Origin of the sequence: Brevundimonas sp. MYb52 (assembly GCF_002979535.1) — a bacterium.
In the GTDB taxonomy this organism is placed as follows: Bacteria; Pseudomonadota; Alphaproteobacteria; order Caulobacterales; family Caulobacteraceae; genus Brevundimonas.
Window position 1 is genome coordinate 502,245 of sequence record NZ_PCPB01000001.1, and the last position, 54,176, is coordinate 556,420.

At 65.8% G+C, this 54,176-nt stretch carries 57 protein-coding genes and 2 tRNA genes (2 of these 59 cut by a window edge); 38 read left to right on the forward strand and 21 right to left on the reverse strand.

Annotation, left to right across the window (positions count from 1 at the left end; genetic code table 11):
• A protein-coding gene (locus tag CQ039_RS02410; protein WP_233190123.1) for an exopolysaccharide biosynthesis polyprenyl glycosylphosphotransferase crosses the window boundary here: on the reverse strand, positions 1-553 show its 5' end (the start). Its footprint begins 926 nt before the window's first position; only the first 553 of its 1,479 coding nucleotides appear in the window; it begins with the start codon at positions 551-553; its stop codon lies off the left edge, out of view.
• Positions 554-767: 214 nt separating this feature from the next.
• On the opposite strand from CQ039_RS02410, the gene CQ039_RS02415 reads away from it, so the two are divergent.
• A tRNA-Ser gene (locus tag CQ039_RS02415) sits at positions 768-859 on the forward strand.
• Positions 860-1,230: 371 nt separating this feature from the next.
• Here the strand turns inward: CQ039_RS02415 and CQ039_RS02420 are convergent.
• Entirely contained in the window at positions 1,231-1,443 is a 213-nt protein-coding gene (locus CQ039_RS02420; protein ID WP_105562284.1) for a hypothetical protein, read from the reverse strand.
• A gap of 286 nt (positions 1,444-1,729) precedes the next feature.
• Here CQ039_RS02420 and CQ039_RS02425 point away from each other — a divergent pair, with 286 nt between their 5' ends.
• From CQ039_RS02425 to CQ039_RS02440, 4 genes are all read left to right on the forward strand, one after another.
• A complete protein-coding gene (locus tag CQ039_RS02425; protein ID WP_105562283.1) occupies positions 1,730-3,127 on the forward strand; it encodes an ammonium transporter in 1,398 nt (465 codons plus the stop codon).
• Positions 3,128-3,267: 140 nt separating this feature from the next.
• The gene (locus CQ039_RS02430) at positions 3,268-3,945 is read left to right on the forward strand and encodes a TorF family putative porin (RefSeq protein WP_105562282.1); all 678 of its coding nucleotides are present in this window, start codon (positions 3,268-3,270) and stop codon (positions 3,943-3,945) included.
• 118 nt (positions 3,946-4,063) lie between these two features.
• Positions 4,064-4,366 carry an SCP2 sterol-binding domain-containing protein gene (locus CQ039_RS02435; protein ID WP_105562281.1) on the forward strand — a complete coding sequence of 101 codons (303 nt, stop codon included), beginning with the start codon at positions 4,064-4,066 and terminating at the stop codon, positions 4,364-4,366.
• A 105-nt stretch (positions 4,367-4,471) separates the two neighbouring features.
• A complete protein-coding gene (locus CQ039_RS02440; RefSeq protein WP_105562280.1) occupies positions 4,472-5,680 on the forward strand; it encodes an acyl-CoA dehydrogenase family protein in 1,209 nt (402 codons plus the stop codon).
• Between the two features lie 67 nt (positions 5,681-5,747).
• Here the strand turns inward: CQ039_RS02440 and CQ039_RS02445 are convergent, their stop codons facing one another.
• Together CQ039_RS02445 and CQ039_RS02450 are read right to left on the reverse strand one after the other, a co-directional pair.
• Positions 5,748-5,984: a hypothetical protein gene (locus tag CQ039_RS02445; RefSeq protein ID WP_105562279.1), complete on the reverse strand. Its 237-nt coding sequence runs from the start codon at positions 5,982-5,984 to the stop codon at positions 5,748-5,750.
• A gap of 84 nt (positions 5,985-6,068) precedes the next feature.
• Positions 6,069-6,650, reverse strand: a complete 582-nt coding sequence (locus CQ039_RS02450) for a sigma-70 family RNA polymerase sigma factor (RefSeq protein ID WP_105562278.1) — start codon at positions 6,648-6,650, stop codon at positions 6,069-6,071.
• A gap of 173 nt (positions 6,651-6,823) precedes the next feature.
• On the opposite strand from CQ039_RS02450, the gene egtB reads away from it, so the two are divergent.
• Entirely contained in the window at positions 6,824-8,968 is a 2,145-nt protein-coding gene (gene egtB, locus CQ039_RS02455) for an ergothioneine biosynthesis protein EgtB (RefSeq protein WP_199183542.1), read from the forward strand.
• A gap of 68 nt (positions 8,969-9,036) precedes the next feature.
• On the opposite strand, the gene CQ039_RS02460 is transcribed toward egtB, so the two are convergent.
• Entirely contained in the window at positions 9,037-9,267 is a 231-nt protein-coding gene (locus tag CQ039_RS02460; protein ID WP_105562276.1) for a general stress protein, read from the reverse strand.
• 220 nt (positions 9,268-9,487) lie between these two features.
• Here CQ039_RS02460 and CQ039_RS02465 point away from each other — a divergent pair, with 220 nt between their 5' ends.
• Positions 9,488-9,763 carry a hypothetical protein gene (locus CQ039_RS02465; RefSeq protein WP_105562275.1) on the forward strand — a complete coding sequence of 92 codons (276 nt, stop codon included), beginning with the start codon at positions 9,488-9,490 and terminating at the stop codon, positions 9,761-9,763.
• A 1-nt stretch (position 9,764) separates the two neighbouring features.
• On the opposite strand, the gene CQ039_RS02470 is transcribed toward CQ039_RS02465, so the two are convergent.
• Positions 9,765-10,466, reverse strand: a complete 702-nt coding sequence (locus CQ039_RS02470) for an MBL fold metallo-hydrolase (protein ID WP_105562274.1) — start codon at positions 10,464-10,466, stop codon at positions 9,765-9,767.
• Between the two features lie 171 nt (positions 10,467-10,637).
• On the opposite strand from CQ039_RS02470, the gene tig reads away from it, so the two are divergent.
• The 4 genes from tig to CQ039_RS02490 all read left to right on the forward strand — a co-directional run bounded on the left by tig (position 10,638) and on the right by CQ039_RS02490 (position 14,186).
• Positions 10,638-11,981, forward strand: a complete 1,344-nt coding sequence (gene tig, locus CQ039_RS02475) for a trigger factor (protein WP_105562273.1) — start codon at positions 10,638-10,640, stop codon at positions 11,979-11,981.
• 121 nt (positions 11,982-12,102) lie between these two features.
• Positions 12,103-13,020 (forward strand): hypothetical protein, encoded by a 918-nt coding sequence (locus CQ039_RS16505; protein ID WP_146112084.1) that lies wholly within the window; start codon positions 12,103-12,105, stop codon positions 13,018-13,020.
• Between the two features lie 113 nt (positions 13,021-13,133).
• Positions 13,134-13,775: an ATP-dependent Clp protease proteolytic subunit gene (locus CQ039_RS02485; RefSeq protein WP_003165321.1), complete on the forward strand. Its 642-nt coding sequence runs from the start codon at positions 13,134-13,136 to the stop codon at positions 13,773-13,775.
• Positions 13,776-13,865: 90 nt separating this feature from the next.
• A complete protein-coding gene (locus CQ039_RS02490) occupies positions 13,866-14,186 on the forward strand; it encodes a hypothetical protein (RefSeq protein ID WP_105562271.1) in 321 nt (106 codons plus the stop codon).
• 26 nt (positions 14,187-14,212) lie between these two features.
• On the opposite strand, the gene CQ039_RS02495 is transcribed toward CQ039_RS02490, so the two are convergent.
• Positions 14,213-14,860 (reverse strand): HAD-IB family hydrolase, encoded by a 648-nt coding sequence (locus CQ039_RS02495; RefSeq protein ID WP_105562270.1) that lies wholly within the window; start codon positions 14,858-14,860, stop codon positions 14,213-14,215.
• Between the two features lie 193 nt (positions 14,861-15,053).
• Here CQ039_RS02495 and clpX point away from each other — a divergent pair, with 193 nt between their 5' ends.
• The 4 genes from clpX to CQ039_RS02515 all read left to right on the forward strand — a co-directional run bounded on the left by clpX (position 15,054) and on the right by CQ039_RS02515 (position 19,593).
• The gene (clpX, locus tag CQ039_RS02500) at positions 15,054-16,322 is read left to right on the forward strand and encodes an ATP-dependent Clp protease ATP-binding subunit ClpX (RefSeq protein WP_105562269.1); all 1,269 of its coding nucleotides are present in this window, start codon (positions 15,054-15,056) and stop codon (positions 16,320-16,322) included.
• Positions 16,323-16,678: 356 nt separating this feature from the next.
• Positions 16,679-19,078: an endopeptidase La gene (lon, locus tag CQ039_RS02505; RefSeq protein ID WP_105562268.1), complete on the forward strand. Its 2,400-nt coding sequence runs from the start codon at positions 16,679-16,681 to the stop codon at positions 19,076-19,078.
• A gap of 121 nt (positions 19,079-19,199) precedes the next feature.
• Entirely contained in the window at positions 19,200-19,475 is a 276-nt protein-coding gene (locus tag CQ039_RS02510; protein WP_105562267.1) for an HU family DNA-binding protein, read from the forward strand.
• A gap of 41 nt (positions 19,476-19,516) precedes the next feature.
• Positions 19,517-19,593 (forward strand) — tRNA-Val (locus tag CQ039_RS02515).
• Between the two features lie 233 nt (positions 19,594-19,826).
• On the opposite strand, the gene CQ039_RS02520 is transcribed toward CQ039_RS02515, so the two are convergent.
• Positions 19,827-20,039 (reverse strand): hypothetical protein, encoded by a 213-nt coding sequence (locus tag CQ039_RS02520; protein WP_105562266.1) that lies wholly within the window; start codon positions 20,037-20,039, stop codon positions 19,827-19,829.
• A gap of 874 nt (positions 20,040-20,913) precedes the next feature.
• Between CQ039_RS02520 and CQ039_RS02525 the strand changes: the two genes are divergently transcribed.
• The gene (locus tag CQ039_RS02525) at positions 20,914-21,414 is read left to right on the forward strand and encodes a pyridoxamine 5'-phosphate oxidase family protein (RefSeq protein WP_105562265.1); all 501 of its coding nucleotides are present in this window, start codon (positions 20,914-20,916) and stop codon (positions 21,412-21,414) included.
• A gap of 149 nt (positions 21,415-21,563) precedes the next feature.
• On the opposite strand, the gene CQ039_RS02530 is transcribed toward CQ039_RS02525, so the two are convergent.
• Positions 21,564-22,409 carry a helix-turn-helix domain-containing protein gene (locus tag CQ039_RS02530; RefSeq protein WP_199183543.1) on the reverse strand — a complete coding sequence of 282 codons (846 nt, stop codon included), beginning with the start codon at positions 22,407-22,409 and terminating at the stop codon, positions 21,564-21,566.
• Positions 22,410-22,534: 125 nt separating this feature from the next.
• On the opposite strand from CQ039_RS02530, the gene CQ039_RS02535 reads away from it, so the two are divergent.
• A complete protein-coding gene (locus CQ039_RS02535) occupies positions 22,535-23,770 on the forward strand; it encodes an MFS transporter (protein WP_105562264.1) in 1,236 nt (411 codons plus the stop codon).
• A 201-nt stretch (positions 23,771-23,971) separates the two neighbouring features.
• On the opposite strand, the gene CQ039_RS02540 is transcribed toward CQ039_RS02535, so the two are convergent.
• Positions 23,972-24,187, reverse strand: a complete 216-nt coding sequence (locus tag CQ039_RS02540) for a hypothetical protein (RefSeq protein WP_105562263.1) — start codon at positions 24,185-24,187, stop codon at positions 23,972-23,974.
• Between the two features lie 236 nt (positions 24,188-24,423).
• On the opposite strand from CQ039_RS02540, the gene CQ039_RS02545 reads away from it, so the two are divergent.
• The 4 genes from CQ039_RS02545 (at position 24,424) to CQ039_RS02565 (ending at position 28,301) form a co-directional block, all read left to right on the forward strand.
• Positions 24,424-25,002 (forward strand): DUF4142 domain-containing protein, encoded by a 579-nt coding sequence (locus tag CQ039_RS02545; RefSeq protein WP_105562262.1) that lies wholly within the window; start codon positions 24,424-24,426, stop codon positions 25,000-25,002.
• A gap of 4 nt (positions 25,003-25,006) precedes the next feature.
• Positions 25,007-25,462: a hypothetical protein gene (locus tag CQ039_RS02550; RefSeq protein ID WP_105562261.1), complete on the forward strand. Its 456-nt coding sequence runs from the start codon at positions 25,007-25,009 to the stop codon at positions 25,460-25,462.
• 433 nt (positions 25,463-25,895) lie between these two features.
• The gene (locus tag CQ039_RS02560) at positions 25,896-26,135 is read left to right on the forward strand and encodes a hypothetical protein (protein ID WP_105562259.1); all 240 of its coding nucleotides are present in this window, start codon (positions 25,896-25,898) and stop codon (positions 26,133-26,135) included.
• Between the two features lie 81 nt (positions 26,136-26,216).
• Positions 26,217-28,301, forward strand: a complete 2,085-nt coding sequence (locus CQ039_RS02565) for a catalase (protein WP_105562258.1) — start codon at positions 26,217-26,219, stop codon at positions 28,299-28,301.
• 12 nt (positions 28,302-28,313) lie between these two features.
• On the opposite strand, the gene CQ039_RS02570 is transcribed toward CQ039_RS02565, so the two are convergent.
• Complete coding sequence (locus CQ039_RS02570; protein ID WP_233190121.1) at positions 28,314-28,817, reverse strand: DUF4126 domain-containing protein; 504 nt, start codon at positions 28,815-28,817, stop codon at positions 28,314-28,316.
• Between the two features lie 143 nt (positions 28,818-28,960).
• On the opposite strand from CQ039_RS02570, the gene CQ039_RS02575 reads away from it, so the two are divergent.
• Complete coding sequence (locus CQ039_RS02575; protein WP_105562257.1) at positions 28,961-29,176, forward strand: hypothetical protein; 216 nt, start codon at positions 28,961-28,963, stop codon at positions 29,174-29,176.
• Positions 29,177-29,300: 124 nt separating this feature from the next.
• Here CQ039_RS02575 and CQ039_RS02580 read toward each other — a convergent pair whose 3' ends face one another.
• Entirely contained in the window at positions 29,301-30,146 is an 846-nt protein-coding gene (locus tag CQ039_RS02580) for a Crp/Fnr family transcriptional regulator (protein WP_105562256.1), read from the reverse strand.
• A gap of 140 nt (positions 30,147-30,286) precedes the next feature.
• On the opposite strand from CQ039_RS02580, the gene CQ039_RS02585 reads away from it, so the two are divergent.
• Positions 30,287-31,057, forward strand: a complete 771-nt coding sequence (locus CQ039_RS02585) for a Crp/Fnr family transcriptional regulator (protein WP_105562255.1) — start codon at positions 30,287-30,289, stop codon at positions 31,055-31,057.
• Positions 31,058-31,318: 261 nt separating this feature from the next.
• Here the strand turns inward: CQ039_RS02585 and CQ039_RS02590 are convergent, their stop codons facing one another.
• Both CQ039_RS02590 and CQ039_RS02595 read right to left on the reverse strand, forming a co-directional pair.
• Positions 31,319-32,062, reverse strand: a complete 744-nt coding sequence (locus tag CQ039_RS02590; RefSeq protein ID WP_105562254.1) for a Crp/Fnr family transcriptional regulator — start codon at positions 32,060-32,062, stop codon at positions 31,319-31,321.
• Positions 32,063-32,324: 262 nt separating this feature from the next.
• The gene (locus CQ039_RS02595) at positions 32,325-32,498 is read right to left on the reverse strand and encodes a DUF1328 domain-containing protein (protein ID WP_105562253.1); all 174 of its coding nucleotides are present in this window, start codon (positions 32,496-32,498) and stop codon (positions 32,325-32,327) included.
• A 383-nt stretch (positions 32,499-32,881) separates the two neighbouring features.
• On the opposite strand from CQ039_RS02595, the gene CQ039_RS16510 reads away from it, so the two are divergent.
• From CQ039_RS16510 to CQ039_RS02650, 11 genes are all read left to right on the forward strand, one after another.
• Entirely contained in the window at positions 32,882-33,178 is a 297-nt protein-coding gene (locus CQ039_RS16510) for a hypothetical protein (RefSeq protein WP_146112113.1), read from the forward strand.
• A gap of 3 nt (positions 33,179-33,181) precedes the next feature.
• Entirely contained in the window at positions 33,182-34,000 is an 819-nt protein-coding gene (locus tag CQ039_RS02605; protein WP_105562251.1) for a TIGR02587 family membrane protein, read from the forward strand.
• Positions 34,001-34,002: 2 nt separating this feature from the next.
• Complete coding sequence (locus CQ039_RS02610) at positions 34,003-34,386, forward strand: hypothetical protein (RefSeq protein WP_105562250.1); 384 nt, start codon at positions 34,003-34,005, stop codon at positions 34,384-34,386.
• A gap of 199 nt (positions 34,387-34,585) precedes the next feature.
• Positions 34,586-34,933: a hypothetical protein gene (locus CQ039_RS02615; RefSeq protein ID WP_105562249.1), complete on the forward strand. Its 348-nt coding sequence runs from the start codon at positions 34,586-34,588 to the stop codon at positions 34,931-34,933.
• Between the two features lie 26 nt (positions 34,934-34,959).
• On the forward strand, positions 34,960-35,604 hold the full coding sequence (locus CQ039_RS02620; RefSeq protein WP_105562248.1) for a hypothetical protein: 645 nt from the start codon (positions 34,960-34,962) through the stop codon (positions 35,602-35,604).
• A gap of 208 nt (positions 35,605-35,812) precedes the next feature.
• Positions 35,813-36,118: an energy transducer TonB gene (locus CQ039_RS02625; RefSeq protein ID WP_105562247.1), complete on the forward strand. Its 306-nt coding sequence runs from the start codon at positions 35,813-35,815 to the stop codon at positions 36,116-36,118.
• Between the two features lie 150 nt (positions 36,119-36,268).
• Positions 36,269-39,688 carry a response regulator gene (locus tag CQ039_RS02630; protein ID WP_105562388.1) on the forward strand — a complete coding sequence of 1,140 codons (3,420 nt, stop codon included), beginning with the start codon at positions 36,269-36,271 and terminating at the stop codon, positions 39,686-39,688.
• A complete protein-coding gene (locus tag CQ039_RS02635; RefSeq protein WP_233190119.1) occupies positions 39,685-40,521 on the forward strand; it encodes a protein-glutamate O-methyltransferase CheR in 837 nt (278 codons plus the stop codon). The genes CQ039_RS02630 and CQ039_RS02635 overlap by 4 nt, the downstream gene beginning before the upstream one ends.
• Complete coding sequence (locus tag CQ039_RS02640; protein ID WP_105562245.1) at positions 40,518-41,093, forward strand: chemotaxis protein CheB; 576 nt, start codon at positions 40,518-40,520, stop codon at positions 41,091-41,093. The genes CQ039_RS02635 and CQ039_RS02640 overlap by 4 nt, the downstream gene beginning before the upstream one ends.
• On the forward strand, positions 41,090-42,229 hold the full coding sequence (locus CQ039_RS02645; RefSeq protein ID WP_105562244.1) for a hybrid sensor histidine kinase/response regulator: 1,140 nt from the start codon (positions 41,090-41,092) through the stop codon (positions 42,227-42,229). The genes CQ039_RS02640 and CQ039_RS02645 overlap by 4 nt, the downstream gene beginning before the upstream one ends.
• Positions 42,230-42,343: 114 nt before the next feature.
• On the forward strand, positions 42,344-43,006 hold the full coding sequence (locus tag CQ039_RS02650) for a hemerythrin domain-containing protein (RefSeq protein WP_233190118.1): 663 nt from the start codon (positions 42,344-42,346) through the stop codon (positions 43,004-43,006).
• A gap of 123 nt (positions 43,007-43,129) precedes the next feature.
• Here the strand turns inward: CQ039_RS02650 and pdeM are convergent, their stop codons facing one another.
• Together pdeM and CQ039_RS02660 are read right to left on the reverse strand one after the other, a co-directional pair.
• On the reverse strand, positions 43,130-43,849 hold the full coding sequence (pdeM, locus tag CQ039_RS02655; RefSeq protein WP_105562243.1) for a ligase-associated DNA damage response endonuclease PdeM: 720 nt from the start codon (positions 43,847-43,849) through the stop codon (positions 43,130-43,132).
• Complete coding sequence (locus CQ039_RS02660) at positions 43,846-46,308, reverse strand: ligase-associated DNA damage response DEXH box helicase (protein WP_105562242.1); 2,463 nt, start codon at positions 46,306-46,308, stop codon at positions 43,846-43,848. The genes pdeM and CQ039_RS02660 overlap by 4 nt, the downstream gene beginning before the upstream one ends.
• 72 nt (positions 46,309-46,380) lie before the next feature.
• On the opposite strand from CQ039_RS02660, the gene CQ039_RS02665 reads away from it, so the two are divergent.
• From CQ039_RS02665 to CQ039_RS02675, 3 genes are all read left to right on the forward strand, one after another.
• A complete protein-coding gene (locus CQ039_RS02665; protein WP_105562241.1) occupies positions 46,381-47,595 on the forward strand; it encodes an FAD-binding oxidoreductase in 1,215 nt (404 codons plus the stop codon).
• Positions 47,596-47,668: 73 nt separating this feature from the next.
• Positions 47,669-47,935: a SemiSWEET family sugar transporter gene (locus tag CQ039_RS02670; protein WP_105562240.1), complete on the forward strand. Its 267-nt coding sequence runs from the start codon at positions 47,669-47,671 to the stop codon at positions 47,933-47,935.
• A gap of 217 nt (positions 47,936-48,152) precedes the next feature.
• The gene (locus CQ039_RS02675; RefSeq protein ID WP_105562386.1) at positions 48,153-48,344 is read left to right on the forward strand and encodes a DUF3008 family protein; all 192 of its coding nucleotides are present in this window, start codon (positions 48,153-48,155) and stop codon (positions 48,342-48,344) included.
• 247 nt (positions 48,345-48,591) lie between these two features.
• Here the strand turns inward: CQ039_RS02675 and CQ039_RS02685 are convergent, their stop codons facing one another.
• Positions 48,592-50,214: a cisplatin damage response ATP-dependent DNA ligase gene (locus CQ039_RS02685; protein ID WP_105562238.1), complete on the reverse strand. Its 1,623-nt coding sequence runs from the start codon at positions 50,212-50,214 to the stop codon at positions 48,592-48,594.
• On the reverse strand, positions 50,214-51,233 hold the full coding sequence (locus tag CQ039_RS02690) for a ligase-associated DNA damage response exonuclease (protein ID WP_105562237.1): 1,020 nt from the start codon (positions 51,231-51,233) through the stop codon (positions 50,214-50,216). Before CQ039_RS02690 ends, CQ039_RS02685 begins: the two co-directional genes overlap by 1 nt.
• Before the next feature lie 196 nt (positions 51,234-51,429).
• On the opposite strand from CQ039_RS02690, the gene CQ039_RS02695 reads away from it, so the two are divergent.
• The gene (locus CQ039_RS02695) at positions 51,430-52,323 is read left to right on the forward strand and encodes an SDR family oxidoreductase (RefSeq protein ID WP_105562236.1); all 894 of its coding nucleotides are present in this window, start codon (positions 51,430-51,432) and stop codon (positions 52,321-52,323) included.
• Between the two features lie 18 nt (positions 52,324-52,341).
• On the opposite strand, the gene map is transcribed toward CQ039_RS02695, so the two are convergent.
• The 3 genes from map to CQ039_RS02710 form a co-directional block, all read right to left on the reverse strand.
• Positions 52,342-53,112 carry a type I methionyl aminopeptidase gene (map, locus tag CQ039_RS02700; protein WP_105562235.1) on the reverse strand — a complete coding sequence of 257 codons (771 nt, stop codon included), beginning with the start codon at positions 53,110-53,112 and terminating at the stop codon, positions 52,342-52,344.
• A complete protein-coding gene (locus tag CQ039_RS02705) occupies positions 53,109-53,345 on the reverse strand; it encodes a ParD-like family protein (RefSeq protein WP_105562234.1) in 237 nt (78 codons plus the stop codon). Before CQ039_RS02705 ends, map begins: the two co-directional genes overlap by 4 nt.
• A 98-nt stretch (positions 53,346-53,443) precedes the next feature.
• On the reverse strand, positions 53,444-54,176 hold the 3' portion of the coding sequence (locus CQ039_RS02710; RefSeq protein ID WP_199183592.1) for a metallophosphoesterase. 83 nt of this gene lie beyond the right edge of the window; 733 of the gene's 816 nt are visible here — the last part of the coding sequence; the start codon falls outside the window, past its right edge; it ends in the stop codon at positions 53,444-53,446.

Sequence of the window (54,176 nt, forward strand, 5' to 3'; positions counted from 1 at the left end):
GCGCCTCCCGGATCAGGCGCTCGGCATGACGGGTGGCGCCGACGACGGCGATGTTGGGAGTCAGCGCGCCTTTGCGCCGCCAATCGGCGACCAGCAGGCTCCATACGGCGTGCAGGGCCAGCATCAGGCTCAGCAGGCCCAGGCTCCAGCGGCCATACTCGGCCCAGGGAGCCAGTTCGCCATGCAGGACCAAGCCTGTCGCGAAGGTCGCGGCGACCCCGCAAGCGACAACAGCGGCGACCGACGCCAGATGCGACAAGATGCCGTGGCTCTTGTCGAACCGGTATAGGCCCAGGGATCGGAGCAGGCCAAGCACAGCTACGGCGCCGAGCACCAACGGCGCAGCGTCCGCCAGTCGGGCCGACAGGAGCGCACCACCGGACACATGGGCGACGCCGACAGCTGTGGCGGCGAACAGGCCAACGATGTCCAGCCCACGGAAATAGAAGACGCGCAGGCGGGTCGCGTTGCGCTGACGGGTGTTCAGCCAGACGTCCGGCCGGAACGGACCGCGCCGCGCCCGGCCGGGCGCGGCGTGCGAATCACGCGCCACAGCGGCCGAATCGCGCGTCTGGCGCGTTCTGGCGCTGGGCGCGTCCGCTGCGGGAAGGAGGGTGTCGGCCGGCGGCATGAGACGAACGTTGTGATCCTACACGAAGATTAGGGGCTATTTCCTTGCACGGCGGGTGTCTATCCCCCGTTAACGTGATTGATTGCGCTTAGCTTGTTGCGCGCCATCAAATGACGGGCTATCCACGCCGCCTGCCGGAGACGTGGCCGAGTGGCTGAAGGCAACGGTTTGCTAAATCGTCGTACCCTGTAAGGGGTACCGAGGGTTCGAATCCCTCCGTCTCCGCCAGAAACCCCGCCTCGGGGTTTCAGCAACCCCTTCAAGCAAACTCGGAATATCGGACTTCTTGCGGCGGCTCGGTTTAAGGCTGCGAAAGCGTCCGTGACGGTTCGTCCGACGATGTTAGGGTCAGGCGCCGTTGGAGGAGGTCTGATGCCCTGTCGCGCCCTGAAGATCCTGACTGTCCTTGCTGCCTGCGCCATGGTTTCGGGCTGTTATTCCTGCTCGCTCAATGGCGGATGGGAGGGACAGTTGAATCCGTTCTGCGTCGAGGCGGGCTCTCTGGTTGAGCCGACTGCACTGCCGGACAGCGTGGGAGGCGCGTCAGGTGAGATGGGCCGGGTTCGGGCGCGTCGAGCTGCGGTCTGAAGCCGGACGTATCAAACTTTGGATTTTGGTCGGCTTGCCGGCCGTGCGTCGACTGGGGCGGCTGAGGTGTCCTGAGGCTGGGCCAGGTCTCTAGCCGAGACCCCGTTCTGACGCAGGATGCGGCGGGCGATGTCCGGCGCGCCGATCAGGGGCATGGGCTGGCCGAAGGTCTCGCGCCACAGGCGGTTCAGGTGGGCGTCGTCAGGGGACAACTGGGGTTTCATGGCGGCCTCGCGTCGGAGTTGCGCGGCATCCTAGACAGGGTGGAGGGCTCGCCGTCGTAAATGCCTGTAAAATCGCCAATCGTGGGTCGTTCTGTCGCGCCTTGTGGTTATTTTTTGGCTGAATATTTCGAAAATGTCCGAAATTTTCCCTGTCTCGTTTCTGCTTGGCGTCGAAAAGTGGTGACTTACGGGTTAAAAATTCTCTGGGTGCTGCATTTTTGCCCTTGTCGATTTTGCGGATGCGATAAACAGTTCGCAACTGCGAAACGCATGAGGGGATACGCGCATGACGCAGTTCAAGAACAGCTTACCGGGGCTTCTCGCCCTGCTTTGTCTAACCGGCGGATTGTTCGCCGTCGGAGCGGCGCTTGCGGCGCCGGACGCCGCGACCGTCGCCAACATCGCTAGTGCTGCTGCAACAGCGTCGGAGCCTGCTCCGGCGCTGTTTTCACATCAGGTTCCGCTGGAGCTGGATGCGGCGGGCACGGCCTGGCTGGGGACCTCCACCGCCCTGGTCCTGCTGATGACCCTGCCGGGTCTGGCGCTCTTCTACGGTGGCATGGTGCGCCGCAAAAATGTGATCGCCACCATCACCCAGTCGGTCGCCGCCTTTGCGGTGGTGTCGCTGACCTGGTTCATCGCCGGCTACACCATCGCCTTCGGGACCAACGGCGATGCAGGGATCAACCAGTATATCGGCAGCCTGGACGCCCTGTTCCTGAACGGGGTGACGGTGGACACGGCGCACAGCCTGCTGCCGGGCATCCCGGAGTTCCTCTGGGTGTCGTTCCAACTGACCTTCGCCATTATCACCCCGGCGCTGATCACCGGGGCGTTCGCCGAGCGGCTGAAATACTCCGGGATGCTGCTGTTCACGGCCCTGTGGTCGCTGGTGGTCTATGCGCCGATCGCCCACTGGGTCTGGGGCGGGGGCTTCCTGGGCGCGCAAGGCGTTCTGGACTTCGCCGGCGGCGCCGTGGTTCACGTCAACTCGGGCGTGGCGGGCCTGGTCTGCGCCCTGTTCCTCGGGCCGAGGAAGGGTTACGGCGTCGAGCCTATCACGGCGCACAATCCGGTTCTGACCATGATCGGCGCCTCGCTTCTGCTGGTCGGCTGGATCGGCTTCAACGCCGGTTCGGCGGGCGCGGCCAACGGCCTGATGGGCGCGGCCCTGATCAACACCCTGCTGGCGGCGGCTGCGGCCTCGCTGGCCTGGAAGTTCGTCGAGGTCGTCTACAAGAAGAAGTGGTCGCTGATTGGCGTCCTGTCGGGCGTGGTCGCGGGCCTGGTCGCCATCACCCCGGCGGCGGGCTTTGTCGATCCCAAGGGCGCGGTCATCATCGGCCTGATCGCCGGTCCGGCCTGCTATGTCTCTTCGGTCTGGCTGAAGAAGCTGCTCAAGTACGACGACAGCCTGGACGCCTTCGGCCTGCACGGCGCGGGCGGTCTGGTCGGCGCCCTGTTGACCGGCGTCTTCGCCTCGACGGCGATCAACAGCCTGTCGGAAGGGGCCAATATCGGGGCTCAGGCCCTGGGTCTGGTCTGGACCATCCTGTGGAGCGCGGTCGGCACCCTGATCATCCTGCTGATCTGCAAATACACCACGGGCCTGCGCGTCACGGACGAACAGGAAACGGAAGGCCTGGACGCTCACCTGCACGGCGAAGTGTTGGACGGCGTCTAGGCGCGGGGCGGGACGCGGCGCCTCCCCGCCGCGTCCCATTCCCAAAGAACCTGCCAAGGGAACCAATGCCCGGCCGCGCTCCACCAGCGGTCGGATGAGTAGGCGTGACCGGAATCAATCAAACTTTGAGGGGATATGTCATGAGACTTGCACTTGCTTGCGCGTCGTTGCTGGCGCTGACCGTTGGAGCGGGCGCCGCCCAGGCGCAGTCCGCGCCAGAGGTGGCCTTCAACATCGGCGTGGTCAGCGATTACGTTTTCCGTGGAGCCAGCCAGACAGACGAGGACCCGGCGCTCCAAGGCGGGATCGACGCCACCTTCGGCGGCTTCTACGCCGGAACCTGGGCGTCCATGGTGGACTTTGGCGATGATACGGACGCCGAGGTCGATCTGTACGGCGGCTATCGCACCGAGGCGGCGGGCTATGCGCTGGACTTCGGCGTCGTCGGCTATTTCTACGTCAATGAGCCGAGTGCGGCGGACTACACCTATGTCGAGTTCAAGGCGGCGGCGTCGCGGGCCATCGGACCGGCGACGGTCGGCGCCGCAGTCTATTATTCGCCCGACTTCTTCGGCGTGGACGACGAGGCGACCTATCTGGAGGCGAACGCCGCCTATGCTCTGGCGGACAAGTGGACGGTGTCCGGCGCGGTCGGCCATCAGTGGCTGAATGTCACCGATGACTACACGACCTGGAACGTCGGCCTGGCCTACGCCCTGACCGACAATCTGGCGGTGGACGTGCGGTATCATGACACGGACGTGGACGGACCGCTGACCGACGACCGTTTCGTAGTGGGGCTGAAGGCCAGCTTCTAGGCAACAGGCGGGGCGGCGATACGGCGCGACCGGTCGCCGCTTTCCCTAGCGTGATCTTGGCGCCGCCTTCGCAGCGGGCTACGCCTGCGCCTCAATCTTGCTCTTGGGAGAGACGCACATGGACCTGACCACCGTCACTGAACACATCCGCGGCGCCGTCGGCGACAACTCGGGCCTCGGCAAGACCGTCAAGCTGGACCTTGGCGACGTCGGCAAGATCTTCATCGACGGCGCATCGGTGCCGAACTCGGTGTCGAACGACGACAAGCCCGCCGATGCCACTGTCTCGATGAAGTGGGACGACTTCATCGCTCTGTCGGAAGGCAAGCTGGACCCGATGATGGCCTTCATGCAGGGCAAGCTGAAGATCGCCGGCGACATGATGATCGCCCAGAAGCTGGCGCCGCTGCTGAAGCGCTGATGCGTTTCTGAGCAACCAGAACAAGAACGGCGCGGCTCCCTCGGGGCCGCGCCGTTTTGCTATCGGCGCTCGCAGAAGCGCGGTGAAGAGTTTGAGGACACGATCATGGATTTCGCCCCCTCCGAACGCGGCCTGATGTGGCGCGAACGCCTGTCGGACTTCATCGATGAGCATGTCGTCCCCGCCGAAGCGGAATACCGCGCCCAGGTCCACGCCAATCCCAAGGTCCAGGCCCCGGTGATGGAGGCGCTGAAGGCCAGGGCGAAGGAGACGGGGCTTTGGAACATGTTCCTGCCGGGCGAGCACGGCGCTGGGCTGACGAATCTTGAATACGCGCCCCTGGCCGAGCTGATGGGCCGGCGGCTTTGGTCGGCCGAGGTGTTCAACTGCAACGCCCCCGACACCGGCAATATGGAAGTCCTGCACATGTACGGCGACGCCATGCAGCAGGAACGCTGGCTGAAGCCGCTGATGGCGGGCGAGATCCGCTCGGCCTTCCTGATGACCGAGCCGGAGGTGGCGTCGTCCGATGCGACCAATATCCAGACCAGCATCGTCCGCGACGGCGACCACTATGTGATCAACGGCCGAAAGTGGTGGTCGACCAACATGGCCCACCCCAACGTCGCCGTGACCATCGTCATGGGCAAGACCGACACCCAGGCGGCCACGCACCAGCAGCAGAGCCAGATCATTGTGCCGACCGACACGCCGGGCTTCCGCGTCGAGCGGATGTTGTCGGTGTTCGGCTATGACGAGGCGCCGATCGGTCACGCCGAGGTGGTGTTGGAGAATGTGCGCGTGCCGGTCGAAAACCTGATCGCGGGGGAGGGCCGAGGGTTCGAGATCGCGCAAGGGCGGCTTGGGCCAGGCCGCATCCACCACTGTATGCGCGTGATCGGGGCGGCGGAGCGAGCCCTGGAACTGATGGTCGAGCGCCTGTTGAGCCGCACCGCCTTCCGCAAAAGCCTGGCCGAGCATTCGGTGTGGGAGCAACGGGTGGCCGAGGCCCGCACCAATATCGAGATGTGCCGCTTGCTGGTGTTGAAGGCCGCCTGGATGATGGACGAGGTGGGGGCCAAGAGCGCCAAGTCCGAAATCGCTCAGATCAAGACGGCGGCGCCCAAGATGGCGTTGCAGGTCATCGACGACGCCATCCAGGCCTTTGGCGGGGCGGGCGTTTCCGGCGACACCCCCCTGGCCGAACTCTACGCCACGGTCCGGACGCTTCGGATCGCAGACGGTCCAGACGAGGTGCACAACCGCGCCATCGCGCGGCTGGAATACGCTAAGCACGGCGGGCTGCGCCGCTAGATAAAAACGGGGCCGTGGCGATCGCCAAGGCCCCGTTTTCATGCCGCCTCGAGCCGGTCTTCAGCCGCTATTGGCGCTTGTCGGGCCGGAACAGCTGATGGCGATGGTGTGAGCCGATGCCGCCTTCCGTTACGTCGCTGATGAAGAAATTCTCGCTGTGGCGATGGGGCGGCTCTGCGCCGAAGTGCTGACTGATCCAGTGGGCGAAACCGGTCTTCTTGACCTGTGGCGGGTCTGCCTGGGCAGGCGACAGCGCTTCTTGGTCGGACGGATTTCGGACTTCGTTTTCGATGGGGTTCATCATGGTCGACTCTCCCGGTTTCTGAGAGATGGAACCGAGAAAACGAGGGGTCGTTCCTCCTGCCTAGCTGTCCCTGAGGATTACATTTTAGTCAGCTTCGACAGGGGGTTCCATCTCCAGCAATAGGGCCAGACGATGGCGCGCGCGGTTGACGCGGCTCTTGATGGTTCCGACGGCGCAGCCCGATATATCGGCTGCTTCCTGATAGGACAGACCGGCCGCGCCGACCATGACGATGGCCTCGCGGTGTTCGGGCGGCAGGGCGTTCAGCGCGGCCTGGAGCGAGGTCAGTTCGGCGGTCCATTCCTGGCTGGCCTCGGCAGTCAGGCTGGCGGCGTAGCGGCCTTCTTCGTCGGGCACTTCGCGGCGGCGTTTGGCGGCGCCGGTGTACCAGCTGTTCCTCAGGATGGTGAAAAGCCAAGCGCGCAGATTACTGCCCGGCTCGAACCGCGCCCGGTGCGCCCAGGCCTTTGTCAGAGTCTCTTGCACCAGGTCGTCGGCGTCGGCGGCGTTCCGCGACAGGGTGAAGGCGAAGGCGCGCAACGAGGGCAGGAGGTCGGTGATCGCATGACGCCAGTCGACCGGATCGACGATGCCGACGGCGCGGCGGGAAGCGGCATAGCTCGGGCCATTGTCCTGCGGCCCGTCAGGCACGCGAACATGGGGCATGCAACGGGAATCCTGAAGCCGGGCGGCGCGATCCGATAGTGGAGGGCGCGTGGCGGAAACGCGGGCTCTGCGCGACCGTTCCGCGCAGCGACGCCCCTTGAACACACGGAACCGCGTGCGTCAGGCGGCATTCAAAAGAGCGGATGGATCAGCCTTCAGCGAGCATTGAGCGAATGAGCCAACCCCTTCGGGCATCCCCTGCCATTGAACAGGACGCTGCGGTCTATCGGCGGGTGAGGGCGCAGATGCGGCGTCTCGCCGCGGGCCTGACGGCGGAAGACCTAGGGGCCCAGTCCATGCCTGAAGCCAGTCCGGGCAAGTGGCATCTGGGCCATGTCAGTTGGTTCTTCGAGACGATGATCCTGGCCCGCCAACCAAACTATGTCGCCGTCGACGAGAAGCTTAGCCAACTGTTCAACTCCTACTACGAGGCCTTGGGCAAGCGGGTCGATCGGGCCGAACGAGGGCTGATGACGCGGCCGCCGCTGGATCAGGTCATGGACTATCGCGACGAGATCGACCGCCGGATGGAGGCGCGGCTGGCCGAGGGTCTGAGCGCGCAGGAACGCTACCTGTTCGAGTTGGGGCTCAACCATGAGCAGCAGCATCAGGAATTGTTCCTGATGGATATGCTGAACCTGATGTCACGGTCGCCGCTGGACTCCGCAGCCTACGCGGTCGAACCGCGCCGGGGCGTCACCGAGGCCAGCAGCGGCGGCTGGGTTTCGTTTGAGGGCGGGCTGACGGAGATCGGCGCAGACGGCCACAGCTTCGCCTTCGACAACGAGGGGCCGGCGCACAGGGTCTGGCTGGAGCCCTTTTCGCTGGCGGCGGACCTGGTCACCAACAAGGACTGGATCGCCTTTATCGATGACGACGGCTATCGGCGGGCCGAGTTCTGGCTGGCGGACGGTTGGGCGCGGGTGAGGGCGGAAGGCTGGACGGCGCCCCTCTACTGGCGCGAGGAGGCGGCCGGGTGGAGCGCCATGTCCCTGTGCGGGCGCCGCCCCGTCGATCCGGCGGCGCCGGTGCGTCATGTCAGCTTCTATGAGGCCGACGCCTTTGCCCGATGGTCGGGGCGGCGGTTGCCGACCGAGGCGGAATGGGAACAGGCGGTGCGGCGTGATCCGGCGGCCTTCTCCAACCTGGCGGGCGAGGTCTGGCAATGGACGGCCAGCGCCTATGCCCCCTATCCGGGGTTCCGTCCGACCGAGGGGACCGCGGCGGAATACAACGGCAAGTTCATGGCCAATCAGATGGTCCTGCGCGGCGGGGCCTTCGCTACGCCCGAGGGGCATGCGCGGCCCAGCTATCGCAACTTCTACTATCCCCATCAGCGCTGGATGTTCGCCGGGGTCCGCTTGGCGACGGACGGAGCGCAGGTCGAGGATGAGGGCGCCCATGACGCCTTTCGCCAGGACATGATCAACGGCCTGTCGCGCCGGGTGAAAGCCCTGCCGCCCAAGTGGTTCTATGACGCCGAGGGGTCGCGCCTGTTCGAAGAGATCACGCGTCTTGCGGAATACTATCCTACCCGGCAGGAAGCGGCGTTGTTGCGTTGGGTCGCGCCGGAATGGGCCGGGCGGTTCGGGCCGGACGCGGTGCTGGTGGAGTTGGGCTCGGGCGCCAGCGAGAAAACGCGCATCGTGTTGGACGCCGCGCCTGATCTGGCGGCCTACGTCCCTATCGACATCAGCCCGACCGCCCTGAACGAAGCCGCCGAGCGCATTCGGGCCGACTATCCGGGTTTGAGGGTTCTACCGATGGTCGGGGACTTCGAGCACTTGTCGCCGCCGCCCGTCGAGGCGGGGCCGGGGCGTCGGATCGGCTTCTTCCCTGGATCGACGATCGGCAATCTGACGCCCGAGGCGGCGGTCGCCTTGCTGCGGTCGGCGCGCGAGGTGTTGGGCGATGGGAGCCTGTTCATCCTCGGTGTCGATCTGGTGAAGTCGCCCGAGGTTCTTGTCGCGGCCTATGATGACGCCCAAGGCGTGACGGCCGCCTTCAATCGCAACCTTTTGATCCGCGCCAATCGCGAACTGGGCATGGACTTCGAGCCTGAGGCCTTTGCTCATGTCGCGGTGTGGAGCGCCGAGCATTCGCGCATGGAGATGCACCTGAAGGCGACACGGCCCATGACGGTGCATCTGGGCAAGCTGGCCTTCCGTCTCGCCGAGGGCGAGACCATCCACACCGAAAGCTCGCGCAAGTTCGACCGGAGGTCGGTGACGGCGCTGGCGCATGGGGCCGGTTGGGGGCTGGAGGTGTTCGAGGTGGGGCCTGATCCGGCGGTCGGTCTGGCTCTGCTGGTAGCCTGAGCCTTTCAATGCACGGCAAAAAGGCGGCGCAGCCATGACTGCGCCGCCTTGATGTCAGACGGAAGGGCTCAACCCTTGGGCGGGGTGTCGCTGTCGGTCTTGTTGCGCGAGCCGTGCGAGGCTTCGCCGCCCTTGCGGCCTGCCTGGGCCGCCAGGCTGCGATCCTGCGAGAAGCTGCGCTTTTCGCTGGGGACGCTGGCGCCGCCCTTGCGGGCGATTTCGCGCTGGCGTTCGGGGTCCATCGAGGCGAATCCTCGTTTGGAAACACCCGACCCGCGGGTGGGCTGACCTTCGGCCATTTCGGCTGTTCCTTTCAAAGACGGTGGCGCTTGCCGGAAAGAACCCGGCGCCGTCGATGCGGTTCCGAACAAGAACGATTTCATTGTTCTGTCGGCGGCCGGTTTGGCGCGACTACGGAGGGGGAGAGGCGAGCGAGCAACCAGCGAGGCGTGTTCGATCAGGAACCTGCGGGGCGCCGACGGGTTGAAAAACGACCCCTCAACCCCCCGGAGATTGCTCATGGCAGAACCTCGCACATCCGCCTTGCCCGAGGAGATCATCAACGGCGCCTCGACCGAGGGCCTGAGACTGGAGCAGGCGGCGGACTCCATCATCGCCAGGGGCGTCCAGCCGCGACCGATTCATGAGGCGGTTCGTGAAGACGCTGCAGAGGCGCGCGCTTGGGCTGACCGGCGCGTCAAACGGGCGCGCGACGCCATTCGCGACGAACCGATGCGAGCGTCGTTCTATGCGCTTGGGGTCGGGGTGATCATCGGTCTGTTGGCCGCGCGCTAGATCAGGAAGGGCCTGAAGCCGGACGCGCGATGGGCGCGCGCGACATCGCCTGATCCGACACATAGGGGTTGGATCGCCGCTCGGCGCCGAAAGTCGAATGCGGGCCGTGCCCCGGCACGAAGGTCACGTCGTCGCCCAGCGGCCACAGCTTCTGCGTGATGGCGTGCAGCAGGGCGCCGTGGTCGCTGCGCGGGAAGTCGGTGCGGCCGATTGAGCCCTGGAACAGGACGTCGCCGACCTGGGCGAAGCGGGCCTCGCGGTTGAAGAAGATGACATGGCCAGGCGTATGGCCGGGGCAGTGGAAGACCTCCCAGGTCGTCTCGCCCAGCGTGAGCGTCTCGCCGTCAGCCAGGAAGCGCGTCGGGGTGAAGGTGCGGGCGTCGGGCAGGCCGTACTTCTGACCCTGGGTGGGAATCAGATCGATCCAGAACTGGTCCTCGGCGTGGGGGCCGATGATGTCCACGCCGCTCTTTTCTTGCATGTCTGCGGCGCCGCCCGCGTGGTCGAGGTGCCCGTGGGTGATCCAGATGGCGTCCAGCGTCAGGCCGCGCCGCGCGATCTCGCCCAGAATCGCATCGCTCGAGCCGCCCGGATCAATCACGGCGGCCTTGTTTGTCCGGGTGCACCAGACGGTGGTGCAGTTCTGTTGCAGCGGCGTGACGGGCGTGATGAAGACGCCGATGGGGGAGGCGGGCTGGCTCATGGTCCTTCAGATAGCGAGGGGATGGCGGCAAAGGAACCCGCGCGCGTTGACCTTTCGGCCCCTTCTCGACATAAGGGCGGGCTTCGAGGCGCCGCTCCAAAAGGGCGGCCCTATTGCTTTATCCACCGCGCGCGCCGTTCGGCGTCGCCACAGAGCGTCAGAATCCCGACCATGCAAGTCGTCGAAAAGTCGAACGAAGGCCTCAGCCGCGTGCTCGCGGTGACCATCCCGGTAGCCGAGCTGAACGAAAAGCTGGAAGCGCGCATCAAGGAAGTTGCGCCCCAGATGAAGCTCAAGGGCTTCCGTCCGGGCAAGGTGCCGGCCGCGCACGTCAAGAAGACCTTCGGCCGTGACTTCATGGGCGAAATCATCAACGCCTCGCTGAACGAAACCAGCCAGAAGGCCCTGGATGAAGCCAAGCTGCGTCCGGCCGCTCCGGCCGAGATGAAGCTGATCTCGGACATGGACAAGGTCATCGCCGGTCAGGAAGACCTGGCCTACGAAATGTCGCTGGAAGTCATGCCCGACTTCACCCCGGTCGACCCCAAGACCCTGAAGCTGGAGCGCCCGACCTACACCGCTTCGGACGAGGACCTGGACGAAGCCCTGAAGGAACTGGCCTCGCAGGCCAAGTCCTACGAGGACAAGACCGGCAAGTCGGTCAAGGCCGCTGAAGGCGACCAACTGACCATCGACTTCGTCGGCAAGCTGGACGGTGAAGTGTTCGAAGGCGGTTCGGCCGAAGACGCTGACCTGGTGATCGGTTCCAACCGCTTCATCCCGGGCTTCGAAGAGCAGCTCAAGGGCGCCAAGGTCGGCGAAGAGAAGACCATCGAGGTCACCTTCCCGGAAGAATACCAGGCCAAGAACCTGGCCGGCAAAGCCGCCACGTTCGACGTCAAGGTCAAGGCCATCAAGGCTGAAGCCGAAGCCAAGATCGATGACGAGTTCGCCACCCGCATCGGCCTGGAGTCGCTGGACAAGCTGAAAGAGCTGCTGAAGGCCAACCTGGACCAGCAGTACGCCGGCGCCGCGCGCTTCAAGCTGAAGCGCGCCCTGCTGGACCAACTGGACGAAGCCCACGACTTCGCCCTGCCGCCGAAGATGGTGGAAGCCGAGTTCGAAGGCATCTGGGCCCAGGTGTCGGCTGACAAGGACGCCGGCCGCCTGCCGGAAGAGGACGCCAAGAAGTCGGAAGACGAACTGAAGGCCGAGTACAAGAAGATCGCCGAGCGCCGCGTGCGCCTGGGTCTGGTGCTCGCCGAAATCGGCCGCGCCAACAACGTTGGCGTGACGGACCAGGAACTGTCGGGCGCCATCATGGCCGAAGCTCGCAACTACCCGGGTCAGGAAAAGATGGTTCTGGACTTCTACCGCCAGAACCCGAACGCCGCCGCCCAGCTGCGCGCGCCCATCTATGAAGAGAAGGTCGTCGACCTGATCGTCGGCGTCGCCGACGTCACTGACACGCCGATCTCGAAGGAAGAGCTGCTGAAGGAAGAAGACGAGGGCTAACCCTCTCTTCTGACCTTAGAAGCGATTGAGGGGCGGTCCCATGCGGACCGCCCCTTTTTGCATTTTTGCAGCACTCCCCTAATGTACCGGTGGTTTTTGTCGATGCATGTGGAGCGCGAGGATGTCGGCTTGGGCGGTCGCGCTGATGGCTGGGGCCCTTGTTGGGGCGGGGCCCCAAGAGGTTCCAGGCGTCAGCGGTGTCGAGGATGCGCCGGTTCAGATCGAAGACGTGGAAGTCTCCAGGCGTCGTCTGCGTGACGAGGTCGAGCATTTCGTTGAGAATGTGGCGGCGCCGCCACCTGGCCGTGGGCTAGCGCGCTGGCATTATGCTCTGTGCATCGGGACTGTGAACATCGAACAGCGGGTTGCTCAGCCTCTGATCGACCATGTTGCAGGCGTAGCAGCCTCTTACGGTCTGAGAGTCGGAGCGCCGGGGTGTCAGCCGAACGTGGTTATCATTTTTACGGATAATGGGTCAGGCTTGGCTTCAACTCTCGTGGAGGCTGAGCCGCAGGTATTCCGAAGCGGTTGGAGCTCGCAGTTGGATCGAGGCGCGCGAGCGCTACAGCTATTTCAAAGCGCGGACGTACCTGTGCGCTGGTGGCATGTTAGCATGCCCGTTGTCGGCGCGACGGGGCAGCGTGCCATTCGTATGCCAGGGGATGTCGATCCGATATTTGTGCCGGGCGAAGGTTTGGTCAACAAGGGGCGACCCATTGCCGATCACATGAATAAAGTGATCATCATAGTTGACTTGGCCAAGACAGAAGACTTTCTTCTATCTGAACTGAGCGACTATCTTGCGCTGGTGGCATTGGCCCAAATCGATGCGGCGGGCGACACCAGTCGGCATGAAACGGTGCTGAATCTCTTTAGCCGCCCTGGATCAGTTCATGGGCTGTCGGATTGGGATCGAGCCTATCTGGCATCGCTCTATGGGGCCTATTCCGAACGCATCAACTCGCATGACCACGCATCGAGTATGACGAGGGAAATCCGGCGCGCTGACCAGAAGGCGGAGGGTGGGGTGAAAAATTAAGGTCATGCTGAATCCAAGGTGACGCCTTGCGCAGTGCCCTCTGCAACGCGATATCGTAGGGGACAGGCGTGCGCTCTGTGAGTCGCTGCCCTCAAGCATTCGAGAAGGCCTTTATGCGCGATCCGATCGACTACATCTCCAACAACCTGGTGCCGATGGTGGTGGAACAATCCAGCCGCGGCGAACGGTCGTTCGACATCTTTTCGCGCCTGCTGCGTGAGCGGATCATCTTCCTGACCGGCCCGTTCGAGGATGGCATGGCCTCGCTGATCTGCGCCCAGCTGCTGTTCTTGGAATCGGAAAACCCGAAGAAGGAAATCAGCATGTACATCAACAGCCCCGGCGGTCAGGTGACCTCGGCGCTCGCGATCTACGACACCATGCAATACATCAAGTCGCCGGTCTCGACCGTGGTCATGGGCATGGCCGCCTCGGCCGGTTCGCTGATCCTGACCGCCGGTGAAGCGGGCCAGCGCATCGCCCTGCCCAACGCGCGCGTCATGGTGCACCAGCCCTCGGGCGGCTTCCGCGGCACGGCTTCGGACATCGAGCGCCACGCCGAGGACATCATCGCCACCAAGCGCCGTCTGAACGAAATCTACGTCCAGCACACCGGCCGGACCTATGAGGAAGTCGAGCGGACCCTGGACCGCGACCACTTCATGACCGCCGAAGAAGCCAAGGCATGGGGCATCGTGGACCACGTCTATGACAAGCGCACCCAGGCCGACGACGATGGCGTGAAAGCGCCCTGAGCCTGACCTTCAGTTCCTGAACTGAACGAGGCGGGGCCCGGCGACGGGCTCCGCCTCGAATCGTTTTGCGGCCCGTGCTATCAGGCGGCCATGCAATACACGCGCGATTCCAAAGGCACCGTCGAAGTCGACGGGGACATCTATGAGTGGGAGATCCGCCGCCAGCCTCAGCCCAAGTCGGGCGGGGTGTGGGAGGGGATGGCCGTCACCCTGTGTCTGGTCGACTTCAAGCGCGAGGCCATCATCCAGTTCCCGCCGCCGCTGCGCCCCAATGGCCGGCCGGACGTCGAAAAGCAGCGGGTCAACGTCGATGCGGTGCGCAACGCGGTAGTCTCGGCGATGGAGGCGGGCTGGAACCCGACCTCACGCGGTCGGGCCATGGTGTTTGACGTGGACGCCGACGGCCACTGACCGCCCGCTGCGCGTTCGGGCGTCTCTCAGGGGCGGCCGGTGAAGACGCGGAAGCCTTTTTCCGCGGCGATGGCGATCATTTCGTTGTCGCCCGAGGTGTCGCCATAGGCGGCGGCCAGGGTCATGTCGTCGCCATAGGCCTCGCGCAGGCGTCGCACTTTTTCCATGCCTCGGCAGTTCTCGCCAGCGAAGGCGCCGGTGACGCGGTCCTGAGCGTCGAACACCAGTTGGGTTCCGAGCAGGCCCTCGGCCCCCAGGCGGCGGGCGAAGGGAGCGACGGTCGTCTCCGGCGAGGCGGTGACGATGACGCGGTGCGCGCCCTTGTCGCCCCAGGCCTTCCAGCAGGCGAGGGCGTCCGGGCGCATGAACTGATCCCAGACCTGATCGGCGTAATGTTCCGCCTCGGCCTCCAGCGTGGCGCGCTCCACGCCCAGCAGGAATTCACGCACCGAGGCGGCCTTGATCCGGCCCCGGTCGCGGTCGCCGACATAGGCTGCGAGCGCGGGGGCCATCTTGGCCAGACCGATGGCCCAGCCCGCCGCGCCCGCCCGCCAGCGCAGGAAGGCGGTGAAGCTGTCGCGAATCGTCAGGGTGCCGTCGAAATCGAAAGCGACGATAGGACGGTCCCCGGCGGGGGACTGGCGAAACGATTGTGCGGCGCCCATGTCAGACATTAGCCGTGATCCCCATAGAAACTGTCCTGTCCGTCCCTGTTCGCGCTTTGTCGTGTCGCAACAGGGTTGTGGCGGAACGTGTGATGGGTGATTGTCTTTTTTTGAAGACCTTCGTGCATAGATTCACGGATCAATGACGAGGTAAGCGCCTTTCGTCCCATGTCGGGCCGGATCGCGGGAGTGAGAAGGGTCTATGACCAAAGCCGCCGGCACAGACGCCAAAAGCACGCTCTATTGCTCGTTCTGCGGCAAGAGCCAGCACGAAGTCCGCAAGCTGATTGCGGGACCGACCGTGTTCATCTGCGATGAATGCGTCGAACTGTGCATGGATATCATCCGCGAAGAGCACAAGATCGCCTTCAAGACGACCAAGGACGGCGTTCCGACTCCGAAGGAGATTCGCGACGTCCTGGACGACTATGTGATCGGCCAGAGCCACGCCAAGAAGGTGCTGAGCGTCGCCGTCCACAACCACTACAAGCGCCTGAACCACGCGACGAAGAACAACGACGTCGAGCTGGCCAAGTCGAACATCATGCTGATCGGGCCGACCGGCTCGGGCAAGACGCTGCTGGCCCAGACGCTGGCGCGCATCATCGACGTGCCCTTCACCATGGCCGACGCCACGACCCTGACCGAAGCCGGTTATGTGGGCGAGGATGTCGAGAACATCATCCTGAAGCTGCTTCAGGCGTCGGACTACAACGTCGAGCGGGCTCAGCGCGGCATCGTCTACATCGACGAAATCGACAAGATCTCGCGCAAGTCGGACAACCCGTCGATCACCCGCGACGTGTCGGGTGAAGGCGTGCAGCAGGCCCTGCTGAAGATCATGGAAGGCACGGTCGCCTCCGTGCCTCCGCAAGGCGGCCGCAAGCATCCGCAGCAGGAGTTCCTGCAGGTCGACACCGCCAACATCCTGTTCATCGTCGGCGGCGCCTTCGCCGGCCTTGAAAAGGTGATCTCGGCCCGTGGGGCAGGGGCCTCGATCGGCTTCGGCGCCAAGGTCAAGGAAATCGACGAGCGCCGCACGGGCGACATCCTCAAGGGCGTCGAGCCGGACGATCTGATGCGCTTCGGCCTGATCCCCGAGTTCATCGGCCGTCTGCCGGTTCTGGCGACGCTGGAAGACCTGGACGAGGCGGCGCTGGTCACCATCCTGACCGAGCCCAAGAACGCCCTGGTCAAGCAGTACAAGCGCCTGTTCGAGATGGAGAACGTGACGCTGACCTTCACCGACGACGCCCTGTCGGCGGTGGCCAAGAAGGCGATCACCCGTAAGACCGGCGCCCGCGGCCTGCGTTCCATTCTGGAAGGCATCCTGCTGGAGACCATGTTCGAACTGCCGACCTTCGAAGGCGTCGAGGAAGTGGTGGTCAACGCCGAGGTGATCGAGGGTCGCGCCCAGCCGCTGCTGATCTACTCGGAAGCTTCCAAGAAGAAGGCCGACGGCGCCGCCTGAGGCTAACGCCAGGTATAAACGCAGGGGGCGGTCCGGCGACGGGCCGCCCCTTTCGCTTCGTCCCCTGATGAAACGGCGCCACAGGGGGCGACGGCGATAAATAGCCGTCACAGCGCCACGAAAGCACGATCCGACCTGCCTGGTTTCCAGGGCTGGATGGCCTGTCCAGCGTCACCACGGTTTCACGCTTCTGTGGGCCTTGTGTCCGCTACGCTTGAACACGGCGTTCGCAGCGCCACATACTCATACGAAAGCCGCCACTAACGGCGGGCTGAGTCGAGATGTTGAGGCATTCGCGCCGAGACGGATCGGCTTAGTGGGCCGGAGATCCACGAAGGCCCTGGAAAGTACGCATCATGACCGAGAGCAAAATCCTCCCCGTCCTGCCGCTGAGAGACATCGTCGTCTTTCCGCACATGGTCGTGCCGCTGTTCGTAGGACGCGAGAAGTCCGTGCGGGCGCTGGATGAGATCATGAAGGGCGACAAGCAGATCCTGCTCGCCACCCAGAAGAACTCCGTCGACGACGATCCGGTGGCGGACGCCATCTATCAGACCGGCGTCCTGGCGACCGTGCTGCAACTGCTGAAGCTGCCCGATGGCACCGTGAAGGTGCTGGTCGAAGGCAAGGGCCGCGCGCGCCTGACGCGCTTCACCGACCGCGAAGACTACTATGAGGCCGAAGCTGTCGAGATCGCCGATGAAGAAGGCGACGCCTCGCAGAGCGAAGCCCTGCTGCGCGCGGTGATCGAGCAGTTCGAAAACTATGTGAAGCTGAACAAGAAGGTCCCGCCCGAGGCCCTCAGCTCCATTCCGCAGATCAACGACCCGTCCAAGCTGGCCGACAGCGTGGCCGCCCACCTGTCGGTGAAGATCGCCGACAAGCAGGGCCTGCTGGAAACCATCGAGGTGCCGGCGCGTCTGGAGAAGGTCTATGGCCTGATGGAGGGCGAGATCAGCGTCCTTCAGGTCGAGAAGAAGATCCGCTCGCGCGTGAAGCGCCAGATGGAGAAGACCCAGCGCGAGTATTATCTGAACGAGCAGATGAAGGCGATCCAGCGCGAGCTGGGTGAGACCGACGACACGCGCGACGAACTGTTGGAACTCGAAAAGCGCATCCGCAAGACCAAGCTGTCCAAGGAGGCCCGCGCCAAGGCCGATGCGGAGCTGAAGAAGCTGCGCAACATGTCGCCGATGTCGGCGGAATCGACCGTGGTCCGCAACTACCTCGACTGGCTGCTGTCCGTGCCGTGGGGCAAGGCCAAGACCAAGCCCATCGACCTGCAGAAGGCCGAGGACATCCTCGAGGAGGACCACTACGGCCTCGAGAAGGTCAAGGAACGGATCATCGAGTATCTGGCCGTCCAGGCGCGCACCGGCAGCCTGAAGGGCCCGATCCTGTGCCTGGTCGGCCCTCCCGGCGTCGGCAAGACGTCGCTGGCCCAGTCCATCGCCAAGGCGACAGGGCGTGAATACGTCCGCATGTCGCTGGGCGGCGTGCGCGACGAAAGCGAGATCCGCGGTCACCGCCGGACCTACATCGGTTCCATGCCCGGCAAGATCATCCAGTCGATGAAGAAGGCCAAGACGACCAACGCCTTCGTCCTGCTGGACGAGATCGACAAGCTGGGCTCCGACTGGCGCGGCGACCCGTCCTCGGCCCTGCTGGAGGTGTTGGACCCGGCGCAGAACTCGACCTTCGGCGACCACTATCTGGAGGTCGATTACGACCTGTCGCAGGTCATGTTCGTGACGACGGCCAACAGTCTGAACATGCCTCAGCCCCTGATGGACCGGATGGAGATCATCCGGGTCAGCGGCTACACTGAGGATGAAAAGGTCGAGATCGCCAAGCGTCACGTCCTGCCCAAGCAACTCAAGGATCATGGCCTGAAGGAAGGCGAACTGATCGTCCCGGAAGAGACGATCCGCGACCTGATCCGCTACTACACCCGCGAAGCCGGCGTGCGTTCGCTGGAACGCGCCCTGGGCGGCCTGGCCCGCAAGGCCGTGCGCGAAATGGCCAAGACCAAGGCCGTCTCGATCACCGTCGATGCGGCCAAGCTGGCCGAATACGCGGGCGTGAAGAAGTTCCGCTACGGCGAGACGGACTCCGAGGATCAGGTCGGCATCGTCACCGGCCTGGCCTGGACCGAGTTCGGCGGCGACATCCTGACCATCGAGGCGATCAAGATGCCGGGCCGCGGCCGCATGACCGTGACCGGCAACCTGAAGGAGGTGATGAAGGAGTCGATCTCCGCCGCCGCCTCCTACGTCCGCAGCCGTTCTCTGGCCTTCGGCGTCAAGCCGCCGGTGTTCGAGAAGACCGACATCCACGTGCACGTGCCGGACGGCGCGACGCCCAAGGACGGTCCCTCGGCCGGTGCGGCCATGACCGTGGCCATGGTCTCGGTCCTGACGGGCATCCCGATCCGCAAGGACATCGCCATGACCGGCGAGATCACCCTGCGCGGCCGGGTCACCGCCATCGGCGGCCTGAAGGAGAAGCTGCTGGCGGCTCTGCGTTCCGGCGTGAAGACGGTGCTGATCCCTCAGGAGAACGAGAAGGATCTGGAGGACGTGCCGGCCAACGTGAAGGCGGCGCTGGAGATCATCCCGATCTCGACCGCCGACGAGGCGCTGAAGTGGGCCCTGACCGGCACGCTGACGCCGGTGGAGTGGGACGAGGCCGCCGAGCCGCTGCTGCCCGCACCGCAGGCTCCGTCGACGCCAGACGGAACCGCCGTCAGCCACTAAGGCGGACGACAATCCAGACGATCAGCGCGCGGTCCGGGGAAACCCGGGCCGCGTTGCTTTTGACGTTCGCGTCAGGAAGGCGCTAAGTGCGCCCCGGGGAAAATGCTGGGGAGCAGAACCAATGAACAAGACCGAGTTGATCGGCGTTATGGCCGAGGCTGCGGGCATCAGCCGTGATCAGGCCAAGCTGGCGCTGGAAGCCTTTACCGACAATGTGACCGCATCGCTGACGAATGGACGTGACGTGCGGCTGGTCGGCTTCGGCAGCTTTATCGCTGTCGAGCGCAAGGCCGGAACCGCCCGCAACCCCCAGACCGGCGAGGCTATCGCCCGCCCGGCCTCACGCACCGCCCGCTTCCGGGTTGGGGAAGGATTGAAAAGCGCCTTGAACGGCTGAGCGGACACAGGCATTAAGCGCGCCTGACGCACACGTCATGAGGGCGGCTAGCTCAGCTGGTCAGAGCATCTCGTTTACACCGAGAGGGTCGGCGGTTCGAACCCGTCGCCGCCTACCATTATTTCTCATAAAATACAGTGAGTTGCTGGAAATCTAGCGACGCCAAATGCTCCGAGTTCGGAACAAATTGGGTCAAGGGGGGCAATAGGGGGGCAGTTTCTGCGGATTTCGCTGAAACGTCCTGAAATGGTTCTGGCCCCTTGAGGCCTGTTTGGGACCCCAAGCGATCAGCGCTTGATGATTTTTTCGCATGAAGGGTTGTTGTGGCGTCGACTAGACGCCCGAGCCTGATCAATCGGCTCTGTCGAACCCAGTCGTGGCGATTGCTGCCGGGATCGAGGCCACGGTTTCATCGCCGTGGATCACATGCACCATGACAGCGCTGGCGTGCCGCGCCATCAGTCGCGTGGCTTCGCTTGTGGCGGCCTGGGCGCATTCGGCTTCCAGGATCTCGAGGTGCGAGGGGGTCGGGCCACCAGTTTCGATCAAGCAGAAGTAGACCATGGCAAATCTCTCAGACCAAACGGCGGGAGTTTGCGGCGTGCGCTACCGATCTCTTCCAGTCGCAGGCGCCTGGATGATCCCAGCCTGCAATACACCAAGGCTACACTGAAGAACGTCTGCGCGTCCTAACCTATGTTGGTATCATTATTTCCCTTCCGTGTTTCAGTCCGCGGTCGGGAATTTCCGAATAAGTTTTTTACGCTCGGCGGTAGGACACTCTGCGCCAACCCCTTTGCGCTTTTCGCAATGCTCCAGGAGTGTCGATGAAGCGTCTCGGAAGCAAATTTCTGATCCTGATGATTTGCGGCACCGCCATCTTCACTCTCGTGAGCCTTGGCGTCCTCGCCCAAGGTATTGTTGCGTTGGAGTGAGAGCCGCGCATACCTGCCCTCGCGTCCTGCTCGCGCGCGCCAGGTGCACAAGAGTATCCATCCGGTCATTTCGGAACGTCAGGATGACGATCGACGCTTATCCCTTATGACGGACCGCCATCCTGCTCCCTTATGACGGACCGCCATCCTGCATATCAGGCTTGCAAGTCCACTCACTCGCAACCGGGGGAGGGTGCTCACCAGCCCCGCTCTCGACCAGGAGATGACCGATGAACTTTGTTCTCTTCGGTCTTGGTGTTGTGTTCACCGCTATCGCCGTCGTCGCCATAAGACGGAGCAGGCGCAAATCAGTCACGCACAATCGCGATGAAGGAGACGACGACGGGGCGCCTGCGTCCACGGGGGACGACACCTAAGGTAAGGACCTCGCGATCATATCTGTGCCTTGGACAATTGCCGGGGTCGGGGCCGCTATGCCGCCTTATGTGCTCAGGAACCTGTTTCCGGCCGATCGGTTGATCGCTGACACAAGGAGACGTTTCATGAGTGATCATCTGACTCCAGCTGAGGCGGAGACGGCGTTTTGGAAAAGCCTCAAGCAGTCCAACACGGGCATGCTGGGGATCGACCGTCCAGGATATCATCACCAGCCGATGACTGGATTTGGCGAGCCCGAAACCGGGACGATCTGGTTCTTCACGCGCAACGACACGGACTTCGCTCGAGACGTCGCCGCCGGCGGTCAGATGGGAATGTTCTGTTACCAGGCCAAGGACGAAAAGCTTCAGGCCTGTATCCACGGGAGGCTGGCGATCGATCTGGATCGCGAGCGCATCGACCGCTTCTGGAACCCCGTCGTTGCGGCCTGGTATCCCGATGGAAAGGCCGATCCGCATCTGACTCTCATACGCTTTGATGGCGATGACGGTCGGGTCTGGGTTTCGGACACGGGCGTGCTCGGCTTCGGCTACCAGATCCTCAAGGCAAACCTGACCAAAAGCACGCCTGACGCTGGCGGGGTCGCGGACGTTAATCTGAGCTGACGAACCGTGGCAGGCCCTGCGCGAGCGTCAAATCGTCGGGTTTTCAGTCCAACCGCCGCCACGCGCGCGGCCTTGGCGAGGGCGGGACAGACATATGCGGCGAGAGGACTGAGCCTGGCGGACAGGACGGCCGTGACGGCCCTGCTGCATTAGGCGTCCGCCTCTGGATCGGCGAGCTCTCCCTGGGCCTGCAATCGGTAGCCCGCGTTCCCGGTTCGAGCGTTATGGCCTGAAGGGGGGAGATAGAGGCTCGGGGCGACCCCCACCTGGCGCTTGAACATGGTCGAGAAGTTGCCGGCTCCCTCGTAGCCGAGGTCGAGCGCGATGGTTGTGACGGCTTCGCCGGCCGCGAGCCGGGGCAAGGCGACGGCCAGACAGGCCCTCTGCCTCCATTCTCCAAAACTCAGTCCCGTCTCCTGTCGGAACAGACGCGTGAAGCGGCGTCGATTCATGGCGAGGCGGTCGGCGAAACCGTCGATGGTGGCGTTTGCATGGGGCCTGTTCAGAAAGGCCTGACAGAGCTCGGCCAGGGCGGCGTGAGACGGGAAGGGGACGGCGAAGCCCGCCGGAGGCGCCTTGTCGATCTCGGTCAACAGCAGGCTCATGACGAGACCGTCGCGCCCCGCGAGGTCGTATTCGGCGGGTATGTCGAAGGCTTCCAGAAGAAGCTGGCGCAGCAGCGGCGAGACGGCGACGACCTCGCACGTCCTGGATCTGGCCGCGCATTCGCCGGCCTCGATCAGGACGCTGCGGGTCTGCACAGAACCGACCATCTTCACGGCGTGGGGCGTCTCGCCAGGTATCCATACGCCGCGTTCCGGAGGCGCCACCCAGGCGCCATGCGGGGTGCTGACCACCATGACGCCGCTGGCGGCGTAGAGAAACTGGGCCCGGCGATGGCGGTGCTCGCCCAGCTCGAAGGCGGGCGGGTAGCGGCGGCCCAGAGCCACGACGGCTCTGGGGACTTCGTCCATGTCATCGCGTTGGAGCACCATGGATGGATTGTCCCAGACTCAGAACTGAATGTCTCGTCTATCGAAGTGGGATGTAGGTCAACTTGCTATAGCGCTCCGTGAAGGGGCGGACGCGGGGCGTCGGTCCGATTGTATCGAGCGCGCTGATGACCATTCCGACAGACCTGACAGACGCGCAACCGGTCCCCAATATGGCGACCTCGCCACGTTTTCTGATCGGGATCGTCGGCGCCGTGGCCTTCGCCCATCTCCTCAACGACCTCATTCAGGCGGTCCTGCCGGCCATCTATCCGATGCTGAAGACCAAGTTCGCCCTGAGCTTCACCCAGATCGGCCTTGTCGCCCTGGTCTACCAGTTCACGGCGTCGCTGCTTCAGCCCTGGATCGGCTTCTATACGGACAAGCATCCCAAGCCCTATCTGCTGCCCTGCGGAATGTTCGCCACCCTGATCGGGATCGGCCTGCTGGCGACCGCCGGCAGCTTCGCCATGCTCCTTGTCGCCTCGGCGGTGATCGGGGTGGGGTCCGCCACCTTCCACCCGGAAGCCTCGCGTGTGGCCCGTCTCGCCTCAGGCGGACGGTTCGGCACGGCGCAATCGACCTTCCAGGTCGGCGGGAACACCGGGTCAGCCATCGGGCCTCTGGTGGCCTCGCTGATCATCCTGCCCCTGGGCCTTACCGCTGTGGGATGGCTGGCGGTCGCTGCAGTGACAGCGATCTGGGTCCTCTTTGGCGTCACGCGCTGGCGTATTCGCAATCCTCACGCCATGGTCGCGGCCAGGACCCTGAGCGAAGGCCCCCAACTGAGCCGGGGCAGGATCATCGGCGCCCTGGCGGTTATCGCCGTGCTGATGTTCGCCAAATTCATCTACATCGGCGCCTTCACCAACTACTTCACCTTCTACCTCATCGAGCGGTTCGCCCTCTCGGTTCAGGATTCGCAGTTCCACCTGTTCGCCTTCCTGGCGGCCGTGGCGGCGGGAACCTTCGCCGGCGGCCCGATCGGCGACCGGATCGGTCGCAAGGCCGTGATCTGGCTGTCCTTCCTCGGCGCTGCGCCCTTCGCCCTGTTGCTGCCCTACGTCGACCTGGGGTGGACGACCGTCCTCTCGATCGCCATCGGTTTCATCATGTCCTCAGCCTTCGCGGCCCTGGTCGTCTATGCGCAGGAGCTCGTCCCGGGCCGTGTCGGCCTGGTGTCAGGCCTGATGTTCGGTCTCATGTTCGGCATCGGCGGCATCGGCGCGGCAGGCCTCGGCCTGCTCGCGGACGCCAACGGCATCGTCTGGGTCTACAAGCTTTGCGCCGTACTGCCGCTTCTGGGCCTGATCACCGCCCTGCTTCCTGACATGAAGAAGTCGGGGGCGACGGGTCGGAGCTAGGGGCGCGAGCACGGGCGTCCCTACTTGAGGAGGCGCTGTGTCGTCTTCCAGACATAGGGACCTGAGGGAGGAGAAGGACGTTGGATCCTTGCACTCTCCCTGGGAGGAGTCTGCAGGCGGTCGGCTTCGTGATTGCCCCCCTTTGGCGTAACCGGCCGCCTTCCTCCCGAAGCTCCCGCGATGCGGCGGATGAGTGCGGGGTCAGGAAACCGAGGCCGCCACTCGACAGATTTCTATCCCGGAGCGGCTGACCACGACCTCGAGTGCGAAGGCTCCGCCCTCGCGAATGGGCTGCTCCCGCATCATCTCCGACAAGAACATGATGGCCTCACGGCGCGCGTCCGCGTCTGTCGCGGATACGCCCTGGAGCACCATGGCGGGCTCCGGCCCGCGAAGCGTGTAGTCATAGGTCGCCATCGAAAGGTTCTACGCGCGGCGAGCCAAACCGTTCGTGGATGGCGGCTACCCGACACAAGGTCGAGAAGGCGTTGGAGCGTCGAGCGGCTTAAGGCTTCCGTCGGGTTCGAGTGTCGTCTTCCCGACACAGGCTTCCATGGCGGCGGGGCGGGAGTGAAAGGGCGGACGGCCCTGGGAGAGGAAACCGGATCGCCAGCGAGGCGCTTGAAGGATCACACATTCAGGAGATCACCAGCATGCATCGCGCCATGACCCTCGTCGCCTTGACCGTCCTGGTCGCCGCCTGCAGCCCGCAGGGCGGAGAGAAAGCGGTCGACAAGGCCCAGGACGCCGTGTCCGCCCCTGTCGGACAGACGTCCGCCGCCACCATGGGGGCCAACCTCGTGAGCGCCTATGCGCCGTCCGCGGCCATGGGCGACATGTATGAAATCCAGGCGGCGGACATAGCGCTCGAGCGCGCGAAGCGCGCTGACGTCAAGGCCCTGGCCAAAATGATCAAGACCGATCACACAGCCGCCAGCACGGCCTTGAAGACGGCGGTCGCGACGGCGGCGCCTGACATCGCTATCCCGACAGATCTGGACCAGCGCCGCAAGGGTCTTCTCGACAATCTTCGCTCCGCCGGCGTGAACGATTTCGACAAGGTCTACATCGATCAGCAGGTGGCGGCCCATGAGGAAGCCGTGACCCTGCATCGGGGCTTCGCGGACAATAGCGATGCGCCGGCCCTGGCGGCGCACGCCCGCACGGTCCTTGCCAAGATCGAGGCCCACCTTCAGAGGGCGAGGGAGATCCAGACGGCCATCTCGGGATAGGCCAGTGGCCCCGCGGCTGAAGGTCTTTGAGTGGTCTGACGGTTTCCATCGCTTCACGGTGGCGGCCTCATCCCGACCCAAGGCGCTGGCCGCATGGGGCATCCAGCAGGACATCTTCGCTTCAGAACTGGCGCGCGAGGCGGTGGAGAACGAGGACGAGGCGGCGGCGCGCGCCCGCCCGGGGACGGTGATCGAGCGGGGCCTTGCTGTGGACTTGGGCCGCATCGGTTCGCGTCAGGCCCGCAGGCCGACGCCCGCGGGGCCGTCGCCGGCGCAAATACGGCGGATCGAAGCCCTGGCGGACGCGCTGCAGGACCTTGAGACATCCCATGCGCGGACCTGCGCCCGGTTTGACGAGGAAGGGCGCAGGATCGAGGCCGAGCGGGAGGCGGCGGAGCAGGGTTTCAGGAAGAAGAAGGCGGAACTCGTCCGGAAACTGGAGGCCGCCAGAAAAGCCTGATGAGAAGTCCGCCGGACCCGTGCTCACACCGGCGAGGCGAAGGTTGGTCCGGCACCGGGAAAGAGGCATGCCCTATCTGGTCAGCTATGTTTGCAGAAACCATGACATGGCGACGTGCGTGTCAGACGAGGCGGTCGCCTTGCGACTGGCTGCCGCCTTCGAGGCTCAAGGCCTGGCAGGGGTAGCGATCCGGGACGGGCGGAGCGGTGAGGTCTACTCAATCCAGGCCTTCAGATTGTCCCGGCTTCCGGGCCGCTCGGGCATGGCTTCCCTTCGCTGATCCGTCCCTTGCGACCGCTTGTCGGGTCCAGCTTGGGGGCGGCGACTAGGCGGGCTTTGACGTCAGACGAGATCCCGGGCCGAGCGCCGCCTCGGCGGCAGGGCTGGTGCAACGCCCCATCCGCCTCGTCGTTGTTCCTCCAGGGAGAAAGACATGAAGCAACTCACCGCGATGACCATCCTGGCCGTGCCGCTTGTCGCCCTCGGCGCCTGCGGAAGCCGCGACGCGGAGCGTGCGGCCCCTGAAGCCTCCTCGCTGGAGGCGGACGCGACGAGCGGCGTGGTGGGCGCAAATCCCGGTTCCACCCCGTCCACGGGGGTCGCCGACACCCCGGCTCGACAAGTCGACCAGGCCGGGCAGGAGGGGGCGGCTGCACCGCCGCCGCAAAGATAGACGGACGCTCGTCCGCCTCCGCGCGCCCGCTTTTGCGGGCTTTCAACCCTGTCGCCCGACAACCTGACTGAAGGAAACCCCATGTCCAAGTCGCCCGCTGCAGACGTCCGCCCCGGTGCGGGCGGCGAACTCCACCAGACCGCCTCAACGCCGGAGGGCCGCCTTACGACAAACCACGGCGCGCCGGTCAGCGACGACCAGAACTCGCTCAAACTTGGGCCCCGAGGTTCGACCCTGCTCGAGGATTTTGTGCTGCGCGAGAAGATCCAGCACTTCGACCATGAGCGTATTCCGGAGCGGATCGTCCATGCACGCGGATCGGCCGCCCATGGCTTTTTTGAACTCACCGAGAGTCTGGAAGACTACACAACGGCTAAAATCCTCACCGAGGTCGGAAAAAAGATCGAGGTCTTCACGCGCTTCTCGACGGTCGCCGGCGGCGCCGGTTCGGTGGATACGCCGCGCGACGTCCGGGGCTTTGCCGTCAAATTCTATACGTCCGAGGGCAACTGGGATCTGGTCGGCAACAACATCCCCGTCTTCTTCATCCAGGACGCGATCAAATTCCCCGACCTGATCCATGCCGTGAAGATGGAGGCCGACCGCGGCTATCCTCAGGCGGCCAGCGCGCATGACACGTTCTGGGACTTCATCGGCCTGATGCCCGAGAGCACCCATATGGTGATGTGGGCCATGTCCGACCGGGCCATTCCGCGATCGCTGCGCATGATCGAGGGCTTCGGCGTCAACACCTTCCGGCTGATCAACGCCAAGGGGGAGGCGACCTTCGTCAAGTTCCACTGGCGTCCCAGGCTGGGGACCCAGTCCACCTGCTGGGACGAGGCGGTCAAGATCGCCGGGGCCGACCCGGACTATCATCGGCGCGATCTGTTCGAGGCCATCGATCAGGGCGACTTCCCTGAATGGGAGTTCGCCGTCCAGCTGCTGAACCAGGCCGAGGCGGACGCCCTGCCGTTCGATATTCTCGATGCGACCAAGCTGATCCCGGAAGAGGATCATCCTCTGCGGGTCATCGGCCGCATGGTGCTGAACCGAAACCCCGACAACTTCTTCGCCGAGACCGAGCAGGCGGCCTTCCTGCCCACCAACATCGTGCCGGGCGTCGACTTCTCGGAGGACCCCCTGCTGCAGGGGCGGCTCTTCTCCTATCAGGACACCCAGCTGTCGCGGCTGGGGACCGTCAACTTCCATCAGATCCCGATCAACCAGGCCAAGGGGTGTCCCTTCCAGAACTTCCAGCGCGACGGCCATATGCAGACCCAGGTCTTCAAGGGGCGCGCCAACTACGAGCCGAACAGTCTGTCCGAGGCGGGAGAGGAGGGCGGGCCGCGCGAGGACCCGAAAGGCGGCTTCCGCACCGCCGCCGTGCCGGTGGAAGGCGAGAAGGGCAGGCTGCGCGCCGAGAGTTTCGCCGACCACTACAGCCAGGCCCGGCTCTTCTTCCGCTCGCAGACGGAGATCGAACAGGCCCATCTGGCCAGCGCCCTCGTCTTTGAACTGTCGAAGGTGACTCTGGACCATGTCCGGGCGCGCGTCCTGGCCAATCTCCGCAATGTCGACGAGGGTCTGGCCAAGCGCGTGGCGGAGGCCATGAACCTGCCTCTGCCCAAGGCGTCCGCTCCGGCCGCGACCCCCATCGACCTTGAAGCCTCGCCGGCCCTCAGAATCGTCGGCAAGTATCCGGACAGCCTGAAGGGCCGCAAGGTCGCGATCCTGGTCGCCGACGGCTCTGACGGCGCGATCGTCGCGGGCGTCCGCAAGGCGGTGGAAGGCGACGGCGGCGCGATCTTCGTCGTCGCGCCGAAGATCGGCGGGGCGAAACTGGCGGACGGATCCCTTCTCCCCGCTGACGGCCAGTTGGCGGGCAGCCCGTCTGTCCTGTTCGACGCCGTGGCCGTCATCCTGTCGGAAGACGGATGCGCCCAGCTTCTGAAGGAGGGCGCGGCGGCGGACTTCCTCAGGGACGCCTTCGGTCACCTCAAGGCCATTGGCCATACGCGCGAGGTCGGCCCTCTTCTGGATCGGGCCGGGATCAAGTCTGATGAGGGGGTCGTCGACCTGTCTGCGGCCAAGCCGGGGGACTTCCTGCCGCCGGCCCGCACCCGGCAGTGGGCGCGGGAGCCAGCCGTTCGCACCCTGGCCTGATCCCTTTCCTGTTCAGGCGGAGGGCGGGTTTACCCCCTCCCGCTGGACAGACGGCGTTCGACGTTTGGGACCTTCGCGAAGAATGAGGGTGGTTGCGGCCAAGGTCAGGAGGTCTTCGGCCAGGCCGCTGCGTGTCTGGCCGAAACGGCGCATGGCGCGCTTGCGAAGCGCCAGGCCGGCATAGCCGCCCAGGATTGCGCCCGCGACGCCCAGGGCAGCGGCGGATGCGCGTGAACTGCGAGGCGCAAGGGCGGCGCCGGCGACCCCTCCGGCGAACAGCCTGGCCGCCAGCCCGGGAGGGACGGTCCTGTCCGGTGCAGACCGCATCTTGTCGCCGAGCATTTCTCCGATCGCCAGAGCGCTGGCGGCGATCGCAGCGGACCTTTTGCCGATAACTGCTGGAGCGCCATTGTCGCGGGCGAGGCTGCCGGAACGCGCCGCCAGCGCCACGGCGGCGAGCGGCGTCATGGAGCGCTGGCCGGCGACCAGTCCGATAAGCAGGGGGCGAAGGTTCAAGGCGAGCTCCTTTTCGGTTTGGAGGGGCAGCGCCCGCAACGCCTTTGGGTTCCAAAGGCCCTGGACCTGACTTTGCGGCCCTGCGTCATCCGCTCCGGGAACCGTAGCCGTCGGCTTTCGCTCTCTCTTGCCACGGAGGAAACATGACCCAGATCCACGTTATCGAGCGCGCCTTTCAGATCGCCGACGAGAACCGCGCCTGCCTCAAGATTTCTGATCTTCAAGAAGCCCTGGCCCGCGAAGGCTATACGCTGAACGATTTCGCCCATCTCGACGGCTGGACCATTCGCGAGCAGTTGCGGGCTCGGATGAGGGCGCGTGCCGAGGCTCGCCCGGAGCTGCGAACCGCCCCCGCCTGACGTCGTTTCGCTCGGGCGGCGAAGGCCGTGGGCGCCAATCCAGCCCTCGAGGCTGGAAGGTCTGGGGCCGTTGATCAAACGGGGGCTGGAGCCAGGCCTTGCAAGATTAGAGTCTGGCTGGGCCCTAGCCTGCGCGCGCCAATGGAGCCGAGGCGACCACGCCCTCCGGCTCGGCGACGTCGCGAGACGGTGAACCGGGATGCGCAGGCGACCAGGAGGCCGCTTCCGTAGCGAGACCTGTGCTCCGCACCGCCGACCGGGGTGTCGCTGAGACCGGCGCGACAGCTTCGCCGCAACCGCAGGAGGCCTGACGCAGGCCGACGAGATCGAGCACCTGGACCTTGCCTCGCCCGAAGCGCACGAGGTTCTGGCCCTGAAGCCGGGCGGCGGCGGCGTTGACGCTGGTTCTCTGGACTCCAAGCATTCCCCCGAAATCAGCCTGGGTGAGAAAGAGCGGCGCGCCGTTTCCGCCGCAGTGGAGCCGAACCAGCCATTTGGCCAGCCTTTCGGGCACCAGGTGAGAGGCGTTGCACGCCGCCTCCGTCGCCAGGGCGTCAAGACGGGCGGTCGCATGACGCGCCACGAGACGGGTCAGCCATTCCCGGCCCATGGCCTCCAGGAGGGGAGCGGCGGCGGCGCGGCAGACGACGGTGTCGATCAGGGCTCGCGCCTCCGGGCGACGGGCACCCGGTTCAAGAGCCTGATCCCAGCCGTGGACGGAACCGGCTGTCACCGCGGCCACGCAGATGCGGCCGCCGCCCGGGAAGAGGCCGACGACGCCCGAGAGGATGAAATAGAGCCCGCCGTCGTTCGGCAGGACCTCGCCGGCCGCCAGCGACGCCCTGTGACCACAGGCTTCTATCCGGGCCTGGGCGTCAGCAGGCAGGGCCTGGAATACCGGGTGATCCTGAACCTCAAGGCGAGAGCGAGGGGAAGAGGCCATGGCTGCTAGGCCGGTCGTGGTCTGCATGTCGCACTCCTAAGAGGGGGAGTGTGGCCCATGGCGGGGCGGTCGCCACTTACATGGGTTAGGAGACCGGGGGCCGGTGAACCGCGCCCGCGCGGCTGGACGACGTAGGGCCCGCAGCGGAGGAACCGGGAAAGGGCTGGATGGTTTTGCAAGCGTTGCCGCAGTGGGCGGTGCGGATTCTGGAGGTCATCCTGATCAGTCCCCTGATCGACAAGCTGTCGCGTCGAGATTCCATCTCTGACGAGGAAAAGGCCGTTCTGGCGGATGTGGTCGCGCCGCCGGTCACCCTGAAGGCCGGCGACAACATCGTCGAACAATATGATCGCCCGTCGCGCAGCACGCTTCTGCTCGAAGGCTTCGCGGCGCGATATGTCGTGCTGATGAACGGCGCGCGCCAGATCACGGAACTCAATGTCCCGGGCGACTTCGTCGATCTCCATAGCCTTCTCATGAGCCCGATGGATCATGGCGTGGTCTGTCTGACGGACTGCAAGGTGGGCTATTGCCCCCATGAGGCCCTGCGTTTCATTTCCCAGACCCAACCCCACCTGACGCGCCTTCTGTGGTTGGAGACCCTCATCGACGCCGCCGTGCATCGCCAATGGCTGGCGGGCTTGGGGCGGCGCACGGCTTTCGAGCGGTTCGCCCACTTCCTGTGCGAGGTCTATCTTCGCCTGGCCTCCGTGGAGCGGGCGGAAGGACATCGGATGGAACTGCCTCTCAGCCAGGCCATCCTCGCCGACGTGCTTGGCCTCTCGGCCGTCCACGTCAACCGATCCGTGGCCCAGCTCCGCGCCGACGGCCTTGTCGAATGGAGCGGACGCAATATCAGGATCCTGGACTGGGACCGTCTGGTGCGGGTGGCGGAGTTCGATCCGACCTATCTGCGCCTGGGGCGCGATCCGGTCTGAGCCTGTCCGGGCCGCAGCCTCAGTGACGCCCGGAGCGCCGGGGCCAATGGGGATGGGGCAGGCGTCGGGACGTCCGCATGGCGGGTGTCCGGCCCAGCAAGAAGGCGACGAGACGCCGCCAGAGCTCTTCAGGTCGAGGCATGACCAGCCTCCTCGGCAAGGGCGCATTCTGATCCTGCTCCGGGCAAGATCAAACAACATGGGTTAACCCGGCCTCTGGCGGACGCGAGGTTCTCTCGTCCGCCGCGGCGAAGCCCGCCGTCAGAGGCTTGGACCGCAGTCGGCGCTCAGGTTGGCGGCCTGGGCCAGGCTCGTGAGGTTCTGCAGGACCGCCCGCCCGGCTCTGTAATCGACCAAGGCGTTGCGCCTGAGCTGCTGCAGGGTTCGGTTCATATGCACGGCGCTGAGGCCCAGGATGTCCGCAAGAATATCCTGGGTCAGCGGCAGATGGAGCACCCCCGCCACGACGGGACCCAGACGCGCCTGGCGTTCGTGGAGCTCCAGCAGGAGATGGGCTGTGCGTTCGTAAGCGTTGAGCCGACCCAATCTTATGACCTGGCGCGCCATGCGCAGGCGTTCGGCCGTGCGGTAATGCCTCCAGGCTTCCAGCAGCGGCGGACTCTGCGTCCGCAGCTCGGACATGCCGGTCCAGAAGGCGGTGCCGTCGATCGTGACGACGTCCGTCAGGGCCCAGACCAGCATGTCGGTGTCGACCGCGCCGGATGCGACGATCATCTCGCCGGGCAGATTGAGGCCCACGATCTGGCGACGTCCGTCCTCCAGCATGGCGCCGCGTGCGGCCCAGCCCTTGAAGACCAGTCTGGCTTCATTGCGCTCCGGAGCCAGGATGACCGGGCTTCCCGCCGCATGGGTCTGCAGCACCCCGGTGAAGCAGTCCCGGATATAGGCGATGTCGTCGGCGCCAAGCGGCCCGAAACTGGACAGCATCCGCTCAAGCGACGCGGTGTGCCGGGTTTCGTGATGGGTTTCCGACTGATTCTTCATGGCCTTAGACCAACAGCATGGCTTCGGCGTTTTTGTTCTTCACATAGGTTGGTTTCGCGCGACTTGGCGCGCGGTTCTGAAGGCCCCGGACCCGATAGCCGGGCCCTCCTGTCTCAAGCGCATGTCGGCTCTTCGCGCCTCCGCGGTGAGACGGCGGGCAGGAAGACGGACGCCGCGACGTCTCCAGGGAGGGCCGCGGATTCCTGGCCGCCGTGTCCCCGAGGCGATCGGGAGGCGGCGCCGTCGGCGGCCAGGCTCTCCTTCAGGTGATCTTCTTGGCGGCTGCGAAGCCCAGGAAGAGGAAGATCACGAAGACGATCAATGCGAGGATGGCCAGGAATTTGGCGATCCCCGCTGCGGCGCCGGCGATCCCGCCGAACCCGAGAAGGCCAGCGACGATGGCGATGACCGCAAAGATAAGGGCCCATTTCAGCATACGAATTCTCCTTAAGCGCCGGAGCCAGCCCAACGTCGCCCCGTCTCGCAGGGTTCCAGAGTTTGGCCCGGGGGCCGCGGGCCCCGGGCCTTGATCCCGACAATCCGGATTTCATGGCTCGAAGCGATCGATATCGGGAAAGCCCTGGGTCGGGTTCCCGACCCAGATGACCCGCGGTGGAACCGGCGCCAGGGCGGGCTGTTGGCCTCGATGAGGTCTCCCGGGGGGGAGGCCTGCTTGACGGCCCGGTTTGTCGTTCGCCCGCTGCGCGACAGATCGGGTCGCTTCAATCCGGCGAGGCTGCAGGTCCATCTGCTCGCGGGGGCGGCGAGGAACAGCCAGGCTGAGGCGGCGTTGCCATAGTGAGCCGATTGAGAGGTCACATGATCCCCGAAGAAAGCCGTCGCCACGCCAAGGCCGCACAAGCCGTCCGGGAGGGGCGCCCTGTCGCTGCTCGTTATGTCCGGGGCGGAAGGCGCGGATCCCGGGTGCTCGCCATACTGGTCGCTTCCACGGCCGCCGTCGCCGTCCTGCTGCTCGCGATCTGGGCCGCAGCCAATGGCGTCTTCATCAATCAGAATCCGACAGACGCCCAGCAAGCGGCTGACGCCCGAGCCTTCGACGAGGCAGGTCCGCCCGCGCCGGATGTTGCGACGGCTGCAGCGGCTGTCTCCGACTAGACCATGAGCGCCGTCGCCGCCCGCAAATCCCAGGAGGCGGACTATGTTCGCGACCTGGGCCGCGCTTTCGGCGGCGCGCTGTTGTTCAGCTTGCCGCTTCTCATGACGATGGAGATGTGGGCCCTGGGGCACGCCGCGACGCCCGAACGACGCCTGGCCTTTACCCTGGCGGCCTTGCCCGTGCTTTTCGGACTGGCCCACTATGCAGGTTTCTCCGCGCGTCGCGGGGCCTTGAACAATCTCCTCGATACCCTGACGGCGCTCGCGGTGGGCTTTGTCACGGCGGGCGGGCTCCTGGCCCTCTTCAATGTTCTGGACTGGAGCTCGCCGGCCTCAGCAGCCGGTCAGGTCTCGCTGCAAGCTGTACCGGCCGCGCTTGGTGCGCTCGTGGCCCGACGTCAGCTATCGAACGGAGGGGGAGAGGGTGACGAGGATCAGGCCTCCTATCCGGGCGAGCTTTTTCTCATGCTGGCCGGCGCCCTCTACTTCGCCATGAATGTGGCGCCGACGGAAGAAATGCGGCTGATCGCCTATCGCGCTACGCCCCTGGGTGCGCTTGGCGTCCTGCTCCTGTCCGTAGTTCTTCTGCATCTCATCGTTTTCGAGGCCGGCTTCGCCGGCCAGGAGGACAAGGAGTCGCCGCTGCGCGCCTTCATTGATTTCACTCTGCCAGGTTACGCCCTCTGCCTCGTCGCCAGTTTCGCCATGCTGTGGACCTTCGGCGGCCTCGACGGCCATGGGCTCCAGTCGCTGGTCGCCAATGTCGTCATTCTCGCCTTTCCCGCCGCCATAGGCGCGGCGGCGGCGCGGCTTCTGGTCTAGCCATGTCCAGCCGCAGGCCATCTTCAAGCGCTTCGCAACCCTCGCGTCTTCAAGGCCTGTGCGCCCTGATCGGCCTGGCGGTGATCCTCGCCGCCATCGGGATTCTCGCGCGGGCCGTCGTGGTCGAGGCGAGGCCGCCTGACCTCATTGTCCAGGCAGAGTCGGTTCGAAGAGGCGCGGGCGGCTGGGTCCTGGAGGTGACCGTGGTGAACCGGGGCGACCTGACCGCTGCCGCCGTGGAGGTTGAAGGCGTGAGCGGGAGCGAAACAGCCAACGCCACGCTCGACTATGTGCCCGGTCATGGGAGCAAGGGTGCGGCCCTGGTCTTCACCGGGGACGAGCGCCCGCGTGCGGCCTTGCGCGTCCTCGGCTGGTCGAGCCCGTGAGGGCGAGCGCCGCCTTATCGCCTCGCTGAGGCGCGGCTGCCCTCCCGTCTCCCTTGTGTCGGGTAGAGGTCTCATCCCGCTCCAGGCCAGGCGTGGCGGCGATAGCGAGCGGTCAGGGCCATGAGGGGGGCGAAAGAGGGGGAACCCTCTTCCGGACGGGGGGCTTGTTTTTTCGCCATCACCAAAAAGGACAAGCCGAATGACGAGAGCGATCATCGCCTTGGGCGCCACAGTATTCCTGCTGGCTGCCTGCGGAGACAACAAGGCGGACGAGGGCCGTGTAGAAGGGCCGGTCGTGTCGGAATCCGAAGCCCCGCGCAATCCCGCCGTCGACACCGCGCCAGGCGGAGACGCGGCCCTGACGCCGGGCGCCAACTCCTTCACCGAAGCCCAGGCGCGCTCGGCGATCGAGAAGCAGGGCTATGCCGTGGTGGGGCCGATGAGCCAGGACGCCCAGGGCATCTGGAGCGCTACAGCGACGCGCAATGGCGCCGAGAGCAAGGTGTCGGTCGACTACAAGGGCGCGGTCAGCGCCTCCGCCAACTAAGAAACAAGATAAAGAAGGAGCTTCAAATGGCCGTAGTCACGCGACTTTTTGACAACCACAATGATGCGCTTGAGGCCGTGTCCGCCCTGGAGCGGGCCGGCGTCGAGTCCGACCGGATCAGCCTTATCTCCAATAATTCCGATAACTGGCATGACGGTCATGCCCATGCGGGAGACGGGCGCCGGTTCGGCGACATGAACGGCGACGGCGAGAATGACGTCGCCGAGGGAGCCGGGAAGGGCGCCGCGACCGGGGGCGTTCTGGGCGCCGGGGCGGGCGTGCTCGCGGGGCTGGGGATGCTGGCGATTCCTGGCCTGGGCCCCGTGGTCGCCGCCGGGTGGCTCGCTTCAACCGCCGTGGCTGCGGCGGCCGGCGCTGCGGTCGGCGGCGCCGCCGGCGGGTTGCTGGGCGCGTTGAAGGAGGCCGGTCATGACGAAGGCGAGGCCCAGGTCTACGCCGAAGGCGTCCGCCGCGGCGGGACCCTGGTGAGCGTCAGGACCGAGGAGTCTGATCGGGTCCGTATCGAGACGCTTCTCAACGACCGGCGGGGGTTCGATTCCCTGTCGCGCGGCGCGGCCTACCGCGAGAACGGGTGGTCGGGGTTTGACGCGGCCGCTGAGCCCTGGAGCGCTGAGCAGATCGCCGAGGAAAGGGCGCGCTACAACCGATAGGGTTTGTGGAAAGCCCTGACCGATCGAACCTGGTGAGCGGTGATGCGCTGCTTCAGGATCGAGGCAGGCCCTCCGTCGCAAGACGGGGGGCCGGCTGCTGTAAACGCCCGGTCGCAATGCGCCTGCAAACGACCCTCGGACGTGGCTGACGGCCGCGCCCTTGGAACAGATCGCGACCCGCCTGGTTAAGGGAACGGAGGGTGTTGCAATGATGATCCTGGCCTTGACCGCGGCCATCCTGTTGGATGCGTCGCCGAAGATCGACCGTCTCCCGAAGGATGAAAGACCCGTTGCGGCTGCGCAGCATGAGGCGCCGGCTCCGCTTCTGACTGTGGCGGTGACCCTGGAGTGCACCGCGCGGGCTGCGGGGCGGGTGGAGGATTGCCGCGTCCTGGGCGAGACCCACCCGGGTCTCGGCTTCGGCGAGGCTGCCATCGCCCTGATGCGCGACGCCGAGGTTGAGCCGGGCCGCAAGGATTATCAGTTCGCCCGCACGATCCAGTTCACGCCCTGAGGTGATTGTTTGCCGGCGTGCGCCGCTGGGGCGTGCGACCGATGGCCTCGGCCCAGGCCGAGAAAAACCAGCACAGGTTATTGCGCTGACCGCTCCGCCCTCTAGGCAGGGAGGTTCCCCGTCGCTCCACCCGAGGTCAGACTGCTGATGATGTTGTTCCGTCGCCCGCCCGCGGGATCGAAGACCGAAGCCTGGTCCGCAGCAGGACTGGCCCTGGTTCTGGCCTTCTTTCTGGCGACAAGCGGCGTGGCCTGGTTCAACGTTCAGGTGCTGAGGGCGAACAATCAGCAGATCATTCACACCCATCAGGTGATCGTCGCCGTCGATGACCTCCTGTCGACCGTCCAGGACGCCGAGACGGGCCAGCGCGGCTATCTGCTGACGGGCAACCCCCTCTACCTTCAGCCCTACGACATGGCGGCGGCCGCCGTGGAACGCCGTCTGGAGGAAGTGGCGCGCCTGACCCGGGACAACCCTGTGCAGCAGGCCCACCTGGGCCAGGTCCGCAGACATGTCGAAGCCAAGATGACCGAGCTGGACGCCACCATCCAGGCGCGCCGAAACGAGGGTCTGCAGGCCGCCGTGTCCAGGATGAATACGGATCGCGGCAAGGCGGAGATGGACGCCATCCGGAGCGAAGTGAATCTGATGAGGCAGGAGGAGCAGAAGCTTCGCCTCGCACGCCTTGAGGAGATGGACGCCGCCTATCGCACAGCCCTGGTCAGCGGCGTCCTGTCCGGGCTCCTCGGCGCGGCCCTGACCCTGGGCGTCTACGCCCTTATCCGGCGCAGCGCCCGTCAGAAGGCCCGCCAGGAGTGGATCCACAAGGGCCAGGTCGGGCTGGCGGACGCCATGATGGGCGATCAGTCCGTGGAACAGCTGGCGGACAGCATTCTGGCCTATCTGGCGCGCTACGCCGATGTTCAGGCCGCCGCCCTCTTCAAGGGCGAGGGCGGCCTGTTCCGGCGTGTCGCGGCGCTTGGCGTGCCCGCCGACGCGGCTATCCCCGAGCGTTTCGGCCCGCGCGAGGGCCTGTTGGGGCAGGTCGCCTCCGAAGGCCGCGCCCTGACGGTGCCCGAGGTCCCGGAGGGTTATCTGACGATCGGCTCGGCGCTGGGACGCGACAAGCCCCGGCACCTCGTCATCGCCCCGGGCCGCGCTGACGGCGAGATCAACGCTGTTCTGGAACTGGGCTTCCTTCGTCTTCCCGACGAGCGCCTCCTCGCGCTCCTCGAGGAAACCGCGCCGCTGATCGGCACGGGATTGAGATCAGCGCGCTACCGGGCCCGGTTGCAGGACATGCTGGAAGAGACCCAGCGGCAGTCCGAGGAACTTCAGGTCCAGAGCGAAGAGCTCCGGGTCTCCAATGAGGAGCTGGAGGAGCAGGGGCGGGCGCTCAAGGAATCCCAGGTGCGTCTGGAACAGCAGCAGGCTGAACTGGAACAGACCAACAGCCAGCTCGAGGAGCAGGCTCAGGTGCTGGAAACCCAGCGCGATGATCTGGAGCGCGGATCCGCAGCCCTGGGGCTCAAGGCGCGGGAACTGGAGCAGGCCAGTCAGTACAAGTCCGACTTCCTCGCCAACATGTCCCATGAGCTGCGCACGCCGCTCAATTCCCTGCTGATCCTTTCGAAGCTCCTGGCCGACAACCCCGACGAGACCCTGTCGGAAGACCAGGTCAAATACGCGCGCACCATCCAGTCTTCGGGCAACGACCTGCTGACCCTGATCAATGACATTCTCGACCTGTCGAAGATCGAGGCCGGCCATATCCAGGCCCGTCCGGAGGCGGTGTCCCTGCAGCGCCTCGGCGATGATATCCGCCAGATGTTCCAGCCGGTGGCCGACGATCGCGGCCTCGCCTTCGAGATCGACCTGGGATCGGGCGATGACGGGCTCGAGACGGATCGCCAAAGGCTTGAGCAGATCCTGAAGAACCTCCTGTCGAACGCCTTCAAGTTCACCGAGAAGGGCAAGGTGATCCTCTCGGTCTCGGACGCCGGGCCGGACGAGGTGGCCTTCGCGGTCTCGGATACGGGCATCGGCATCGCCCCGGACCAGCAGGACAGCGTCTTCGAAGCCTTCCAGCAGGCGGACGGCACCATCAGCCGCCGCTACGGCGGAACCGGCCTGGGCCTGTCCATCTCGCGCGAACTGGCGCGCCTGCTCGGCGGACGTATTGGCCTGGAAAGTCGGGCCGGCGAAGGCAGCGTCTTCACCCTGATCCTTCCTCGGACCTATGACGCCTCGCGCGTGGCGCCCAGAGAAGCGCCTTCCGGCGTGGCTCCGATCCCGGCGGCCCGGGCTCCGACCCCTCGAGCGGCGGAGGCGGCGACGCTCGCCCGGACCCTGGACGATGACCGCGATCATCTGGCCGGGACACGTCGCCTGCTTCTGGTCGTTGAGGACGACGATCGCTTCGCCGCCATTGTCCGGGACCTGTCGCGCGAGATGGGGTTCCAGTGCATTCTGGCCGGGACGGCCCAGGAGGCTCTCAAGCTGGCCAAGCGCTATCGGCCCAACGCCGTCGTGCTGGACATCGGCCTGCCGGACCAGTCCGGCCTCACCGTGCTCGACGTGCTCAAGCGCGACGACGACACCCGCCATATTCCCATCCATGTCGTCTCCGCCGACGATCACAGCCAGACCGCCCTGTCGCTGGGCGCGGTGGGCTATGTGGTGAAGCCCGTGGGACGCGAGGCCCTGGCCGAGGTGCTGCGATCGCTCGAGGAGAAGCTGACGCGAACCGTGCGGCGCGTCCTCATCGTCGAGGACGACGTGGTTCAGCGCGAAGCGGTCAGCAAGCTGCTGGAGTCGGGTGATGTCGAGACGGTGGGCGTCGGCACGGCCGCGGAGTGCCTCGAGCAGCTCAAGAGCCAGACCTTCGACTGCATGGTCCTCGACCTGACCTTGCCGGACGCGTCCGGCTTCTCCCTGCTGGAGACCCTCAGCCGCGAGGGCGGGCAGGGCTATCCGCCGGTCATCGTCTACACAGGCCGCGATCTGTCGCCGGAGCACGAGCAGCAACTGCGTCGCTATTCGAACTCCATCATCATCAAGGGCGCCAAGTCGCCTGAACGGCTGCTCGACGAGGTTTCCCTCTTCCTCCACCAGGTGGTCTCGGAGCTGCCGCCCGAGCAGCAGAAGATGATCCGCAAGGCCCGCCATCGCGACGCCGTGCTGGAAGGGCGTCGGATCCTCATCGTCGAGGACGATGTGCGCAACATCTACTCCCTGACCAATGTCCTGGAGCCGCGCGGCGCCCGCATCGAGATCGCGCGCAACGGCAAGGAGGCGATCGAGCGCCTGGAGCAGTCCGCCGAAGATCCCGAGCAGGCGATCGATCTGGTCCTGATGGACGTCATGATGCCCGTCATGGACGGTCTGGCCGCCACGCGCGAACTGAGGAAGGACCCGCGCTGGCGCGACCTGCCCGTTCTGATGCTGACGGCCAAGGCCATGCCCGACGACCAGGAGCGCTGCATCGCTGCGGGGGCGAATGACTACATGGCCAAGCCTTTGGACGTGGACAAGCTGCTCTCGCTCGTGCGCGTCTGGATGCCCCGTTGAACGCCGTCGCGCCCCATGCGGTGGAGGATATAGAGATCCAGCTGCTGCTGGAGGCCCTGTTCCAGCGCTACCACTACGACTTCCGTCACTATGCGCGGGCCTCGATCAAGCGCCGCCTGCTCCAGGCGCGCAGCCATTTCGGTCTGCCCAGCCTGACGGCCCTTCAGGAGCGGGTTCTGCATGATCCGGAGATGCTGCCGCGTCTGCTGGGTTTCCTGACGGTCCAGGTCAGCGAGATGTTCCGGGACCCGGCCTATTTCCGGGCCCTGCGCGAACAGGTGCTGCCGCACCTGCGGACCTATCCCTTCCTGAAGGTGTGGGTCGCGGGATGCAGCGCCGGCGAAGAGGTCTATTCGCTGGCCATCCTGTTCCGGGAGGAAGGCCTTTTCGAACGGACGATGTTCTACGCCACGGACATCAATCCCGATGCGCTGCGGGCGGCGGAGGCGGGGGTCTATTCTCTGGATCGCATCCGCAAGTTCACCGAAAACCACCAGAAGTCGGGCGGTCGAACCTCGCTGTCGGACTACTACACCGCCGACTACGGGCGAGCGGTCTTCGACAAGTCCCTGCGGGCCAATGTCGTCTTCTCGGACCACAGCCTGGCGTCGGATGCGGTTTTCGGCGAGATGCAACTGATCTCCTGCCGCAATGTGATGATCTATTTTGATCGCCCGCTACAGGACCGCGCCGTCGGCCTGTTCAAGGAGGCGCTGGCTCGCAACGGCTTCCTGGGCATCGGATCCAAGGAGAGCTTGCGCTTCTCGCGGCACGCCGGCGCCTTTGCCGACTTCGTGCCGGAAGAGAAGATCTATCGCAGGCGCGAGCCATGACGCCTCATCCCGCCCGCGCTGTCGTGATCGGCGCCTCGGCCGGAGGCGTGCAGGCGCTGCTCGCCCTCCTGCCGTCGCTTCCCGCCGACTTTAACCTGCCGATCCTGGTGGTCCTGCACGTGCCCGCCGACCGCAGCAATGTGCTGGCGCCCCTGTTTGCGTCCAAATGCGCGCTCACCGTGAAGGAGGCAGAGGACAAGGAGCCGGTGGAGCCAGGCGTGGTCTATTTCGCCCCTTCCGACTATCACCTCCTGGTCGAGGCGGACGGCGCTCTCGCCCTTTCGTCCGACGAGCTGGTCAACTACTCCCGCCCCTCCATTGACGTCCTCTTCGAAAGCGCCGCTGACGCCTACGGCGCCGGTCTGGTCGGCCTGGTCCTGACGGGGGCCAATGAGGATGGAGCGGAGGGACTGAAGGCGGTCGCCGCCGCCGGCGGTCTGGCCTTCGTCGAAGACCCGGCCTCCGCCCATGCCCGCCCCATGCCGGAGGCCGCCCTGCGCGCCTGTCCGGTCGCACAAGTGATGTCGCTCGCGCGCATTCTCGAAGTTCTGAAAGGTCTAGGCCAGGCATGACGAGCCCTGACAACCCCATCCATCTCCTTCTCGTGGACGATCTCGAGGAGAACCTCCTGGCCCTTGAGGCCTTGCTGAAGCGCGACGGCGTGGCCTGTCTCAAGGCCCGGTCCGGCGACGAGGCGCTGGAGCTTCTGCTGGTGCATGACGTCGCCCTTGCCCTGGTCGATGTCCAGATGCCGGGGATGGATGGTTTCCAGCTCGCGGAGTTCATGCGCGGCAACGCCAATGCGCGTCACGTTCCGATTATCTTCGTCACCGCTGGCAGCGCCGATCAGCAGCGGCGCTTCAGGGGCTATGAGGCCGGAGCGGTGGACTTCATCCAGAAGCCCGTCGAGACGGACATCCTGAAGAGCAAGGCGAACGTCTTCATCGAGCTCTACCGCCAGAGGCAGGAGATCCTGTCGCATCGGGACGAGCTCAAGGCCTATGCGGCGGCCCTCAGCGCCGCAGACCGGCGCAAGAACGACTTCATCGCCATGCTCGGACACGAGCTGCGCAATCCCGTCATGGCCTTCCGGGCGGGGCTCCAGCTGCTGGAGAGACAGAAGGATCCGGAAAAGAGCGCTCAGATCCACGCCCGGATGGAGGTCCAGGCCCACCATCTGTCGCGGCTGATCGAGGATCTGCTGGACGTCGCCCGCATCGACCAGGGCAAGATCTCGCTTCAGCGCGAGCGGGTGACCGTGCAGAGCATCATCGACTCGGCGGTCGACACCAGTCGACCCAAGATCGACGCCGGGCGCCACGACCTGACGGTGGACGTCCCGGGCGCGCCGATCTGGCTCGACGGCGACTTCACCCGCCTGTCCCAGGTGGTGAGCAATCTGCTGACCAATGCGGCCAAATATACGCCGTCGGAGGGGCGGATCGAGGTGTCGGCCAACCGGGTGGAGGGCCGCGTGCGGATTGATGTCGCCGACAACGGCGTCGGCGTGCCTCAGGAGATGCAGGTCCGGGTCTTCGATCTCTTCACGCAGTCCAAAGGGCCGGACGACCGGTCGCGCGAGGGTCTGGGGATCGGCCTCGCCCTGGTGCGCCAGCTGGTCGAAATGCATGAGGGCGCCGTCGAACTGGAGAGCGCCGGGGCGGGGGCGGGGAGCCGGTTCACGGTCTGGTTCCCGGTTGTCGGCTAGGCAGGCTGCGCCGGCTTTCGGACAGTCGGGAACCGGCTGATCGCCGAACGGTTCGTACTGCGAATGTAGAGCTTGTCGGCCTCCGGGGGCGACGGCTCCAGTCAGGAGCAGGGCATGCGGAAAATGGTCTTGGGGAGCGAGCGACGGGCGAAAGCCGGTGAGAAAGAACCGCGGGCGGAAAAGCGGTTGCGGCCTGTGGCCCCCCGGAAGGCCAAGGCTGACGCCGTCGCCAAGGCTCGGGCTGTAGCGCCTGACCTGGCCGCGCGGATCGGCAGCACCCCCGCCACCAAATTCAGGGGGGATCCCGACATCTTCGGTCGGCTGGTCGAGGACCATGATCGCCATCGCGCGCTCCTGGCCATGCTGGAGGAGACGAAGGGGAAGTCTCCCGACCGCGAGCGCCTCTTTGTGGAACTGGTTCATGAGCTGAAGGCGCACGCCGCGGCAGAAGAACAGGCGCTCTGGTCCAGCGTGCTGAGAAACCCGGACACCACGGACTTCGCCCGCCACGCCATCGCCGAACACAAGGAGATCGATGACCTTCTCGCGGATCTGGCCGCGCGGGACATGGCGTCTCCCGGATGGATCCGCCGTTTCGCCGCCCTGCGAGAAGAATACCTCCATCACATCCGCGAGGAGGAGCAGGAGCAGTTTGTCGCCGCGGAAGAGGTGTTGAGCCTTGCGGATCGCCGCTTCATGCGGACGGTCTTCAACAGGCGCAAGCAGGAAGAGAAGGCGGCCGCCGAGGTCGAGAAGAAGATCCGCCTCAAGGCCTGATATCGGTAATCCGGGGGGGGCGCCGCGGCGTGACATTGCAACAGGGACTGGCGTTCGGCCTCGTTGCGCCGACCTTCGGCGCCTCTATCTGGGGCCGGTTTCGCTATGATTTTGTAGCGGCGGTCAGCTAGCCAGGGACCTCTGATCGGGTTGCATCTTGTCAAAGGGGACCGCCGCAACGCGCCGCGCCAGGAGGTAGCCGGTGGGAGGAAGGCGAAAGAGGCCGGCGAAGGCTGGATCGCGCAGGTTGAGCCCACCGGCATAGGCGCCGAAGGCCGGCAGGATCAGGCGGCTCCCGTCCGACGCGAAGCAGGGGCGACGAACAGAGCCTGCGGCGCCCTTTACGCGTGCGCAGGGATGAAGGTGTCCCGCGACCTCGCCCTCCACGGGCCCGGGCGTGGGTTCGTGGCGAAGCGAAAGGTCCGCGACCGCAACCAGGTCCGCTGTTTCGCCGCCCAGGTCGCCTGCGCCTTCGGGATCGTGATTGCCGACGACCCAGATCAGCCTGACCCTTTCCGCCAGGGCCCTGAGGCGAGCGCGCTCTTCCTCGCCGATGCGCGTCGGCGCCCCGCGGTCATGGAGGGTGTCGCCGAGCAGGACGACGGTTCGGGGGGCGAGGGTCGCGACCTCGCGCTCCAGCCGGTTGAGGGTTTCGCGCGTGTCGTAGGGCGGAAGGAGCTGTCCGCGGGCGGCGTAGGCGGATCCCTTTTCGAGATGAAGGTCGGCGACCACCAGGGTGCGCTCTGTCGGCAACCAGAGGGCGCCGGACACGCGAAACACCACGTCGGTCCCGGCCAGCCGCGTGGCGAAAGCGCCGTCGTCCGCCAGGCTTGAGACGGTCAAGACATGGCCTCGTCAATCAGGGCGGCGTCCTCCAGCATCATGTCGGCGGCGGTGGTCCCAGGCGCACGCTCCTTGCCGATCTCCATCAGCAGGGGCACGGCGAAGGGCGAAACATGCTGAAGCCGCTCAACCCCGATCCGGCCCGAGATGCGTGTGAGAAACTCCCCCAGGCGCGCCAGGTCGAGGAGCCCTCGCGCCGCATCCTCGCGCGCGCAGGACAGGAGCAGATGGTCCGGATCGTGTCGGCGCAAGGTGTCGTAGATCAGATCGGCGGAGAAGGTCACCTGCCGTCCGTTCTTCTCATGGCCGGGCATGCGGCGCTCGATCAGGCCGCTGATCAGCGCACATTCCTTGAAGGCGCGTCTCACCATGAAACTCTCGTCCAGCCAGGCTTCAAGATCGTCGCCCAGCATGTCCTGCTGGAACAGGGCGTCGAAATCGAGGCTGTCCATGGGCCGCAGAGACCAGACGCAAAGCGCGTAGTCGTTGGCGAGATAGCCGATCGGCCCGACCCCGGCCCGGTCCAGCCGGCGAGTGATCAGCATGGCCAGGGTGGCGTGGGCCAGTCGGCCCTCGAAAGGATAGCAGACCATGTAGTGCCGTTTGCCGCGTCTGAAGGTCTCGACCAGGAGATCCTCCTCGCCGGGGATGCTTGAATGCGATTGCTGGGCGAACAGCCATTCGCAGACGTCGGGCGGGAGCCGCGACCATGAGGCCTGGTCGCTGATCATCCGCCGGACCCGCTTGGCCAGGAAGGTGGAAAGCGCAAATCGGGAGCCGCCCCAGCTGGGAACCTTGGGCTGTTTGTCGTTCGAGCGGGTGACGATCGCGTCCGTCGCCCTGACCCCTTCGAAGCGCCAAATCTCGCCGGCGAAGAGGAAGCTGTCGCCCGGGGTCAGTTGTTCGAAATACCACTCCTCGGCCTGGCCGATCTTGCGCCCGGCGCCGCGTCGGCCCGCAAGCCGGATGTTGAGGGTCTGGGCCGCAACGATGACGCCGACATTCATCCGGTGCCGGCGCGCCGTCTCCTCATTGAGGACGCGCCAGCGGCCGTCGGGACCGCGTATGATCCTTCGGAAGCGATCATAGTTTCTGAGCGCATAGCCGCCTGTCGAGACGAAATCGACGACCTGCTCGAAGGCCTCCCAGGACAGGCCTGCATAGGGCGCGGCCCGGCGCACCTCGTCATAGAGGTCCACAAGGTCGAAGGGCTCCGAACAGGCGCAGCCCATGACGTGCTGCGCGAGGACGTCTCTCGCCCCGGTTCGGGGCAGATCTCCGTCGAGGGCGTTTTCGGCCACCGCCTCCGCCGCCGCCTGGCACTCCAGCATCTCGAACCGGCTGGCGGGCACCAGGATGGCGCGGGAGGCCTCGTCCAGCCTGTGGTTGGCGCGTCCGATCCTTTGCACCAGCCGCGAGGCGCCCTTGGGAGCCGCAAGCTGGATGACCAGATCGACCGCGCCCCAGTCGATGCCCAGATCCAGGGTCGAGGTGCAGACTACCGCTCTCAGTTCGTGGCGCGACATCGCCGCCTCGACCTTGCGACGTTGCTCGGCTGAAAGGCTGCCGTGGTGAAGGGCGATCGGCAGGTTGTCGTCATTCAGCCGCCATAGCTCCTGGAAGGCGAACTCCGCCTGCCAGCGGGTGTTGACGAAGACCAGGGTGGTGCGCGCCGTCTTTATGGTCTCATAGACCTCGGCCATGGCGTGCTGGGCGGTGTGACCGGCCCAGGGGACCCGGTTCTGCGACAGCAGAACCTCGAGCCGGGGCGGCGCGCCGGCCTGGCCAAGGACGATGTCGTCGCCACGGTCCGACAGCCAGCGTCTGACGCGGGCCGGGTCGTCGACGGTCGCCGACAGACCGACGCACCGGACGCCGGGCGCAAAAGTCCTCAGCCGCGCCAGCCCCAAGGACAGCAGGTCTCCTCGCTTGGATCCGTGGATGGCGTGGATTTCGTCGATGATCACGCATTCCAGATCCTGGAAATAGTCGCGGGCGCCCTTCCAGGCGCAGAACAGGGCCAGTTGTTCCGGCGTGGTCAGCAGAATGTCCGGGGGGGATGTCCTCTGGCGCTGGCGCCGGGCCTGGCCGGTGTCGCCCGTGCGCGACTCCACGAGGATGGGCAGATCCATGTCCCGGACCGGCGTCAGCAGGTTTCGTTCGACATCGACCGCCAGGGCCTTGAGGGGGGAGATGTAGAGGGTGTGAAGGGTCTTGCGGCCCTTGCGCGGGCCGCGTTCGGCCAGTTGCAGCAGGCTGGGCAGGAAGCCGGCGAGGGTCTTGCCGCCGCCTGTCGGCGCCACAAGCAGGACATCGGCGCCGGCTTTCGCCTTGTCGATCATGTCCAGCTGATGGGGGCGCAAGCTCCAGCCGCGGTCCACGAACCAGTCGCGAAACGGCGCTGGAAGCTGGCGGGTCGGATCTTTTGCAGATGTCGTGATCCGATGAGGCTTGGCCATGGTTTGAGCAACCCTCCACAGGAGCGCGCGTTCCCTGAAGCGGAGGCGCAGGCTGTGCGTGTCGGGGGTTGAATGGCGAGGCTGACGCAGAAGCGCGACCTGAGAAGCGGGCGATCTCTCTGGGCCGACAGCCCTTTTACAGGGGCGCCGGTTCGCCCTCTCAAGCAGGCCGTTTCGGTTGATGTCGCCGTCGTCGGAGCCGGGATCAGCGGCGCCCTGATGGCGCACGAGCTGTCGCGCGACCACACCCTGGCCGTCCTTGATCGCAGGGCGCCCATGATGGGATCAACCACCGCCTCGACCGCCCTGTTGCAATGGGAGATCGATCTTCCACTGGAGGCGCTCGCGAAGCGCATAGGCCGGCCGAAGGCGCAGCGGGCCTATCTGCGCTCGCGGCGCGCGGTCGATGACCTGAAACAGATCATCGTCCAGGAGGGTATCCGTTGCGGCTACCGGGATCGCGACGCCCTCTATCTTGCGGGCGACGCCTATGGCCGCAGAGCCCTCGAAAGCGAGGCCGCAGCGAGGGCCGACGCCGGCCTGGAGAGCCGCTTCCTTGGGGCGGGTCAGGTTCGTGATCGGTTCGGGATCGACCGAACCGGCGCCATTCTCAGCGGCGGATCGGCCAGCGCCGACCCCGCTCAACTGACGGCGGGCCTTCTGCGGCGCGCCCAGTCTCGCGGCGCAAGCCTCTTCTCGCCGGTCGATGTGATCGAGGCCGTGTCGGACCCGGACGGGGTGACCTTGCTGACCAGCACCGGGTTCGCTGTACGGGCTTCAGCGGTGGTCTTCTGTTGCGGTTACGAACGCCCCAAGGGCGTGACGGCGCCGGACTCCAGGGTGGTCTCGACCTGGGCGCTTGCGTCAACGCCCGGCTTTGCCGGTCCAGCCTGGCTGCGAGACACCCTCGTCTGGGAAGGATCAGACCCCTATCTCTACATGCGCACGAGCAACGACGGGCGATTGATCGTCGGCGGCGAGGATGAGGATTCGCCCACCGCCCATGCCAGCCGGGCGCTTCTGGAGCGCAAGACGGCGCGCATCCTGGCCAAGCTGAAGCACCTGCTTCCCGAGGTCGCGCTCGAGGTCGACTACGCATGGGCCGGGGCCTTCGGCGAGAGCGCGACGGGCCTGCCCCATATCGCGCCTGTACCGGGAATGGCCCACGCCTGGAGCGTCATGGGCTTCGGGGGCAATGGCATCACCTCCTCGGTGATCGCCAGCCAGGTCGTGGCGGCCTGGGTGAGGGGCGAGACTGACCCGGACGCGGACCTCTATCGTCCCTGACGAGGAGCCCGCGGGCGTCCACGGCGTTAGGCTGACTCACTGCGGCCGGACCGGTCGAGTTCGGAACTGACCTATGATCTCCACGGCCGATGTGGTCGGCGTCGCCGCCGCCCTGTGCTCTGTCAGCAGTTTCGCGCCCCAGATGTATAAGATCTGGAAGGAGCGCGACGCCTCCAGCGTCTCGCTCAAGACCTACGCCCTGACCGTGAGCTGCTTCATTCTATGGGTATGCTACGGCCTGCTGACCGAGGCATGGCCCGTGACCCTCGCCAACGGCTGCGCCCTTGTCATGGCCAGCGGCGTCTTGCTGATGAAGTGGCGCTTTGAACGAAAAGGCTAGGGACGGCCAAACGCACCGGATCGATCGAGGTCGCGAGGCGGCTCGCGGCCTTCTGTCCGGTACAGGACTCTTCGGTCCTTAGGCGGCCATGGCGCTATCGGGGTCTCGCGTCAGCGCAGTCCCAGAGGAACCCGGGTTTCGGGGGCGGGTTGAAAGAAGGCGTCTGACCGGCCTTTCGCTCGATCCGGCGATGGTCCGATTTCAGGGAGATTTCGACATGCCCGCCAAATCCGCAGCCCAGCAGAAGGCGGCAGGGGCCGCCTTGGCCGCAAAACGGGGCGATGCGCCGAAGAGCAAGCTTCGGGGCGCCTCGAAGTCCATGGAGGAAAGCATGACCCGCAAGGAGTTGGAGGAGATGGCTTCAACCCCGCGCAAGGGCAAGCCGGAGCACACGGGCAAGTCGGCGTGACGCCGGGTTCCCTTGTCTTCTTCGCACACCTGGGAGACGCCTGATGACGCAGCGGGACAAACCGGCCGAACGCACCGGCCGCGAGGCCGAGAATGAAAATCTGCGCCCGCCGGACCGGGCCGGACAGCCTCCGCGGCCGGCGACCGAACCCAGGGGCTCCAAAGCCTCAGGCCTATCGACCGAAACCCGGACGGATCCGGGCTCGGGCGAGCCCAATCCCCGACACAAGGACAGCCGCTAGCCGAAGTCAGGGGGCGGGCGAGGGCGCATCGAGCATGGCTTCGAGGGTAGGCAGCTCGTCCGCCTCCCTGGCCGGCTTGTCCCAGCGGATGCGGCTGATGCGGGGAAATCTCATGGCCACGCCGGACTTGTGGCGTTTGGACCTTTGCAGGCCCTCGAAGGCGACCTCGAGCACCAGGCCGAACTCGCGCGTCGCCGTGACGGAGCGGACGGGGCCGAAACGCTCGACCGTGTTCTCACGCACGAACCTGTCGAGCTGTTTCAGCTCTTCGTCGGTGAAGCCGAAATAGGCCTTGCCGACGGGCGTGAGGACATGGACGCCGTCGGCGTCCTCGGTCCAGACGCCGAAGGTGTAGTCGGAGTAGAAGCTGGAGCGCTTGCCGTGACCGCGCTGGGCGTACATCAGGACGGCGTCGATCAGATGCGGATCGCGCTTCCACTTGAACCAGGGCCCTCTGGGGCGGCCGGCCTCGTAGAGGCTGTCGAGCCGTTTCAGCATCAGCCCCTCCGCCGACTGGGAATCGCCCGGCGGCGGTTCGGCGCGACGGGCCGCCAGGTCTTCCCAGGTCCGGAAGGGCACGAGGGGCGACAGGTCGATGCGGTCTGAGCCGATTTCGCCGACGAAGCCTTCCAGGCGCTTGCGGCGCTCGGCGAAGGGCAGGGCGCGCAGGTCTTCCCCGTCGGCGGCCAGAAGATCATAGGCGCGCACGCCCGCCGGGTGGCTGATCATCAGCCTGGCGTCGGCCGTCTTGCGGTTCAACCTTTGCTGCAGGTCCCCGAAAGGAGCGACCCGACCGTCGCGCAGCACCAGGAGCTCGCCGTCGATGACCCCCTCATAGGCCAGGGCGGCCACGACATCGGGAAAGGCTCCGGATACGTCCTCGCCGGTGCGGCTGTAGAGGCGTTTGACGCCCCCTTCGCTGACCGCCTGGACGCGGATGCCGTCCCACTTCCATTCCGCGGCGTATTCGCCGGGGTCCAGCCTGGGCAGGTCGACGGCTTCGTCGATCGGTTGCGCCAGCATGACCGGGCGAAAGCGGCCGTGCGCCATGGCCGAGGGGCGCCCGGTCCTGCCGTCCAGCCAGGCCATAAGGTCGGCATAGGGCGGGGTCTGGGCGTGCCAGACCTCCTGTATGTCGGCGACCTCGACCCCGCCGAAGTCCGCCGCCGCCTGCCAGGCCAGTCGCGCCGAGACGCCGACGCGCAAACCCCCGGTCACCAGCTTCAGCAGGGCCCAGCGCCCGTCGGCGTCCAGGGCGTCCAGCCAGGCTTCCAGCAGGCCCTGAACCTCGCCGCGTTTGGCGGCGTTCAGCGCGTCGATCACCTCGGACAGTTCCGGTTCGCGGTTGGCGCCGTGACGGGCCGGCCAGATCAGGGCGACGGTCTCCGCCAGGTCGCCGACATAGTCATAGGACAGGCGGAAGAGTTCGGGGTCGACCCGCCCCTCGACGACCTGACGGATGACGGCCGGCTTGGCGGCGGTGAAGGAGAGGGCGCCGGTCAGGGCGGCCAGGGCCCAGCCCCTGTCGGGATCGGGGGCGTCGGCCAGGTGGTCGCGGATCAGCCGGAGCTTGGCGTTGCGCGAGGCCGTGAAGGACAGCCGGTCCAGCAGGGCGGCGAAGGCGCGCATCAGTCGTCGTCCTCGTCTTCATAGCCGACCAGATGCAGGGCGCGCGCCTTCAGCCCCTGCAGTTCAGCCCAGCGGCGCAGGGCGTCGTCGCGGCCGTGGGTGATCCAGATTTCCTGGGGCGACAGCTCGGTCAGGGTGGAGGTCAACTCGTCCCAGTCGGCGTGGTCGGAGAGGATCAGCGGCAGCTCGACGCCGCGCTGGCGCACCCGCGCCCGGACGCTCATCCAACCCGAGGCGAAGGCGGTGACCGGATCGGGGAAACGTCGGCTCCAGCGGTCGGCGACGGCGGAGGGCGGAGCGATGACGATGCGCCCGGTGAAGTCGGCTTTTGATCCCGTGGCCGGGGCCAGCGGTCCCAGATCGACGCCGAAATGCTCATAGAGCCGGTTCAGCCGTTCCAGAGCGCCGTGGACATAGATGGTCTCGTCATAGCCCGCCTCGCGCAGCAGCCGGATCACTCGCTGCGCCTTGCCTAGGGCATAGGCGCCGACCAGGTGGGCGCGCTCGGGGAACTGCTGGACCGAGCGCAGCAGCCGGCCGATCTCCTGCGTGTCCGGCGGATGGCGAAAGACCGGCAGGCCGAACGTCGCCTCGGTGATGAAGACGTCGCTCGGCACGGGCTCGAAGGCGGCGCAGGTGGGATCGCGCCGGCGCTTGTAGTCGCCCGAGGCGGTGATGGTCAGGCCGCCCTGGCGGACGGTGGCCTGGGCCGAGCCGAGAACATGTCCGGCCGGCGCCAGGGAGACCTCTACGCCGCCGACCTTGAGCCGCTCGCCATAGGAGAGGGCCTGGGTCCGCCCGGCGAAGTCCGCGCCATAGCGCTCGCCCATGATGGCCAGGGTCTCGACCGTGGCCAGGACGGCGCCATGTCCCGCGCGGGCGTGATCCGCGTGACCATGGGTGATGACGGCCCGGTCCACCGGGCGCGGCGGGTCGATGTAGAAGTCGCCTCCCGGACACCACAGGCCGGCGGGAGTGGGCTGGAGGACAGAGGCGAGACCTTGACTGGGCGAGGGCATGCGCTTTCGGGCGTCTCCTGGTGAAGGCCGTCGCCTCGGGGCGGCGCCGAGGACGGCAAGGGAGAACGCTGCGGGCTCGTCAGCGTTGCGAGGGTCCGGTCGGCGGCCGGGTGGAACGTCGCGAGGGACGAGGACATTAGATCGGCGTCCCCTGCGCCGCCCCTGGCCGGGACAGGCGCCACAACGAGGAAGACCCATGTCCGATCGCCTCGCCATGCAGGATCCGCGCAACCAGTATCCCCGACCGCCCTTTCCCCGTCAGCCTCAGGCCGAACCCGGCCTTGCGGGCCGGATGAGCCCGCGGCCCGACCATGGCGAGGACAGCTATGTCGGGCATGGTCGTCTGAAAGGGCGCCGGGCCCTGATCACGGGCGGAGATTCCGGCATCGGCCGGGCGACCGCCATCGCTTTTGCGCGAGAAGGCGCTGACGTCGCCATCGGCTATCTGCCGTCGGAGGAGGCTGACGCCGCAGAGGTGGTCGCCCTGATCGAGAAGGCCGGGGTGAAGGCTCTGGCCCTGGCCGGCGACGTCAGGGATGAAGCGTGGAATACGACCATGACGGCCCGCGTGGTCGAGGCGTTCGGCGGCCTCGACATCCTGGTCGTCAACGCCGGCCACCAGCAGTTCCGCAAGGCGGTGTCGGAGGTCTCGACCGACGACTTCGACACGACGCTGAAGACCAACCTCTACGCGCTTCACTGGCTCTGCAAGGCCGCCGAACCCCATCTGCCGCCAGGGGCATCCATCATCACCACCGCCTCGATCCAGGCCTATGAGCCCTCGGACATCCTTCTGGACTACGCCACGACCAAGGCGGGGATCGTCGCCTACACCAAGGCCCTGGCCAAGCAGATGATCGAAAAGGGCGTGCGGGTGAACGCCGTCGCGCCGGGGCCCTTCTGGACCGTGCTTCAACCCAGCGGCGGTCAACCCCAGGACAAGGTCGAGCAGTTCGGGGGCCACAGCGCCTTCGGCCGGCCGGGGCAGCCGGTGGAGATCGCTCCGGTCTATGTCCTGCTGGCCTCCCAGGAAGCCAGCTTCGTCACCGGCGAGGTCTGGGGCGTGACCGGCGGGGCCGGGATCAGCTGATCAACAGCCCGCCTGGCTTCAGGCGGCCTGCCGCGCTTCATCCGGTCGAAGGGTCAGGACACGGACGCCGTCGCGGGTGACGGCGACGGTGTGTTCGAACTGGGCGGAAAGCTTGCCGTCGGTGGTGACGACGGTCCAGCCGTCGTCCAGGGTCTCCACGGTCCGGCGGCCCTGGTTGAGCATGGGCTCGATGGTGAAGACCATGCCTTCGCGCAGCTTCATGCCGCTTCCGGGCTTGCCGAAATGCAGGACCTGGGGCGCTTCGTGCATCTCACGGCCTATGCCGTGGCCGCAGTAGTCTCGCACGACGGAATAGCCGTTCTTCGTCGCGTGCCGTTCGATGGCGTGGCCGATGTCTCCGAGCGTGGCGCCGGGACGGACGGTGCGGATTCCCTTCCACATGGCCTCATAGGTGGTCTGGACCAGGCGGCGGGCGGGGCGGGCGACCTCGCCGAGGAGATAGGTCTTGCTGGAGTCGGCGATGAAGCCGTCCTTCTCCAGGGTGATATCCAGATTGACGATGTCGCCGTCGCACAGGATCTCGTCGGCGGACGGCACGCCGTGGCAGACGACCTGGTTGCGTGAACTGTTGAGCACGAAGCCGTAGCCGTACTGGCCCTTGCTGGCGGGGCGGGCCTTCAGGTCATCGACGATGAAGGTCTCGACCAGACTATCGATCTGCAGGGTGCTCATGCCCGCCAGTTCCAGGCCGTCCAGATGGGTGAAGACCGAGGCGAGCAGCCGGCCCGCTTCGGCCATCAGTTCGATTTCGGCTGGGGTCTTGGTCATGCGGCGGCCGTTAGGCCAGAGGGCGTGAGGCCAGAGGCGGTCATGTCGGCGCCGACGCCGGCGGCCTTCAACTCACGCGCGGCCAGTTCCTGAAAGGACAGGCCAGGGTTCAGCTCGCCCAGCATGCCGATCCTGATCCAGAAGGCGGCCTGGGCGTTGATGGAGCGACAGGAGGCCTTGCTGGCCCGGCGCAACTGCTCGTGCAGTTCGTCTTCGATATTGACGATGCCCATGGGCGGGTCCTGAATATATGTTTCGTATATGAAGCATATATTTGTCTGTCTTGAAGGGCAACCGCGTGCGGTGATCCGCCGGCGGGGCCTCGGCCGCTTCAGACTTCGAACACGCGGTAGGGCTTGTCGCCGAGGGTGCGCAGGACGGGCAGGGCGACGTTGTAAACCGGCACGCCGCGCGCCGTGCGGCCTTCCGGGGCGCCGCGGTGGGCATGGCCGTGGACCACCAGCTTGACGTTGTCGTAGCGGTCGACCACCTCGCCCAGGCGCGACGAGCCGAGGAAGGGGTGGATTTCGGGCGGCTCGCCGACCACGGTGTCCACCACAGGCGCATAGTGCAGCAGGACGACGCTGCGCTCGGTGCGCAGGGAGCGGATGGAGTTTTCGATCAGATTGGCGTCCTCGACCGCCTCTTGGACGAAGTGCTTGATCGAGGCCTCGCCGAAGGGGCTGAGCATGTAGCGGCCGAACCCGCCGACGAAGCCCTTGCCGCCCGCGAAACCAACCCCCTCGATTTCGTAGGACTCTCCGGTCAACATCCGGACGCCGGCCTCCGACATCAGGCGCGTCACCTCCTGGGGCTGACCGCATTCGTGCTCATGATTGCCCAGGACGCCGACCATGGGGATGCGGCAGGCGCGCAAGTCTTCCAGGAGGTTCTCGACCTCCGCCGTCTTGCCGAAATTGACCAGGTCCCCGCACAGGCACAGGACGTCGGCCTCTTCATGGACGTGATCGAACAGGTCGCGGTAGGCGCGCTGGGAGGTTTCGCCGACGTGCAGGTCGCCGACGGCGGCGATGCGCAGCTTCTTGCCGGGACCGGCTTCCATG

Excerpts from the sequence above, each read along its gene's own strand:
- CQ039_RS02420 (WP_105562284.1), bottom strand. The coding sequence starts at position 1,443 with ATGAAACCCCAGTTGTCCCCTGACGACGCCCACCTGAACCGCCTGTGG.
- CQ039_RS02425 (WP_105562283.1), top strand. The coding sequence starts at position 1,730 with ATGACGCAGTTCAAGAACAGCTTACCGGGGCTTCTCGCCCTGCTTTGT.
- CQ039_RS02430 (WP_105562282.1), top strand. The coding sequence starts at position 3,268 with ATGAGACTTGCACTTGCTTGCGCGTCGTTGCTGGCGCTGACCGTTGGA.
- CQ039_RS02435 (WP_105562281.1), top strand. The coding sequence starts at position 4,064 with ATGGACCTGACCACCGTCACTGAACACATCCGCGGCGCCGTCGGCGAC.
- CQ039_RS02440 (WP_105562280.1), top strand. The coding sequence starts at position 4,472 with ATGGATTTCGCCCCCTCCGAACGCGGCCTGATGTGGCGCGAACGCCTG.
- CQ039_RS02445 (WP_105562279.1), bottom strand. The coding sequence starts at position 5,984 with ATGATGAACCCCATCGAAAACGAAGTCCGAAATCCGTCCGACCAAGAA.
- CQ039_RS02450 (WP_105562278.1), bottom strand. The coding sequence starts at position 6,650 with ATGCCCCATGTTCGCGTGCCTGACGGGCCGCAGGACAATGGCCCGAGC.
- egtB (WP_199183542.1), top strand. The coding sequence starts at position 6,824 with ATGAGCCAACCCCTTCGGGCATCCCCTGCCATTGAACAGGACGCTGCG.
- CQ039_RS02460 (WP_105562276.1), bottom strand. The coding sequence starts at position 9,267 with ATGGCCGAAGGTCAGCCCACCCGCGGGTCGGGTGTTTCCAAACGAGGA.
- CQ039_RS02465 (WP_105562275.1), top strand. The coding sequence starts at position 9,488 with ATGGCAGAACCTCGCACATCCGCCTTGCCCGAGGAGATCATCAACGGC.
- CQ039_RS02470 (WP_105562274.1), bottom strand. The coding sequence starts at position 10,466 with ATGAGCCAGCCCGCCTCCCCCATCGGCGTCTTCATCACGCCCGTCACG.
- tig (WP_105562273.1), top strand. The coding sequence starts at position 10,638 with ATGCAAGTCGTCGAAAAGTCGAACGAAGGCCTCAGCCGCGTGCTCGCG.
- CQ039_RS16505 (WP_146112084.1), top strand. The coding sequence starts at position 12,103 with ATGTCGGCTTGGGCGGTCGCGCTGATGGCTGGGGCCCTTGTTGGGGCG.
- CQ039_RS02485 (WP_003165321.1), top strand. The coding sequence starts at position 13,134 with ATGCGCGATCCGATCGACTACATCTCCAACAACCTGGTGCCGATGGTG.
- CQ039_RS02490 (WP_105562271.1), top strand. The coding sequence starts at position 13,866 with ATGCAATACACGCGCGATTCCAAAGGCACCGTCGAAGTCGACGGGGAC.
- CQ039_RS02495 (WP_105562270.1), bottom strand. The coding sequence starts at position 14,860 with ATGTCTGACATGGGCGCCGCACAATCGTTTCGCCAGTCCCCCGCCGGG.
- clpX (WP_105562269.1), top strand. The coding sequence starts at position 15,054 with ATGACCAAAGCCGCCGGCACAGACGCCAAAAGCACGCTCTATTGCTCG.
- lon (WP_105562268.1), top strand. The coding sequence starts at position 16,679 with ATGACCGAGAGCAAAATCCTCCCCGTCCTGCCGCTGAGAGACATCGTC.
- CQ039_RS02510 (WP_105562267.1), top strand. The coding sequence starts at position 19,200 with ATGAACAAGACCGAGTTGATCGGCGTTATGGCCGAGGCTGCGGGCATC.
- CQ039_RS02520 (WP_105562266.1), bottom strand. The coding sequence starts at position 20,039 with ATGGTCTACTTCTGCTTGATCGAAACTGGTGGCCCGACCCCCTCGCAC.
- CQ039_RS02525 (WP_105562265.1), top strand. The coding sequence starts at position 20,914 with ATGAGTGATCATCTGACTCCAGCTGAGGCGGAGACGGCGTTTTGGAAA.
- CQ039_RS02530 (WP_199183543.1), bottom strand. The coding sequence starts at position 22,409 with ATGGTGCTCCAACGCGATGACATGGACGAAGTCCCCAGAGCCGTCGTG.
- CQ039_RS02535 (WP_105562264.1), top strand. The coding sequence starts at position 22,535 with ATGACCATTCCGACAGACCTGACAGACGCGCAACCGGTCCCCAATATG.
- CQ039_RS02540 (WP_105562263.1), bottom strand. The coding sequence starts at position 24,187 with ATGGCGACCTATGACTACACGCTTCGCGGGCCGGAGCCCGCCATGGTG.
- CQ039_RS02545 (WP_105562262.1), top strand. The coding sequence starts at position 24,424 with ATGCATCGCGCCATGACCCTCGTCGCCTTGACCGTCCTGGTCGCCGCC.
- CQ039_RS02560 (WP_105562259.1), top strand. The coding sequence starts at position 25,896 with ATGAAGCAACTCACCGCGATGACCATCCTGGCCGTGCCGCTTGTCGCC.
- CQ039_RS02565 (WP_105562258.1), top strand. The coding sequence starts at position 26,217 with ATGTCCAAGTCGCCCGCTGCAGACGTCCGCCCCGGTGCGGGCGGCGAA.
- CQ039_RS02575 (WP_105562257.1), top strand. The coding sequence starts at position 28,961 with ATGACCCAGATCCACGTTATCGAGCGCGCCTTTCAGATCGCCGACGAG.
- CQ039_RS02580 (WP_105562256.1), bottom strand. The coding sequence starts at position 30,146 with ATGCAGACCACGACCGGCCTAGCAGCCATGGCCTCTTCCCCTCGCTCT.
- CQ039_RS02585 (WP_105562255.1), top strand. The coding sequence starts at position 30,287 with ATGGTTTTGCAAGCGTTGCCGCAGTGGGCGGTGCGGATTCTGGAGGTC.
- CQ039_RS02590 (WP_105562254.1), bottom strand. The coding sequence starts at position 32,062 with ATGAAGAATCAGTCGGAAACCCATCACGAAACCCGGCACACCGCGTCG.
- CQ039_RS02595 (WP_105562253.1), bottom strand. The coding sequence starts at position 32,498 with ATGCTGAAATGGGCCCTTATCTTTGCGGTCATCGCCATCGTCGCTGGC.
- CQ039_RS16510 (WP_146112113.1), top strand. The coding sequence starts at position 32,882 with ATGATCCCCGAAGAAAGCCGTCGCCACGCCAAGGCCGCACAAGCCGTC.
- CQ039_RS02605 (WP_105562251.1), top strand. The coding sequence starts at position 33,182 with ATGAGCGCCGTCGCCGCCCGCAAATCCCAGGAGGCGGACTATGTTCGC.
- CQ039_RS02610 (WP_105562250.1), top strand. The coding sequence starts at position 34,003 with ATGTCCAGCCGCAGGCCATCTTCAAGCGCTTCGCAACCCTCGCGTCTT.
- CQ039_RS02615 (WP_105562249.1), top strand. The coding sequence starts at position 34,586 with ATGACGAGAGCGATCATCGCCTTGGGCGCCACAGTATTCCTGCTGGCT.
- CQ039_RS02620 (WP_105562248.1), top strand. The coding sequence starts at position 34,960 with ATGGCCGTAGTCACGCGACTTTTTGACAACCACAATGATGCGCTTGAG.
- CQ039_RS02625 (WP_105562247.1), top strand. The coding sequence starts at position 35,813 with ATGATGATCCTGGCCTTGACCGCGGCCATCCTGTTGGATGCGTCGCCG.
- CQ039_RS02630 (WP_105562388.1), top strand. The coding sequence starts at position 36,269 with ATGTTGTTCCGTCGCCCGCCCGCGGGATCGAAGACCGAAGCCTGGTCC.
- CQ039_RS02640 (WP_105562245.1), top strand. The coding sequence starts at position 40,518 with ATGACGCCTCATCCCGCCCGCGCTGTCGTGATCGGCGCCTCGGCCGGA.
- CQ039_RS02645 (WP_105562244.1), top strand. The coding sequence starts at position 41,090 with ATGACGAGCCCTGACAACCCCATCCATCTCCTTCTCGTGGACGATCTC.
- CQ039_RS02650 (WP_233190118.1), top strand. The coding sequence starts at position 42,344 with ATGCGGAAAATGGTCTTGGGGAGCGAGCGACGGGCGAAAGCCGGTGAG.
- CQ039_RS02660 (WP_105562242.1), bottom strand. The coding sequence starts at position 46,308 with ATGGCCAAGCCTCATCGGATCACGACATCTGCAAAAGATCCGACCCGC.
- CQ039_RS02665 (WP_105562241.1), top strand. The coding sequence starts at position 46,381 with ATGGCGAGGCTGACGCAGAAGCGCGACCTGAGAAGCGGGCGATCTCTC.
- CQ039_RS02670 (WP_105562240.1), top strand. The coding sequence starts at position 47,669 with ATGATCTCCACGGCCGATGTGGTCGGCGTCGCCGCCGCCCTGTGCTCT.
- CQ039_RS02675 (WP_105562386.1), top strand. The coding sequence starts at position 48,153 with ATGCCCGCCAAATCCGCAGCCCAGCAGAAGGCGGCAGGGGCCGCCTTG.
- CQ039_RS02685 (WP_105562238.1), bottom strand. The coding sequence starts at position 50,214 with ATGCGCGCCTTCGCCGCCCTGCTGGACCGGCTGTCCTTCACGGCCTCG.
- CQ039_RS02690 (WP_105562237.1), bottom strand. The coding sequence starts at position 51,233 with ATGCCCTCGCCCAGTCAAGGTCTCGCCTCTGTCCTCCAGCCCACTCCC.
- CQ039_RS02695 (WP_105562236.1), top strand. The coding sequence starts at position 51,430 with ATGTCCGATCGCCTCGCCATGCAGGATCCGCGCAACCAGTATCCCCGA.
- map (WP_105562235.1), bottom strand. The coding sequence starts at position 53,112 with ATGACCAAGACCCCAGCCGAAATCGAACTGATGGCCGAAGCGGGCCGG.
- CQ039_RS02705 (WP_105562234.1), bottom strand. The coding sequence starts at position 53,345 with ATGGGCATCGTCAATATCGAAGACGAACTGCACGAGCAGTTGCGCCGG.